General features: G+C 62.9%; 57 protein-coding genes and 1 other RNA gene (2 of these 58 running past the window's edge). 29 read left to right on the top strand and 29 right to left on the bottom strand.

The genetic code is table 11. The features are described 5' to 3' along the window. Both CV102_RS06620 and CV102_RS06615 read left to right on the top strand, forming a co-directional pair. Positions 1-968, top strand: partial view of an outer membrane protein assembly factor BamB family protein gene (locus tag CV102_RS06620; RefSeq protein WP_148857081.1) — the 3' portion only. 238 nt of this gene lie to the left of the window's left edge; 968 of the gene's 1,206 nt are visible here — the last part of the coding sequence; the start codon falls outside the window, past its left edge; the stop codon is at positions 966-968. A 52-nt stretch (positions 969-1,020) separates the two neighbouring features. Then, the gene (locus tag CV102_RS06615; protein ID WP_148857080.1) at positions 1,021-1,914 is read left to right on the top strand and encodes an esterase/lipase family protein; all 894 of its coding nucleotides are present in this window, start codon (positions 1,021-1,023) and stop codon (positions 1,912-1,914) included. A gap of 71 nt (positions 1,915-1,985) precedes the next feature. On the opposite strand, the gene rnpB is transcribed toward CV102_RS06615, so the two are convergent. Continuing rightward, an RNA gene (rnpB, locus tag CV102_RS06610) (RNase P RNA component) lies at positions 1,986-2,391 on the bottom strand. A gap of 250 nt (positions 2,392-2,641) precedes the next feature. Between rnpB and CV102_RS06605 the strand changes: the two genes are divergently transcribed. Next, positions 2,642-3,241, top strand: a complete 600-nt coding sequence (locus CV102_RS06605; RefSeq protein ID WP_148857079.1) for a TIGR00296 family protein — start codon at positions 2,642-2,644, stop codon at positions 3,239-3,241. A gap of 180 nt (positions 3,242-3,421) precedes the next feature. Here the strand turns inward: CV102_RS06605 and CV102_RS06600 are convergent, their stop codons facing one another. The 3 genes from CV102_RS06600 to CV102_RS06590 are packed head-to-tail and all read right to left on the bottom strand — an operon-like array spanning position 3,422 to position 7,922. Beyond that, positions 3,422-4,624 (bottom strand): nicotinate phosphoribosyltransferase, encoded by a 1,203-nt coding sequence (locus CV102_RS06600; protein WP_148857078.1) that lies wholly within the window; start codon positions 4,622-4,624, stop codon positions 3,422-3,424. Between the two features lie 30 nt (positions 4,625-4,654). Continuing rightward, positions 4,655-6,214, bottom strand: coding sequence for an Hvo_1808 family surface protein (locus CV102_RS06595; protein ID WP_148857077.1), 1,560 nt, complete (start codon positions 6,212-6,214; stop codon positions 4,655-4,657). Positions 6,215-6,263: 49 nt separating this feature from the next. Then, a complete protein-coding gene (locus CV102_RS06590; protein ID WP_148857076.1) occupies positions 6,264-7,922 on the bottom strand; it encodes an Hvo_1808 family surface protein in 1,659 nt (552 codons plus the stop codon). A 100-nt stretch (positions 7,923-8,022) separates the two neighbouring features. Here CV102_RS06590 and CV102_RS06585 point away from each other — a divergent pair, with 100 nt between their 5' ends. From CV102_RS06585 to CV102_RS25795, 3 genes are all read left to right on the top strand, one after another. Continuing rightward, positions 8,023-8,601 (top strand): cysteine hydrolase family protein, encoded by a 579-nt coding sequence (locus CV102_RS06585; RefSeq protein ID WP_148857075.1) that lies wholly within the window; start codon positions 8,023-8,025, stop codon positions 8,599-8,601. Positions 8,602-8,846: 245 nt separating this feature from the next. Further along, positions 8,847-9,023, top strand: a complete 177-nt coding sequence (locus CV102_RS25800) for a hypothetical protein (RefSeq protein WP_187432878.1) — start codon at positions 8,847-8,849, stop codon at positions 9,021-9,023. A 104-nt stretch (positions 9,024-9,127) separates the two neighbouring features. After that, on the top strand, positions 9,128-9,301 hold the full coding sequence (locus CV102_RS25795; RefSeq protein WP_187432877.1) for a hypothetical protein: 174 nt from the start codon (positions 9,128-9,130) through the stop codon (positions 9,299-9,301). 28 nt (positions 9,302-9,329) lie between these two features. On the opposite strand, the gene CV102_RS06580 is transcribed toward CV102_RS25795, so the two are convergent. After that, a complete protein-coding gene (locus CV102_RS06580; RefSeq protein ID WP_148857074.1) occupies positions 9,330-9,815 on the bottom strand; it encodes a PaaI family thioesterase in 486 nt (161 codons plus the stop codon). A 135-nt stretch (positions 9,816-9,950) separates the two neighbouring features. On the opposite strand from CV102_RS06580, the gene CV102_RS25790 reads away from it, so the two are divergent. The 3 genes from CV102_RS25790 (at position 9,951) to CV102_RS06565 (ending at position 12,182) form a co-directional block, all read left to right on the top strand. After that, positions 9,951-10,244 (top strand): hypothetical protein, encoded by a 294-nt coding sequence (locus tag CV102_RS25790; protein ID WP_187432876.1) that lies wholly within the window; start codon positions 9,951-9,953, stop codon positions 10,242-10,244. Continuing rightward, positions 10,237-10,689, top strand: a complete 453-nt coding sequence (locus tag CV102_RS06570; protein ID WP_148857073.1) for a DUF4385 domain-containing protein — start codon at positions 10,237-10,239, stop codon at positions 10,687-10,689. Before CV102_RS25790 ends, CV102_RS06570 begins: the two co-directional genes overlap by 8 nt. A gap of 107 nt (positions 10,690-10,796) precedes the next feature. Next, on the top strand, positions 10,797-12,182 hold the full coding sequence (locus CV102_RS06565) for a serpin family protein (protein ID WP_148857072.1): 1,386 nt from the start codon (positions 10,797-10,799) through the stop codon (positions 12,180-12,182). 234 nt (positions 12,183-12,416) lie between these two features. On the opposite strand, the gene CV102_RS06560 is transcribed toward CV102_RS06565, so the two are convergent. Continuing rightward, positions 12,417-13,118, bottom strand: a complete 702-nt coding sequence (locus tag CV102_RS06560; protein WP_148857071.1) for a hypothetical protein — start codon at positions 13,116-13,118, stop codon at positions 12,417-12,419. Positions 13,119-13,510: 392 nt separating this feature from the next. Continuing rightward, entirely contained in the window at positions 13,511-13,684 is a 174-nt protein-coding gene (locus CV102_RS25785; protein WP_187432875.1) for a hypothetical protein, read from the bottom strand. Positions 13,685-13,814: 130 nt separating this feature from the next. Between CV102_RS25785 and CV102_RS06555 the strand changes: the two genes are divergently transcribed. Beyond that, positions 13,815-14,057 carry a Sec-independent protein translocase subunit TatA/TatB gene (locus CV102_RS06555; protein ID WP_233710640.1) on the top strand — a complete coding sequence of 81 codons (243 nt, stop codon included), beginning with the start codon at positions 13,815-13,817 and terminating at the stop codon, positions 14,055-14,057. Between the two features lie 17 nt (positions 14,058-14,074). Here the strand turns inward: CV102_RS06555 and CV102_RS06550 are convergent, their stop codons facing one another. Further along, positions 14,075-14,734: a helix-turn-helix domain-containing protein gene (locus CV102_RS06550; protein ID WP_148857070.1), complete on the bottom strand. Its 660-nt coding sequence runs from the start codon at positions 14,732-14,734 to the stop codon at positions 14,075-14,077. A gap of 96 nt (positions 14,735-14,830) precedes the next feature. Further along, a complete protein-coding gene (locus CV102_RS06545) occupies positions 14,831-15,757 on the bottom strand; it encodes a hypothetical protein (protein ID WP_148857123.1) in 927 nt (308 codons plus the stop codon). Positions 15,758-15,818: 61 nt separating this feature from the next. Here CV102_RS06545 and CV102_RS06540 point away from each other — a divergent pair, with 61 nt between their 5' ends. Both CV102_RS06540 and CV102_RS06535 read left to right on the top strand, forming a co-directional pair. Further along, on the top strand, positions 15,819-16,556 hold the full coding sequence (locus CV102_RS06540; RefSeq protein ID WP_148857069.1) for a lipoate--protein ligase family protein: 738 nt from the start codon (positions 15,819-15,821) through the stop codon (positions 16,554-16,556). A 98-nt stretch (positions 16,557-16,654) separates the two neighbouring features. Continuing rightward, entirely contained in the window at positions 16,655-17,158 is a 504-nt protein-coding gene (locus CV102_RS06535) for a DUF7529 family protein (RefSeq protein WP_148857068.1), read from the top strand. 3 nt (positions 17,159-17,161) lie between these two features. Here the strand turns inward: CV102_RS06535 and CV102_RS06530 are convergent, their stop codons facing one another. Beyond that, positions 17,162-17,803, bottom strand: a complete 642-nt coding sequence (locus CV102_RS06530) for a DUF5806 family protein (RefSeq protein ID WP_148857067.1) — start codon at positions 17,801-17,803, stop codon at positions 17,162-17,164. A gap of 182 nt (positions 17,804-17,985) precedes the next feature. Between CV102_RS06530 and CV102_RS06525 the strand changes: the two genes are divergently transcribed. Both CV102_RS06525 and CV102_RS06520 read left to right on the top strand, forming a co-directional pair. Then, entirely contained in the window at positions 17,986-19,122 is a 1,137-nt protein-coding gene (locus CV102_RS06525; protein ID WP_148857066.1) for a thiolase family protein, read from the top strand. Between the two features lie 80 nt (positions 19,123-19,202). Then, positions 19,203-19,565, top strand: coding sequence for a hypothetical protein (locus CV102_RS06520; protein WP_148857065.1), 363 nt, complete (start codon positions 19,203-19,205; stop codon positions 19,563-19,565). Positions 19,566-19,596: 31 nt separating this feature from the next. Here the strand turns inward: CV102_RS06520 and CV102_RS06515 are convergent, their stop codons facing one another. The 3 genes from CV102_RS06515 to CV102_RS06505 are packed head-to-tail and all read right to left on the bottom strand — an operon-like array spanning position 19,597 to position 23,231. After that, positions 19,597-21,054 carry an ethanolamine ammonia-lyase reactivating factor EutA gene (locus CV102_RS06515; protein ID WP_148857064.1) on the bottom strand — a complete coding sequence of 486 codons (1,458 nt, stop codon included), beginning with the start codon at positions 21,052-21,054 and terminating at the stop codon, positions 19,597-19,599. 12 nt (positions 21,055-21,066) lie between these two features. Next, entirely contained in the window at positions 21,067-21,867 is an 801-nt protein-coding gene (gene eutC / locus CV102_RS06510; protein ID WP_148857063.1) for an ethanolamine ammonia-lyase subunit EutC, read from the bottom strand. Between the two features lie 2 nt (positions 21,868-21,869). Further along, complete coding sequence (locus CV102_RS06505; protein ID WP_148857062.1) at positions 21,870-23,231, bottom strand: ethanolamine ammonia-lyase subunit EutB; 1,362 nt, start codon at positions 23,229-23,231, stop codon at positions 21,870-21,872. A 237-nt stretch (positions 23,232-23,468) separates the two neighbouring features. Between CV102_RS06505 and CV102_RS06500 the strand changes: the two genes are divergently transcribed. Beyond that, on the top strand, positions 23,469-24,644 hold the full coding sequence (locus CV102_RS06500) for an MFS transporter (protein WP_148857061.1): 1,176 nt from the start codon (positions 23,469-23,471) through the stop codon (positions 24,642-24,644). Between the two features lie 17 nt (positions 24,645-24,661). On the opposite strand, the gene CV102_RS06495 is transcribed toward CV102_RS06500, so the two are convergent. After that, complete coding sequence (locus CV102_RS06495; protein ID WP_148857060.1) at positions 24,662-26,341, bottom strand: aldehyde ferredoxin oxidoreductase family protein; 1,680 nt, start codon at positions 26,339-26,341, stop codon at positions 24,662-24,664. A 216-nt stretch (positions 26,342-26,557) separates the two neighbouring features. On the opposite strand from CV102_RS06495, the gene CV102_RS06490 reads away from it, so the two are divergent. Further along, on the top strand, positions 26,558-27,877 hold the full coding sequence (locus CV102_RS06490; RefSeq protein ID WP_148857059.1) for a PQQ-binding-like beta-propeller repeat protein: 1,320 nt from the start codon (positions 26,558-26,560) through the stop codon (positions 27,875-27,877). A 30-nt stretch (positions 27,878-27,907) separates the two neighbouring features. Here CV102_RS06490 and CV102_RS06485 read toward each other — a convergent pair whose 3' ends face one another. From CV102_RS06485 to CV102_RS06470, 4 genes are all read right to left on the bottom strand, one after another. After that, on the bottom strand, positions 27,908-28,168 hold the full coding sequence (locus CV102_RS06485) for a hypothetical protein (RefSeq protein ID WP_148857058.1): 261 nt from the start codon (positions 28,166-28,168) through the stop codon (positions 27,908-27,910). A gap of 410 nt (positions 28,169-28,578) precedes the next feature. Continuing rightward, entirely contained in the window at positions 28,579-30,156 is a 1,578-nt protein-coding gene (locus tag CV102_RS06480; RefSeq protein WP_148857057.1) for a hypothetical protein, read from the bottom strand. A 199-nt stretch (positions 30,157-30,355) separates the two neighbouring features. After that, a complete protein-coding gene (locus CV102_RS06475; RefSeq protein ID WP_148857056.1) occupies positions 30,356-32,308 on the bottom strand; it encodes an AMP-dependent synthetase/ligase in 1,953 nt (650 codons plus the stop codon). A gap of 134 nt (positions 32,309-32,442) precedes the next feature. Next, positions 32,443-33,363: an MBL fold metallo-hydrolase gene (locus CV102_RS06470; RefSeq protein WP_148857055.1), complete on the bottom strand. Its 921-nt coding sequence runs from the start codon at positions 33,361-33,363 to the stop codon at positions 32,443-32,445. 136 nt (positions 33,364-33,499) lie between these two features. Here CV102_RS06470 and CV102_RS26985 point away from each other — a divergent pair, with 136 nt between their 5' ends. Next, positions 33,500-33,628, top strand: a complete 129-nt coding sequence (locus CV102_RS26985; RefSeq protein ID WP_267903115.1) for a hypothetical protein — start codon at positions 33,500-33,502, stop codon at positions 33,626-33,628. A gap of 57 nt (positions 33,629-33,685) precedes the next feature. Here the strand turns inward: CV102_RS26985 and CV102_RS06465 are convergent, their stop codons facing one another. After that, positions 33,686-34,585, bottom strand: a complete 900-nt coding sequence (locus CV102_RS06465) for a cation diffusion facilitator family transporter (protein ID WP_148857054.1) — start codon at positions 34,583-34,585, stop codon at positions 33,686-33,688. Between the two features lie 227 nt (positions 34,586-34,812). On the opposite strand from CV102_RS06465, the gene CV102_RS06460 reads away from it, so the two are divergent. Continuing rightward, positions 34,813-35,223, top strand: a complete 411-nt coding sequence (locus CV102_RS06460) for a CrcB family protein (protein ID WP_148857053.1) — start codon at positions 34,813-34,815, stop codon at positions 35,221-35,223. Positions 35,224-35,264: 41 nt separating this feature from the next. Further along, positions 35,265-35,663, top strand: coding sequence for a fluoride efflux transporter FluC (locus CV102_RS06455; RefSeq protein ID WP_148857122.1), 399 nt, complete (start codon positions 35,265-35,267; stop codon positions 35,661-35,663). On the opposite strand, the gene CV102_RS06450 is transcribed toward CV102_RS06455, so the two are convergent. From CV102_RS06450 to CV102_RS25780, 3 genes are read right to left on the bottom strand one after another with little or no spacing between them, the layout of a single operon-like run. Further along, complete coding sequence (locus CV102_RS06450; protein WP_148857052.1) at positions 35,660-36,100, bottom strand: universal stress protein; 441 nt, start codon at positions 36,098-36,100, stop codon at positions 35,660-35,662. The two genes, CV102_RS06455 and CV102_RS06450, sit on opposite strands and share 4 nt — an antisense overlap. A gap of 60 nt (positions 36,101-36,160) precedes the next feature. Then, a complete protein-coding gene (mgtE, locus tag CV102_RS06445) occupies positions 36,161-37,195 on the bottom strand; it encodes a magnesium transporter (protein WP_148857051.1) in 1,035 nt (344 codons plus the stop codon). Then, positions 37,182-37,349 (bottom strand): hypothetical protein, encoded by a 168-nt coding sequence (locus tag CV102_RS25780; RefSeq protein WP_187432873.1) that lies wholly within the window; start codon positions 37,347-37,349, stop codon positions 37,182-37,184. Before CV102_RS25780 ends, mgtE begins: the two co-directional genes overlap by 14 nt. A 231-nt stretch (positions 37,350-37,580) precedes the next feature. Between CV102_RS25780 and CV102_RS06440 the strand changes: the two genes are divergently transcribed. From CV102_RS06440 to CV102_RS25775, 3 genes are all read left to right on the top strand, one after another. Next, positions 37,581-38,150, top strand: a complete 570-nt coding sequence (locus CV102_RS06440) for a magnesium transporter (RefSeq protein ID WP_148857050.1) — start codon at positions 37,581-37,583, stop codon at positions 38,148-38,150. Beyond that, a complete protein-coding gene (locus CV102_RS06435; protein WP_148857049.1) occupies positions 38,150-38,734 on the top strand; it encodes a magnesium transporter in 585 nt (194 codons plus the stop codon). Before CV102_RS06440 ends, CV102_RS06435 begins: the two co-directional genes overlap by 1 nt. Before the next feature lie 316 nt (positions 38,735-39,050). Beyond that, positions 39,051-39,191, top strand: coding sequence for a hypothetical protein (locus tag CV102_RS25775; RefSeq protein WP_187432872.1), 141 nt, complete (start codon positions 39,051-39,053; stop codon positions 39,189-39,191). A gap of 31 nt (positions 39,192-39,222) precedes the next feature. On the opposite strand, the gene CV102_RS06430 is transcribed toward CV102_RS25775, so the two are convergent. Further along, the gene (locus CV102_RS06430) at positions 39,223-40,443 is read right to left on the bottom strand and encodes a potassium channel family protein (protein ID WP_148857048.1); all 1,221 of its coding nucleotides are present in this window, start codon (positions 40,441-40,443) and stop codon (positions 39,223-39,225) included. Positions 40,444-40,554: 111 nt separating this feature from the next. On the opposite strand from CV102_RS06430, the gene serS reads away from it, so the two are divergent. Then, complete coding sequence (gene serS, locus CV102_RS06425; RefSeq protein ID WP_148857121.1) at positions 40,555-41,931, top strand: serine--tRNA ligase; 1,377 nt, start codon at positions 40,555-40,557, stop codon at positions 41,929-41,931. A 16-nt stretch (positions 41,932-41,947) separates the two neighbouring features. Further along, positions 41,948-42,487, top strand: a complete 540-nt coding sequence (locus CV102_RS06420; protein WP_148857047.1) for a diadenylate cyclase — start codon at positions 41,948-41,950, stop codon at positions 42,485-42,487. Between the two features lie 232 nt (positions 42,488-42,719). On the opposite strand, the gene CV102_RS06415 is transcribed toward CV102_RS06420, so the two are convergent. Beyond that, on the bottom strand, positions 42,720-44,906 hold the full coding sequence (locus tag CV102_RS06415) for an elongation factor EF-2 (RefSeq protein ID WP_148857046.1): 2,187 nt from the start codon (positions 44,904-44,906) through the stop codon (positions 42,720-42,722). Positions 44,907-45,402: 496 nt separating this feature from the next. Here CV102_RS06415 and CV102_RS06410 point away from each other — a divergent pair, with 496 nt between their 5' ends. From CV102_RS06410 to CV102_RS06395, 4 genes are all read left to right on the top strand, one after another. After that, positions 45,403-45,864, top strand: a complete 462-nt coding sequence (locus CV102_RS06410; protein WP_148857045.1) for a DUF5518 domain-containing protein — start codon at positions 45,403-45,405, stop codon at positions 45,862-45,864. Between the two features lie 279 nt (positions 45,865-46,143). Next, positions 46,144-46,899 (top strand): DUF5781 family protein, encoded by a 756-nt coding sequence (locus CV102_RS06405; RefSeq protein ID WP_148857044.1) that lies wholly within the window; start codon positions 46,144-46,146, stop codon positions 46,897-46,899. Between the two features lie 97 nt (positions 46,900-46,996). Continuing rightward, positions 46,997-47,695 (top strand): DUF7504 family protein, encoded by a 699-nt coding sequence (locus CV102_RS06400; RefSeq protein WP_148857043.1) that lies wholly within the window; start codon positions 46,997-46,999, stop codon positions 47,693-47,695. Positions 47,696-47,997: 302 nt separating this feature from the next. After that, positions 47,998-49,854, top strand: coding sequence for a hypothetical protein (locus CV102_RS06395; protein WP_306438833.1), 1,857 nt, complete (start codon positions 47,998-48,000; stop codon positions 49,852-49,854). 4 nt (positions 49,855-49,858) lie between these two features. Here CV102_RS06395 and CV102_RS27375 read toward each other — a convergent pair whose 3' ends face one another. Beyond that, positions 49,859-49,984, bottom strand: coding sequence for a DUF7503 family protein (locus CV102_RS27375; protein ID WP_449289626.1), 126 nt, complete (start codon positions 49,982-49,984; stop codon positions 49,859-49,861). Positions 49,985-50,353: 369 nt separating this feature from the next. Here CV102_RS27375 and CV102_RS06390 point away from each other — a divergent pair, with 369 nt between their 5' ends. Then, positions 50,354-52,369 (top strand): hypothetical protein, encoded by a 2,016-nt coding sequence (locus CV102_RS06390; RefSeq protein ID WP_148857041.1) that lies wholly within the window; start codon positions 50,354-50,356, stop codon positions 52,367-52,369. 66 nt (positions 52,370-52,435) lie between these two features. On the opposite strand, the gene CV102_RS06385 is transcribed toward CV102_RS06390, so the two are convergent. The 4 genes from CV102_RS06385 to rpoA2 form a co-directional block, all read right to left on the bottom strand. Then, positions 52,436-53,044, bottom strand: a complete 609-nt coding sequence (locus tag CV102_RS06385; protein ID WP_148857040.1) for a 30S ribosomal protein S7 — start codon at positions 53,042-53,044, stop codon at positions 52,436-52,438. 2 nt (positions 53,045-53,046) lie between these two features. Beyond that, positions 53,047-53,475 (bottom strand): 30S ribosomal protein S12, encoded by a 429-nt coding sequence (locus tag CV102_RS06380; RefSeq protein ID WP_005554545.1) that lies wholly within the window; start codon positions 53,473-53,475, stop codon positions 53,047-53,049. 225 nt (positions 53,476-53,700) lie between these two features. Continuing rightward, the gene (locus tag CV102_RS06375; RefSeq protein ID WP_148857039.1) at positions 53,701-54,141 is read right to left on the bottom strand and encodes a NusA-like transcription termination signal-binding factor; all 441 of its coding nucleotides are present in this window, start codon (positions 54,139-54,141) and stop codon (positions 53,701-53,703) included. A gap of 3 nt (positions 54,142-54,144) precedes the next feature. Next, on the bottom strand, positions 54,145-54,842 hold the 3' portion of the coding sequence (gene rpoA2 / locus CV102_RS06370) for a DNA-directed RNA polymerase subunit A'' (RefSeq protein WP_148857038.1). Its footprint extends 502 nt past the window's final position; only the last 698 of its 1,200 coding nucleotides appear in the window; its start codon lies beyond the right edge, outside the window — the gene reads right to left on this strand; it ends in the stop codon at positions 54,145-54,147.

Genomic DNA, 54,842 nt, shown 5'->3' with positions numbered 1-54,842 from the left:
TGGTCGACGACATCATCCTCGTGAACACGGGACGCGATATCGTCGCGTTCGACAGAGGGACGAGGGAACGACGCTGGTCGATCGACCCCGAGAACGACGTCTACTCCTACAGCGGTTCGCCGACGGTGTTCGACGGCACGGCCTACGTCCCCGAACGCCGGGTGCTGGCGGCTCGAGACCTCGAGACGGGCGAGGTCGACTGGACGTTCGAACTCGAGCGGATCATCAGCGAGAGCGCCCTCACTGTAACGGACACAGAGGACGGGCGGGTGTACGTGGCTGGCGGTAACGCCGTCCACGCGCTCGACGCGGAGAGCGGCGAGGAACTGTGGGTTCAGGAATTGCTCGGGATCGCACAGTATGCGATCGCGAAGTACGCCGATTGGCTGTTCGTCGCGACGGGGGGCGGCGAACTGTACCGGATCAACCGGTGGGAAGGCCGCGTCGAGTGGCGACGGACGATCGAGGCGGGCATCTCAAGTGCACCGATCGTCCTCACGTCCGACGACCGCCGGGTCGGACACGGCGTCGCGGTCGCGGGCGGTGACGGCTCGGTCGTCTACTTCGACATCAGCGGGAAACGCGAGTGGCGGGCGGAGCTCCGCGCGTTCGGAAACGACGGGCTCGCGATCGGTCACCGGACCGTCCTCGCTCGCTCGGGTTCGACGCTGCACGCGCTCGACGCGAACGACGGGGATAATCTCTGGCGCGCCGATATCGGACACAGTTCCCGGAACCCACCGATCGTCGTCGGCGACACGGTGTACGTCGGCGGCGATCGGCTCCGGGCGTTCGACGTCGGTGGCGGCTACGGCGTTCGCTCGTTCCGAGTCGGCGGACAGCGGTTCGACCGCGAGGAGGCGGGCGACGTTAACTACGTGACCGCGGCCGACGGGAAGCTGTTCACGACGACGAACGTCGGCCGGTTCGAGGGCGACGGTACCGCGGAGTTGCTCGTGCTCTCGTAGGACCGGAAGCTGCCTGCACGGGGACTACCCCTCTCGACGCCCCAGTCGTGGCGTGAGCGAACAGTCAGGTCACGGAGACGGAGAGGACGACGCGGAATCGACTGCGCTCAGCCGACGGCGCGTCCTGGGTTCGGCGGCGGGAGCAGCGGTCGGCGGGGCGGGACTCGGCGGTATAACCGGCTCGGCCTCGGCGGCCGGGTTCACCGGCTGCGACGACTGGCTGGCCGCGCCCGCGGAGTATCCGGAGATCGACCTCACGGGCGGGAATCCGATGGCGTCGAATTTCGATGACGTCGAGGACGAATCCGAACTCGTCGTCTACGTCCACGGCTGGCTCGGCCTCGAGACCAGTACCGACCAGGCCTACACCCTCGAACAGGCGCTCGAGGAGACCGAGTACGACGTGCCAGTGGTCGCGGCGTCCTGGGAGGCGGACACGCGCAACTACTGGCGCGCCGAGAGCAGGACCGAAACGGCGGGCCAGCGGCTCGCGTCGTGGCTCGCGTCCGATCGGGTGGCTCTCGAGGAGCGGACGGTTCGGTTGGTCGGCCACTCCCTCGGCGGTCGGCTCTGTCTCGAGACGCTCACGGCGCTCGGCGGCGAGGCGACCGTCGACACCGTCGCGCTGGTCGGCACCGCCGCGGACGACGATTCGGTCTGTACGGACGGGCAGTACGCCTACGGCATCGACAACGGTGCCGAGGCGGTCTACAACTACCACTCCGAGAACGACGACAACGTCTGTTACGGCTACGACCTCCAATCGCTCGCGAGCGGTATCGGCTGTGGCGGTGCCGACTGCGACGGCGGCTGGGTCACCGACGACAGCGGTTCGGTGCCGGAGAACTACACCGACGTGGACGTAACCGACGAGGTCGACGACCACTGCGACTACGCGAAACCCGAGGTGGGCTGTGTACCCCAGATCGTCGCCGGGTTCGAGTGAGACTCGAGAACCCGTCGCTCTAGATTATCTTCGTTAAAACTAGCGTCGCCACTCGAGTACGAAAACTGGGTGAGAGGAGTAAGCCCCCTTCTGTTCGTCCCGGCATTCGGCTGAGCGTCCGCGCCGTCCGCGGCGAAGCCGCGGGGCGTTCGGGCTACCACGGCGCGGACTTGCACCGGTGAGGGTTCGCCGTTCCATCGATCCTCGGCCGTCCGTGTGCGGTCGACCGTGACTCGCGATTCTCGTGCCGAAGGCACGTCGAACCGCGCACACGGTCCGTGGATTCGAACCACGGTTTCACAACCGCAATCCTCAGCGGGTCAACTCCCCTTCCTCTCGGTCGGGTTCGCGCGCATCATCGGTCGGGCCGAGACGTGTCGTTTCTGTTCCAGAGCCAGCGGTCTCCCGCTCCGGACTTGCGTCCGGTCACCTGCCCGAACAGGTGGGGGGACTTTCCTCGCGAGCGTGGCGCATCTCGGAGAGATGGGCCACGTTAGGAGCGTGACGCATCCCGAAGGGATGGGTCACGTGAGGTGCGTTGGGCAACCCGGAAGGGTGGCCAACGTCGTGGTGGTCCCGCCGTCGCCGGCGCGACCATCGCGGCAGCCAGGCTCTCTCTCCCAGTTTACTGTACGAGCGGAAGCCGAATAAGTCCCGCGGTCGCCGGGACTCGTCACCTCGGAACGAATGGAAGCGCTTTAGGAAGAGAATCACTATGTGCATCTGTATGTCCCAGCGACACGGCGTCGACCTTTCCTACGAAGACGGAGTGCGCGCTGTCGAACTCGCGCGCGAATCCGTCGAATCCTACGTGCAACACGGACAACGAGAACAGCCGGGCAGCATGCGGGAAGCGTTCTACGAGCGGACCGGGGCGTTCGTTCGCCTCGAGTCCACCCGCGGTCGCGGCAGCCTGCGCGGCTGTGCCGGCGGCTATCGCTCGGACAAACAGTTCGGGCACGTGATCGTCGACGCAGCGATCGAAGCCGCGAGCGAGGACTCGTGTGGCTCCGAGATCAGCCCGTCGGAGTTGCAGAATCTTACCGTTTCAGTCTGTGGGGTCAAGAACGTCGTGCTCACCGACGATCCGCTGGCGGATCTCGAACTGGGAACTCACGGCGTCGCCATCGACGGCGGCGAGGGCGGGTGGCTCTACCCGACCGTCCCCGTCCAGAACGGCTGGAGCGCACGCGAATATCTCGATCGAACCTGCCGGAAGGCGAAGCTCGCCCCGGGAGCATGGCAGAACGATGACGTCGTCGTCACGCTGTTCGAGGGCCAGGTCTTCCGCGAGCGAGAAGCCGACGGCAGCATCGAAGAGCTCTGACCACGGGAGCAGAACGGTCGTGGTGACGGCACCACTGCCGGTTACCGGAGCGATTGCCGCAACACTTCTCAAAAAATCGGTTCGCGAGTTCGGTCGACGAATGGGTCGGCTCCGGACGAAATACGGGCACACTGATCAGTCAAGCGATCGAACCGTTCTTGCCGGGTATCCAGTGCCAGATTAGTCCTCGCCGAACCCGACCGCCTCGGCGTCCGCCAGACACCGCTCGCTCGCGGCCTCGAGGTCGAACTCGCGAACGATCTCGCCGTCTCGCACCAGCGGCTCGAGCAGCGCCTCGCCGTCGTCGGGACCGTCTCGGTCCGCGAGCGCGACGTGGTGGCCGCCGTCTGCCGTTCGGTACACCTCTTTTGCGCCCGAGAGCTTGCCGCGCTTGGAGATCGGTTCGCCCTCGTCGCCGGACTGCGTCCGGCTGCTCGAGGAATCGTCCGATCCCTCGCTGATCTCGACGATGTCGAGGCTGAAGTCGATCGAGTCGGCCTCGGTGATGTGGCTGCCGACGCCGAACCCCTCCGCGACGTCGCGCAGGTTCCGGATGGTGTCGGGGCCGAGCCCGCCGCTACAGAAGATGTCGACGTCCTCGTGGCCGCGAGCGTCGAGTTCCCAGCGTACCTCGCGGATGATGTGACGGAAGTCGCCGCGACGGGAGCTCGTGGTGTCGATGCGGACGCCGTCGAGATCGTCGCCGAGCGTCTCGGCGGCCAGCAGGCTCTCGCTCTTCTCGTCCCAGAAGGTGTCGACGAGCGCGATCCGCGGAACGTCCTCGGGGACCGCTTCGTCGAACGCTCGCCAGGCTTCGGGCTGGTTCCCTTCGCCGAAACAGAACATGAGCGCGTGGGGCATCGTCCCGCCGGGCTCTCGGCCCAGAATTTCGCCCGCGGCGACGTGCGAGAAGCCGTCGAGGCCGGCGAGCAGCGCCGCGCGCTCGACCGTCGCCGTGATCGCGGGATGAACGTGGCGTGCCCCGAACGAGAGGACCGTCGAGTCGGGGGCCGCGAGTCGCGCCTCGAGTGCGGCCGTCGCGAAGCCACTCGGCTGAGAGAGGAAGCCGAGCAAGGAGGTCTCGAGTTCGGCGAACTCGAGGTACGAGCCTTCGATCCGCATGACGGGGCCGCCGTCGAACAGTTGGCCATCGGGAAGCGCGTCGACGTCGACGTCTCGTCCCTCGAACAGCGTCGCGATGTCCTCGACGCCGGTGAAGACGTCGAAGGAGCCGGTCGGGAACTGATCGGCGGTCACCTCGGCGACCACGTGGGGGTCCTTGCCCGCGTGCTCGAGCGTCGTGTGCGTGCGCTCGAAGTAGGCGTCCGTCGCGGTCCCCTCGAGGATCGCCTCGGACGAGACGGTTCCGAACGGGTTCGTCATACCGTCGGTTTTTGTCGGGGGCCAAATAAGCTACCCGTCTGCGGCCGCGCTCGCGGCCGACGGCGCGGAACTGGTCGGCGGTCCGTCCGGCGTCGCCGGCACCGGCGGTGTCGTCGGTTCTGCGAGGCCGGCAGCCTCGAGCGAGCGCAAGTCAGCGGCGGCATGGAGCGTCTCGAGGCGCTCCTCGCTGGCGTGGTCCGCCTCGATATCGGTGGCGCCATGCACCGCCTCGAGGTCGTCGACCCCGGGCGTGCCGACGATCTCGACCGTCTCGTTCGTCACGGTGACGCGGTAAGCGCCGGCGAAGGGATCGTCGTCGGCGATCCGGTAGACGGCGGTGCCGTTGTCGATCGTCTCGGCATCGGTATCGACCTGATCGGACTCGTCGTCGACCGGTTCGGCGTCGTTCGCCTCGAGCAGTTCCCGGTAGGCCTCGGCGAACGTCTCGGCGTCCGACTCGTTCTCCCAGGCGAGCGCCCAGACGTGGGCCGTTTGGTTGTTCTCGTCGTGGTACACCTGAACCGTGTCACCGGCCCAACCGTCGGTCGCGGGATGTGAGTAGTTGTACGGCGCCAGTTCGGTCCCGCCGTCCGTGAGCGACCGGTCGATCACGCCGTTCGCCCAGAGGGTTCCGAACAGCGTCGCCTCTCCCACCGTCTCCGTTCGCGGCTCGGCGTCCCCGTCCGTGTACGGTTCCCAATCGTCGCTCGAGCGGTCCTCGATCTCGACGTCGACCGGCTCGGTATCGGGATACAGTTCGGGATGGATTACCTGCGAAGTGCTCGCCGGGCGCTCGTCGTGGGCGCGGTCGACCGCGTCCCAGCCGCCGGTCTCGTGGAGGTGAGCGACGAACGACGGCCCCTCGGCGTACGGCGCGTAGATCGAGAGGAAGAGCCCGAGGTTGAACGGGCGCTCCTCGAGCTCGGCCGGCACCGGCTCGGGGTCGGGCACGCACTGCCACTCCTCACCGCAGCGCTGCTCGTACAGGTGCGGGACGTAGTTCGCCTCGCCCTCGAGCACGCCGAGTTCGGCCCGTCGCTCGTCGATCGTGGTCCCCTCCCGATCGAGACCGAAATGCTGGTCCTGGAGCGCGTGGACCAGTTCGTGGACCAGCGTCCCTCGATCGATCCGGATCTCGCCGCTGTCGTCGGCGACGAGCACGATCCGATCGTCGGAGTAGTATCCCTGGACGGCATCACCGTAGAGATCGTCGAGCGCACGGTTGACGTCCGTCTCGCCGTCGACGACGAACGCGCCGCGCCAGAGTTCGTTGCGGAACGCGGACGCGTTCGAGGGGTCGCTACGCTGTTCGCGGTACTCCTCCCGACTGATCACCTCGACCTCGACGTCGTGCTCGAACTTCAGCCCGCGGAGAACCTCGATTCGAGCCATCGACCGGTACGTGACGGCCTCGAGTTGCGCCTCGGTGAGGTGTCCCTGATCGTCGAATTCGAAGCTATCGTCGGCGGCGTAGTCGCCGATATGGCCGAGGTCGCGGTCGGTATCGAACCGATCGGGTGAAGCGGGTAGCGTACACCCCGACAGCACGACGAGGACGACGACGGCGAACAGCGCGACTCGGCGGCGCATCAGTGGCATATTCGAGGGAGAAGGCAAAGGTTCGTCGACTAGCTACGAATCAGGGCTGCTTCCGACCGACGTTCCGAACGCGAACCGCGAACAGCGCAATCGCGACGACCGCGACCGCGACGGGTACGCCGAAGCCGGGGATCGTGTCGCTCCCGTCGTCGGACTCTGCTCCGACATCGTCGTCGGACGGCTCCGGATCGGCGTCCTCGATCTCGAGCGTGTCCTCGCCTTCGGGCGCCGCGCCGGCGTCGACGTTCGGGAGTTCGTCGACCGACGGCGCGCGGACGATCGTCACCGTCTCGCCGTCGCGATCGACGTGGTAGGCGCCGGGGAACTCGTCGTCGATCACGTAGGTATCCTGGTGGCCGTCGACGGCCTCGGCGTCGTGGAGGTCGAGCAACTGCAGATAGCCGTCGACGAACTGCTGGCTGTCCTCGCTCGAGGTCCACTCGGTCTGCCAGACGTAGCCGGCGTGTTCGGCTGCGGCGGCCGGATCGTCCGTCTCGGTCGCCTCGTCGGTGACGTAGGTGACCAGTTCGTCGCCGGCCCAGCCGTCGGTGTACGGCTGATCGTAGTCGTACCCCTGCAGGTCCTCGGCGAAGAACTCCTCTCTGTCTATCACCGACGGCTGATTCCGGTCGTGTGCGTCCCCGGCGAACATCGCGACCAGCCCCGCCTCGCCGTACGTCTCGCTCGCGACCTCACCGTCAGCCTCGAACTGGCGCCACTCGTCGTTCGAGCGGTCCTCGACCTCGATGTCGACGGGGGTGCGGTCCTCGCCGGGTCGGATCACCTCGGAGCTACTGGCGGGCGGATCGTCGTAGGCCGCGTCGACGCCGTCCCAGTCGTCCCCTCCGCGCAGGTGGTCGACGTAGTCGGGACCGTCGTTGTACGGCTGGAAGACGGTCGTGTAGAGGACCCAGTTGAGTTCCGGCGGCTCCATCGCTGCGTCGTCGGGGAGGGTACAGTCCCACTCGGCAGCGCAGCGCTCCTCGTACTCGGTCTCGACCCGGACGGCGTCGCCCTCGATGAGGCCGTTCTTGGCGTTGTCCTGGTCGATCGTCTCCCGATCGTAACTCGACAGGTCAAAATGCTGGTCCTGGAGGGCGTGGAGCAGTTCGTGACCAAGAATGACCTCGTCCAGTTCGGGCGTCTCCGGATTGTCGGAGACGATGACGACCTGGTTGGTGCTCGGTTGGTAGTAGCCGTCGACGGCGCCGCCGTAGAGGGCCTCCTGCTCGTCGGTAGCGTCGGTACTCCGATCGACCGCGAACAGCGCCTCCTTGTTGACGTTCGACTGAAGTCGTTCCTCGCCGTTGACATCGGTGAAGACCGCGTCGTTTTGCTCCTGGAACTCCTCGCGCGAGATGACCTCGACCGGGACCTCGTCGTCGAACGTCAGTCCGCGAATCTCCTCGACGCGGGCCATCGAGCGGTAGACGACCGCCTCGAGTTCGTCGTCCTCGACGACGGCGTCGTCGCGTTCGTCGACGGCGAGTTCGTCGTCGTGCCAGTACCCTTCGACGTAGCCAACAGTGTCCTCGGTAGTGGGATCGTTCGGGCGGTCGACAGCGGCCGACTCGCCGTTCTCGACACCGGTCGAGCCGTCCGAGAGCACTCCCGGAACGGCACCGCCGGCCGCCGCGACGGTCAGCATCGTCACCATCGCGACGAGGACGACGAGCAGGCGTGTTCGCGTTGCGTTCATCTGTCCGTGATAGCTACCAGTAAGAAAGCACGGACAAAAAGGACCCCGGTCGAGTGGTGGCCGCAGGAACGTTTTTGCGATCGAGTTCCTACAAACACACATGCACCTCGAGCCATCGAACACGGCCCTCGTGGTCGTCGACATGCAGAACGGCTTCTGCCATCCCGACGGCACGCTGTACGCGCCAGGAAGCGAGGAGGCGATCGAGCCGGTCACCAGCCTCGTCGACCGGGCTCGCGAGGCCGGGACGCAGGTGATCTTCACGCGGGACGTCCACCCGCCCGAGCAGTTCGACGAGGCCTACTACTACAACGAGTTCGAGCAGTGGGGCGAACACGTCCTCGAGGACTCCTGGGAGGCCGAGATCGTCGAGGAGCTCGACGTCCACGAGGAAGACCACGTCGTCGAGAAACACACCTACGACGCGTTCTACAACACCGAACTCGAGGGGTGGCTGAACGCCCGTGGGATCCGCGATCTGGTCATCTGTGGCACCCTCGCGAACGTCTGCGTGCTCCACACCGGTGGCAGCGCCGGCCTGCGGGACTTCCGGCCGATTCTGGTCGAAGACCACATCGGCGCGATCGAAGACGAGCACCGGGAGTACGCCCTCGAACACGCCGAGTGGCTGTTCGGCGAAGTCGTCGACAGCGGCGAACTCGCGTTCGACGCCGAGTAACGCCGCGTCGGGACGGATTCACGCCGGCCTCGCCGACGGGAGGATGCTCGAGTAGCTGTCAGTTGCGTCGTCGGCTGGGAACCGAACGCGTTTTTCGGCGACGGTCCCCAACGGTCTACTGTGATGGTCCGAACGAGACGGCAGGAACGGAAACTCGACCGAGCGCCGACGGCCGGACGGAGCCCGATCGATCGAGGGACACGAACGACGACCGGTCGCAATCGGCCCGAGGAGCGTGAGCGGCCGTGAACGACCGCCGAATGCGCTCGATGTACCTGCTCGGTATGGGGCTGAACGCGCTCGCACTGGTGTACGCCGTGTCCGACGGGTCACCCCTGTTCGCCGTCACGTTCGGCCTCGTCATCGCCTATCTCGGCGTCCGGTACTGGATGGTCTCCTCCGGCGACGACACGGAGCGGTAGCGACAGTCGAGACCGATCGGTTCGTCGCAACCGGAGGGACGGTATAAAGAGCGTGTCACTGTGAAGGCGGAGCCGTATGGGGAACTGAACCAAGGTCTCCACTAATGCTCGACCCGGTCCCTGCCCCCGTGGAAACGGCGATCTATCTCTACTTCCTCGTCGTCGCGACGATCGGGCTCTCCCTCCACTGGCGGCTCTGGCAAGCGTCTCGAGCCAGCGAGGGCGCCGCGGCGGACGAAGAGCAATCACGTGCCGACTCCGAGCAAACGATCGACTGAGCCGTCTCGGCCGGCGGGGAACCCTTTTTTACTCGGGGCGGAAGATCCGGTACGATCCCTGGCCGGTGGCGACCGCCTTCGTCTCCCCGTCCGGCGTCGTGCTCTCGACGGTGACTTCGCTGACGCCGACGGTCGAGCCCACGCGGACGACCTCCGCCGTCGCCTCGAGGTCGCCCGTCGCCGGTCGGAGGTAGTTGACGTTCAAGTTGATCGTCGCGACACCCGTCGAGAACGGATCCTCGAGGTCCGTCTGGATCGCAAAGCCGCCGACGGTGTCGATGAGCGTGGCGGCGATCCCGCCGTGGATGTCGGGGCGCTGGTCCTCGCCGGCGTGGGGCCGGATATTCGTCAGTTTCTCGTCGTACGGGATCGAGAGCGTCATCGTCCCGTTGTCGACGTCGTCGACGCTCGTGCCGATCCACGAGAGAAACTCGTGGTACTCGTCGATGTAGTTCTGGAGGAACTCCGCGATGTCGTCGACGTCCTCGACCGAGGCCGGTGAATCGTCGCTCATGCCATCCCGTCCGCCAGCGACGCTCTTTATCGCTGTGCTTTACGGGTTACACGTTGTCGAGGGTTCATCCGTCTCGAGGGCGTTCGCCTCGTATGAACCAGCGTTCGATCGACCGCAGCAAGTCCGGTGATCGCCGTGTCTGACGACTCGGCCGGCCCCGAGTACGACACCGACGTCCGCGAACACCCGGACGAGTACGAGATCGGCCGCGGCGAAGAGGGCGTCTTGCAACCACCTTTTTTCCGTTCGGGTTCGCTCCCTGCGGTCGCTCACCCCTCTCTGCTCACGGGTGCTTCGCACCCGTTCGCACAGTTCGCGGAACCTTCGGTTCCGCGCCAACGCAAAAAATCTGGACCAAAAAAGGGCGCGGCCTCGCGACGCTCGGCCGCGACGACGTCGGAGGGGCTCGGTGGTGATTACCGTGTCTGACACCTCTGAGGGTCCAGAATACAACATCGACTTCCGCGAGCATCCAAACGAGTACGAGATCGGCCGCGGCGAGGAAGGCGTCTTCAAGATCGAACCGTACAAGAGCGAACTGCTGCCGCTGTGGTCCTACGCCGACGAAGAGAGCGCCGAGGAGTCGGCCGAAGCGATCTACGAGCAGTACGAACGGTACCGCGAGAACGACGAGTTCCCGGGGATGGACATGGCCCGGAAGTACCTGCAGATGGGGTACACTCGAGCGATGCGCTACGCGAAGTATCCGGGCGGGACGAAGTACGGCGAGGATGGGGAGGAACTCGAGCCCGAGCAGTGGGCCGACGCGGAGAAGCGCGAGGCGGCGCTGGTGTTCGAGGAGTACTGGGAGCGGGTCCGCGAGGACGAGGCCTACCAGAGCGAAAAGGAGCGACACCGCGAACGTCACGGATAGGACGGCCGTTCGAGTGCGACGGAGGATCGAGTACGACGATCGATCAAGCTCAAAGCGGCGTTTCAGTCTACAGAAAGCGTTTACAGGCTCTCGAGGGAGAGAGTCACATGCCGACCGATCGACGAACTCTGCTCGCGCTCTCCAGCGCCCTCCTCGCGGGGATGGCCGGCTGTACCACGGACAATGAACCGACGTCGAACGGCGATCCGAACGGAAACGGGTCGTCGTTCGAGTACGACGGCGACTTTCCGGAACTCGAGTTCGTGACCGACCCCGACCTCGAGCCTGAGTTGCTCGCCGAGCAGATCCACGAGAACGTCGCCTTCTCGCTCGACCTCCTCGAACAGCTTCGGACGGAAGAACCCGACGAGAACCTGTTCTTCTCACCGTACAGCGTCTCCGTCGCGCTGGCGATGACCCGCGCCGGCGCCCGCGGCGAGACGGCGGCGGAGATGGCCGACGCCCTCCGATACGAACTCGAGAACGACGACCTCCACGGGGCGTTCGGCGCGCTCGAGGACGAGTTCGAGCGACGGAACGAAGACGGTTCGGAAGTGGACGATCCGTACGGTACGGACGACGACGAGACCGACGACGAAGACGACCTCGGCTTCGAACTCTCGAGTGCGAACGCGGTCTGGGTCGACGACGAGTTCGAACTCGAAGAGGACTACCTCGAGTTGCTCGAGGTTTATTACGAGGCCGGTGAACGCCTCGTCGACTTCGCGGGGAGTCCCGAAGAGGCACGCCAGGAGATCAACGCGTGGGTCGAAGAGCAGACGAACGACCGCATCGAGGATCTGTTGCCCGAGAGCACGATCAGCGAGTCAACCAGGCTCGTCCTGACGAACGCGGTGTACTTCCTCGCCGCCTGGAAACACGATTTCGATCCGGCCGACACCGCGCCGGGGCCGTTCACGAGTCTCGGTGGCAGTGAGACCGAAGTCGAACTGATGCACCAGCGCGAGGAATTGCGCTACGCGGAGGTCGACGGCCACCAGCTCGTCGAACTTCCCTACGCCAACGACGACACGAGCATGGTCGTCGTGCTCCCGGCCGAGGGCGAATTCGAGTCCTTCGAGGAATCGCTCACGGTCGATCGGCTGGCGACCATGCTCGGAGAGACCTCGCGTCCGGAAGTCGATCTCGCGCTCCCGAAGTTCGGCATCGAGTCGGCGTTCAGTCTCGTCGACGTTATGCAGGAACTCGGGATGGAGCGAGCCTTCGGAGGCGGCGCGGACTTCAGCGGAATGGCCGACGGCGACTCGAGCGATCTGTACGTCGGCGACATCGTTCACGAGAGCTTCCTCGAGGTCGACGAGGAGGGGACCGAGGCCGCCGCCGCGACGGCGGTCGTGATGGACGAGAGCGCGGCGGCGGAGCAGGTCGAGATAACCGTCGACCGGCCGTTCCTGTTCTACGTCCGGGATCGGCCGACCGAGACGCCGCTGTTTTTCGGTCGCGTGATCGACGGCGAAACGCTACAGGACTAGGACTCGGAGTCGAAATCACCATCCATTTCGACTCTCGATGGCGCCGTACTCGTATCGGGAGCCGCGGATCGATGGCGATCGGGCGAATCGATCTATCGGCCGGAGGATCTCGAGGTCGGCGGCGAACGGCCCTCGATCGAGGAGAGCGGGGGGCTCGGGTTTCGCGCGAAAAGTCCAGTTCGCACAATAACGCCGGTCCGATTAAAAATGGAAAGACTCGGTAGCGGTCAGCTGTCACTCCGCTTCTTCTTCGTTCTCGGGCTCCAGTCCGTCACCCCGGCCAGGATGGCCGTCTTCGACGCCCTGACCCTGTCCGGGATGACCGCAATCAATGCTCCCGGCTCCCGCCGGGTCGCCGTTGACCGATGCGCTCCAGGAGTACTGGGTGTTCGGGGTGAGCGTTACGGATGCCGACCCGCTGCCGGCGACGTTCAGACTCGAGAGGTCGTTCCCCTGCGTACTGGTCTTGTTGAAGGAGACGATCGCGGAATCGTCACACCCGTTCGTGAACGTGTAGGTACACCGCGGACTTCCAGATCCTGCACTCGCAGTAACGGCACACGCCTGCGCAGGGCAGCTCAGAGAACCGGAACTGCTGGTCGACCCTCGAGTAATCACGACGGCGAACGTCCCGGAGGAATTACTCGCGCTGAACGACGCGCTGTCCTGTGCGCTGTTGAGTGTCGCTTTGTTCGACCCGTCGATTCGCACCTGGGTCCCCTGCTGGACGGTCTGATCCGCGGACGCCGAGAACTGTCCCACGTACTGACTGCCGTCTCTCGAGCAGCTGTTCAGAGTCACGGTGACTCCCTGTCCGCTCACCGAACTCGCGGCGGCGACGACACCAGGAACGACGACGCCGACGAGCGCGCTCGCGCCAACGGCCCGTAGTACGGTCCGTCGCGAGAATCTATCGCTAACATCACTTGTCTTCATTGTATTCTCCGTGTGACCCGTTCGAGGTCGGGAGCGAGGCGGGAAACCGCCGCACTGCGGCGCAGGCCCGGCACCGTTGCTCCGTACGTTCCGCCGACTCGGTCCGTGACCGTTCGGGCACGTTGAAAGTCGCTACGCCGCGTCGGAAGCCGTTCCGCCAGCGACGTCGACTTTCAGCCTATAGTACTCCTCACGTTCAGATAACCGATACACATGATAGGTCAGGTTCGATTTGATCTATTAATATTTGATACTATGACGGGAAACGGACGTACACAGATCGGATGATCTGATCGAAATCGAAGTCCATTGGCCCGACGCCGACTCGGTGTTCGCAACTGCTTCAAGTGCTCCTTCTGAGATCTGTCTCCGAACGGAAACAGAAAATGGACCTATCGCCACTCCCCCAGATCGTCGACGGCATCCGTCGCGATCCACCGCGTCGACGGTCGCCGAACGCTACAGAGGACGTACACCTCACCCGCCATCATGTAGAGTTCGTCACCGGGGAGGCGCCCGGAATCGGCCGGCTCGCAGGACGTGTCGTCGGTGTTCGAGGTATTCATAGTCTTCTCAAGAGAGTGAACGACGCCGACCGGCGTGAGTTGGATCCCTGACACACCATGGACGCACCAGTCGGTATCGGCGCCCTCAGGTTTCTAGCTTAACTCCTCTCGAGGCGTACCACATCTTGCGATGAGTTCACCAGTACCGCTGTTCATGATGCCCGGTGGGCCCGAACTGCTCATCATCTTCTTTATCGCCGTCCTGCTGTTCGGCTCGGCGAAACTACCAGGGCTCGCACGCGCCGCCGGCGAGTCGATGGGCGAGTTTCAGAAAGGGCGTGTTCGAGTCGAACGGGAACTCGACGAGATGCGAACAACCGCTCGAGAGAGCGTCGAGGCCGACGCCGAGGAGCGAGAACGAACCGCCGACTGAAACCTGCTGACGCTTTTTTACCGATCCGGCGACTGCGAGGCGAGCACCGTGTGTCGCGAGAGGTTCGTCACCGCCCGGCGAAGTCGTTCGGTCATCGCCTGGCTCGAGATTCCCAGTTCGTCGGCCAATTCGGCCGTCGAACACCGTCTCGGAATATCGTAGTAGCCACGCTCGACGGCGAGCGTCAGCGCCTCCCACTGCGCGTCGGTCAGACCGAACCGCGGATCCTCGTTCGGATCGGTGCCGTGGTAGATCCGCACGACGTGAATCTGGACGCCGTCTCGCTCGCAGCGTCGCCTGAACGTCGAAAGGTCCTCGTGTTTGCGAAAGCGAACGTTGAACTCCCAGTGGTGGTCGCGACAGATCGCCCGGAGGATCTGCCCGTCACAGGACTGAATGTCCTGAAACACGGTGTCGGACTCGGGGTGCCACTCGATCGCAACGAGGGTCGCGTCGTCGAGGCGGTCAACGATTTCGGCGCTGTCGACCGAGTCGTGCGCACGAAGGGTGTCGAGGACCGGCTCCGGCGGTGCGGCGTGGATCCAGAAGAAGGGGATCGACCGCTCCCCGCTCGGGACGAGCGTCTCGAGTTCGATCGACGCGCCGTCCTGCACTCGGAGCACCCTGCCGAGTTCGGAGTTGATGACAGGCGTTCGGAATCGAATGATCACGACCATCCGCGTGTCACCGACTACGCGCTCCGCGACATTAATATATTATAAACGACAGGTCGACAATCATCGGACCGTGAACGTTTTTCTTCTCGCTCGTCGCTACGGGAGCGGATCGGGCTGAACGGAGACGGCAACCGACTCGCCGATCGAGAACGGCCGGTCCGGACAGATCAGCTTCGCCCCGAAGTCGGCGTCTCGAGCGCAGAACAGCGACAGTCCCGTTATCGGCTCGCCGTTCGCGGTGACGACCACGTCGTCCCAGGTGATCGTCCGCCCCTCGACGGTCCCGAGTCGATCGCCGTTCAGGAAGACGGGTCCTTCAGGCGAGTTCTCGAGTCCGAGCAGCCCGCCGCCGTCGTAGTGCGGGAGACCGCCGTCGAGGACGCCACCGCCGTCGGAGCGTCGCTCCGACGAGGATCGCCTCGTCTCACTCGGCTCACCACCGTCCGCTCCGACGCCGACGAACCTCGATCCGGGCTCGGGGTGCGTCGGCGTGTCCAGCACGGCGTAGGTGTCGCCCGTCGCGACGACCCTGCCGGTGCCGTCCCACGCGAGCGGTTCGATCTCGACGCCCACCTCGAGCGGCAACGACCCCGACGCCCGGTGCGGGTTCTGGTCGGGTTCGCGGAAGCCGACGTGGAGGTGGTTGTCGACCCAGGGGGCGAAAAAGCCCGCGCGGACGAGCGTCCCGAGCGAGTCGCCGGCCGCGACCCGGTCGCCGGCCGCGACGTTCGGTTCGACGTGCAACACGCGAGCGGTCAGTCCTTCGAGTCCGGCCGGGCCCTCGCAGTCGATCAGAATCAGGTGGTCGTGCTCGGGCGCGTAGGGTTTCGGTGGTGCCCGAACGGTCTTCGTCTCGCGGACGATACCCGAGACGGGACTCGGGGCGGCAGTCGTCCGCCCGTCGGTCAGGGTGCCGGGGTAAAGATCGATCGCACAGCCCCCATCGTGGGCGCGGTAGGGCGAGTTGTACAGCGAGAACCGTTCGTACCGGGCGAGCAGCGAGTCAGGGAGGATGACGGCCATCGGGTTCGGTCGGGACTCCGCAGCGGGAGCGTTTAGGTGCATCGACGCGAACGCCCCGCGTATGCGTATCTTCCGAGGCCGCGCGGCGACGATCGAGGCCGACCGCGAGGCCAGCGCCCGCCTGCTCGAGGTCGCCGCAACCGGCGAACCCGCCGTACGGGTCTGGATTCCCCACCGCCAGGTCGCGTTCGGGCGACGGGACAGCCGACTCGAGGGGTACGACCGCGCTCGCGAGGCCGCCAGCGAGCGCGGGTTTCCGCCGGTCGAGCGGAGCGTCGGTGGACGGGCCGTCGCCTACGACGGCGAGACGGCGATGGCGTTCGCCCGCGCCGAACCGATCGAGGACTTCCGCCGCGGCACCGACGAGCGCTACGAGCAGCTGACGGCGACCGTGGAGGGGGCGCTCGAGGAACTGGGGGTCGACCTCGAGCGCGGCGAACCCGACGACTCGTTCTGTCCCGGCGCGCACTCGCTGTCGACGACGGGCGCGGCCGACTCGAGCGCGAGCGGCCCGCGAAAGATCGTCGGCATCGCCCAGCGGGTCCGGCAGGACGCGGCGCTCGTCTCGGGAATCCTCGTGGTCGACAACCACGAGGAACTCGCGGAGGTGCTCGAAGCGGTCTACGACCGCCTCGGAGTCCCGTTCGACCCGGCGAGCGTCGGCAGCGTGGTCGGTGCGGGCGGACCGTCGGATCCCGAGCGGGTCCGGCGGGAACTCGAGGAGACACTCGTCGGCGGCGGCCCCGACTCGGCGACGGTCCAAGATGTCTCCGCGGACGTCAGTGGAGACGCTCGATAGCGACACCGGCCCATCCCGGCCGACTCGAGTCGTGGCAACGTTTTTCGTCTCGACGGTGTGAACTCGCACATGGTCAGACGAGCTCCGGAGGAGTCGCAATGAGCGACGACGATAGAAACCCGGTTACGACGCCCGAATGGGAAGAACTACTCGCCGATGCGACCGGGATCGCCGAGCGGTACCGCGAGGACGGCTGGGACGCCGTCGTACTCGAGCCGAGCGGGATAACGCCGGTCGAGGACGAGGAGCGGTTCGGCCTCGACGTCGAGGTGACCGAGGACGAGTACGACCTCGTCGCGCGACTCGTCGAACGCGACGACGTCACCTTCGGCGGGGCCGAAGTGTACTACCGGCCGTCCGAGGGCGACGACCGCCGATTCGCTCTCGCGGTCGAGCGCGACGAGGCGACCGAGACGGCCGTCTTCGTTCCGCTTACGTACACCCTCTCCGAGTCCCACGGCGTCTTCGAGCGCGCGCTTCGCGCGGCGGACCTCCAGATCCACGTTCGTCCGGAGGCGGCCGAGCAGTGGCTCGTCTTCTCTCACGAGGATCCGTCGTTGTTCCTCGAGGAATCGGACGTTCGGGAATGGGGCGACGGGTAGCCGCTACTCCTCGTCCTGTTCCCGAAGCTCCGCGCTCGCGTCTCGTACCTCGCGCATCACGCTCGAGATTCGGTCTTCGGCCTCGAGTTCGTCCTCGACGGAGAGGTCGACGCCCTCGACCTCGAGCAGGAACTTGGCGACCTCGGTCGACTCGTACATCACGTCGTCGAGCTCTTCGGCGGTGAAGAAGTCACACATCGCGCCGTAGAGGAAGGTCGCGCCCGCCATTCGGACCTTCTCCTCGAACGACGAGCGGGCCTGGTTGACCGCCTGGGGCGTGTAGGTGTCGGTCATGAACGGGATGAGTTCGGGGAGGTTTTCGCCGATCTTGGTCATCTCGACGCCGGTCTCGGTCCGGAAGTCAGAACAGAGCCGCGCGATAGCCCACTCCCTGGCCGTAATGTAGGTCCGGTCGCGCAGGAACTCGTTGACCCGCTCGTACTGGGCGCCGTCCATCTTTTTGAAGCGGGCGTACTTCCGAACGTCCTCGGGGACGTCGGACTCCTCGGGTTCGGGATCCGGAACGCCCGGCATCGCGTCGTCGCCCTGCTGTTCGCCATCGTCACGGGTGGCCGTCGTTTCGGCTCCGCTGGCGTCACGGCTCTCGTCCGTCGTTCCTCCTGCGCTCGGTCCGTCCTCGTCCATAGCCGCCTATACCCACACGCTCGAAATAAGGATTGTCTCCCGCAGGCGAACGCGGGAGCTCTCGCGGACGATCGTGTCTCGAGCGTCGGACGACGGAATCTGTGCCGAACGGCGTCGTAAACGTCTCTTGCGTCCGTAGGAGTTGTCGCGGATTTAAGTTCATGAAGGACATGCGGTAGAGTATGACACAGACTCCGGTCGTTGCCAAGGCAGTGCGAACCCCACAGGGGAAAGAAGACGGCGTCTTCGCTGACCTCCGCAGCGAGGACCTCTCGGTGGCGCTGATCGACGAGATCCTCGCCGAAACCGGCCTCACTGGCGAGGACGTCGACGACCTGATGTGGGGTTGCGCCCAGCAGCGCGGCGAGCAGGGCAACAACATGGCCCGCGTCATCGCCCTCCTGTCGGAACTGGGCGAGGACGTTCCCGGGACGACGATCAACCGCTGGTGTGCCTCCTCGATGCAGGCCGTCATCTCCGCCTCGGACGCCATCGCGGCCGGCAACCGCGACGCGGTCATCGCCGGCGGCGTCGAGAACATGTCCCGCGTGCCGATGGGCGAGAACACGACGAACGTCCACCCGAAGATGGCCGAGTACTACAACATCGGCGAACTGCAGATGGGGATGACCGCCGAGAAGGTCGCCGAAGAGTACGGCGTCAGTCGCGAGGAGCAGGACGAGTACGCCGCACGAAGCCAGCAGCGGGCCACCGAGGCGACCGAGGAAGGCCGCTTCGACGACGAGATCGTCCCGATCGAAACCGAGGACGGCACCGTCAGCGAGGACGAGGGTATCCGACCGGGGACGACCGCGGAGAAACTGGCCGAACTGCCGACCGTCTTCAAATCCGACGGCACCGTCACGCCAGGTAACGCCTCCCAGATCTCCGACGGCGCCTCCGCCCTGCTCGTGACGAGCGAGGCCTTCGCCGAGGAACACGACCTCGAGATCCTGGCCGAGGTCGGCCAGAACAACGTCGCCGGCGTCGACCCCACCGTCATGGGAATCGGTCCGGTGCCCGCGACCGAGGGGCTGCTCGAGCGCAACGGCCGCGATATCGAGGAGTACGACCTCGTCGAACTCAACGAGGCCTTCGCCAGTCAGAGCCTCTACTCGCGCGATCAGCTCGGGATCGACCCCGAGATCTTCAACGTCAACGGCGGCGCCATCGCGATCGGGCACCCGCTGGGTGCCTCCGGCGCGCGCCTCCCCGTCACCCTGATCCACGAACTCCAGAAGCGCGGCGGCGGCCGCGGTCTGGCGACGCTCTGTGTCGGCTTCGGCCAGGGTGCGGCGATCGAGTTCGAGGTCAACTGAATCGAGGAGTCCGGACTCGGCCGAGACTCGAGACCGATTTTTGGCCGGCGATTTAGTAGCCTTCGAGCCGTAGGCATCGTATGAGCAACATCCTGCTGGCGGCGATCATCGGTATTCCGCTCGCCTGGCACCTCGGGATCACCGCGTTCGTCTACTACGACTCGGGGCGGGTCGGTCTCGAGCCACCGAAAAAGTGGGCCGCAATCACCTTCTTCGTCCCGCTGTTCGGCTTCTTCATCTACATCTTCGAGCGTAGCGAACTGGACTACGATCCCGAGAGCGACCCGTACAAGGGGAACAACTACAACATCCACCCCTCGAGGGCCGACGACGCGCCGCTTCCCTCGCGGGGCGACGATCGGGAATTGCCGGACGAGGAGACGCGACGATCGGACGAGCAAGTACAGCGGTCGAACGAACGGGCGCAACGCCGAGACGAGTGACGGAACCGCAAACGGCGACAGACGACCCACCTCAGTCGCCGAAGGCGAGCGTTTTCACCACCACTGGGACGCTCTCGTGGCTCGCCATCGGTTCCCCGACGTCGAGGTAGTCGCCGTCCGCGGGCCGCAGTTCGTCGAGCACGAGGAGCGGCCGATCGGTTCGGCTCCGGAGCGTCTGTCCGAGCACCTTCGCACAGTTCTGGCGAGTGACGACGACGACCGGCAACGACCGCGGGAGCGCCTCGAGCGCGTCCTCGAGCGCCCCCGCAACCGCTTGCACTCGCTCGTACGCCAGGGGCCCGACATCGTCGATCGCGAGCGCAGCGGCGTCGAGCGCCGCGAAATCGTGGAGTTCCCCGAGCCGGGAGACCGCCTCTTCGAGCCGCGCGACGAGCGCATCTCCCTCGCGGTCGGCGACGTCGCCGACCGCGGCGACCGGGACGTTCCGCAGCGGGAGGGCTCCGGACTCGAGCGAGATCGTCCGGCCGCTGAGGGCGGTCGTCTCGGTTCCGGCGCCGACGACGGTCGCTCGAAGGTCCTCGGCGGACTCGAGTAACGGCCACGAGCGAACCGTCTCGTGGCTCGAGAGGGTCGCCGCGAGCAGTCCGCCGAGGTCGCCGTACGGGAACGGATCGTCCGGCGGAGACTCGACGAACCGGCCGACGCCACCGCTGAAGACGACGCCGTCCAGGTCGACGGGCTCGTTCGGGAGGTCGCCGATCCACAGCTCGCGCGTGAGGGGGTCGAACGGCGGCCCCTCGAGCAGGTCGACGATCCGGTCCGCCATCGCCCCGGCGAGCGCGTCCAGCGTCTCGTCGTCGGGTCGCTCGCCGACGGCGAGGGACAACTCGAGCGCGTCCGCGAGCACCCAGGCTGGCGGGGAGATCGAACTGACGCGGCGGTCGCCGTCGAACCTGACGAGGCGACCCCCGACGTCCAGACAGCGCGTTTCCCTGACCCGTCCCTCGCTTCGCCCCTGCTGCGCGGTCGACCGATCCTCGAAGATCGCGACGTTGGTCGTCCCGCCGCCGACGTCGACGTTAGCGACAGTTCCGTTCGTCTCAGCGGCGCGGGCCGCCGCACCGGAGCCGCAGCCGGCGAGGACGGCCTCGAGATCAGCGCCGGCCGTCGCCGCGACGAACTGACCTGCATCCGCCGCGATCCGGTGGACGAGCGGTTCGGCGTTCTCCCGGCGAGCCGTCTCGCCGGTGACGATCACGGCGCCGGTGTCGATATCTGCGGGTTCGAGCCCGGCCGTCTCGAGTTCGCGGTCGACGAACCCGGCGACGCGTTCGACGTCGACCGTCTCGGCGTCGAGCAGCGGCGTCTCGCGAACCGTCCCGCGGTGGACGACCTCGCGGTCGGTGATCTCGGGGCTCCCGGCGCCTCCCGGCGGCGTTTCGACTCGCAACCGGCTGACGATCACGTGGGTCGTGGTCGTTCCGACGTCGATACCGACGCTCGTCAACGCTTTCGGACGGTCGCTCACGGCGTCGCCCCGCTAGGCCTCCGGCTGGAACTCGCGGTCGTCCTCGCGGAGGTCGATGCCGCTGGCCTCCTCGGCGAGCATCTCGGCGAGCAGGTCGACGAGTTCGGCGCCGGCCTCGACCGGCGGCAGCCCGCCGTCGTGGATGTTCGAGACGACCGACTTCTTGGCCGTCGGCATCCCGCGCTCCGGGCCGTAGACCATGTACGCGCTCAGGCTCTCGGCGGTTCTGAGACCCGGACGTTCGCCGATGAGGATCACACAGCAGTCGGCCTCGAGTTCCTCGCCGACGGCGTCCATCACGTCCACGCGGCCGAACTCGACGAAGACCGGCGTTCCGACCGAGATATCGCGAGCCTCGAGCCCGTCCCGCAGAACCGGTAGCAGTTCGGGGACGTTCGTCTCGATGGCCGTCGAGGAGAGGCCGTCACCGACGACGATCTGGACCTCGGGTTCGGCCTCGCACTCGCGTGCGAGTCGCTCGAGGCTCTGCTCGTCGAGTTCCCGCCCGAGGTCGGGGCGAGCGAGATACTGATCCTTGTCCGCGACCCGTGTCCGCAGCCTGACCAGGCCGAGGTCGTCGATCAGGTCGTCGCTCACCTGCGAGAGCACCGCGTCGCGGGCGACGCCGTGGTCCGCCCGGAACTCGAGCAGCGAGTCGGTGGTCGGCCGGGGGCCGGAACGGCCGACGCCGAGGCGCGTCGGCGTGCGGTCGACGATTCGCCGAAGCGTTTCCTCGTCCGCGTGATCGCGGTTGGAGTCGTAGTCGGAAGTCGATTCGAGCGCGTCGGAGTCGGAATCGGAGTTGGATGCCATGATTACGTGAAGATGGTCGGATCGCCCGCTTTCTCGGTGAGCTGGCCGTCCCGCCAGATTCCCATCTCCGCGAGCCACTCGCGGAACGCGGGGGTCGGCCCGAGGTCGAAGATCTCCCAGAGGGCGGCGGCGTCGTGGTAGCTGTTGGACTGATAGTTCAGCATCACGTCGTCGCCCATCGGGACCGTGATGAAGTAGTTCGTCCCCGCCGCGGCGAGCAGCACCGAGAGATTCTCGATGTCGTTCTGGTCGGCCTGGATGTGGTTCGTGTAGCAGGCGTCGATCCCCATCGAGATGCCGTGGAGCTGGCCCATGAACACGTCCTCGAGTCCCGCGCGGATGACCTGCTGGCCGTCGTAGAGGTACTCCGGGCCGATGAAGCCGACGACGGTGTTGACGAGGAAGGGGTCGTAGCGCTTCGCGAGGCCGTAACAGCGCGCCTCGAGGGTGAGCTGATCGACGCCGTGGTGGGCGTCGCCCGAGAGCTCCGCACCCTGCCCCGTCTCGAAGTACATCACGTTCGGTCCCGAGGACACGCAGCGACGCTGGGCGAGGTCGTGGGCCTCGTCGAGCAGATCGACGTCGACGCCGAACTCGTCGTTGCCCGCCTCAGTGCCGGCAAGGCTCTGGAAGATCAAGTCTGCGGGGGCGCCCTCGCGGATGGCGTCCATCTGGGTGGTGACGTGGGCGAGACAGCAGTTCTGGGTCGGCACGTCCCACTCCTCGATGAACTCGTGGGTCGCCTCGAGGATCTGCGTCGTGGTCTCGACGCTGTCCTGGACCGGGTTGATGCCGATCACCGCGTCGCCGACGCCGTAGGCCAGCCCCTCCCGCGTAGCGTCGACGATGTTCGAGACGTCGTCCGCGGGATCGTTCGGCTGCAGTCGAAACGAGAGGGTCCCCTCCTCGCCGACCGTCGTGTTACAGCGAGCCGTTACTTCCATCTTCGAGGTGACGAGGACGAGGTCCATGTTCGACATGAGCTTCGTCACCGCGGCGATCATCTCGCTCGTGAGCCCGGGTCGGATCGCCGCGATCTCTCGCTCTCTCGTGTCGCTGGCGACGAGGAACTCCCGCAGATCGGCGACCGTCCACGCTCTGATCTCGTCGTAGATCGGCTCCCGGACCGACTCCTGAATGACCCGCGTGACTTCGTCTTCCTCGGCAGGGACGACCGGATTCTCGCGCAGCGTCTCGAGTCGCATCCCGGCCAGCGCCCGCTTGGCGGCGACCCGTTCGGCGTCCGAGTCGGCCGCGATCCCGGCGAGTTCGTCGCCGGTTTTCGGCTCGTTTGCCTTGGCGAGTACCTCGACGACGGAGTCGAAGCGCTCGCCGTCCGTGGCGTTTGTTGTCTGGATTGACATAGAGCGTCTGACTCCCTCTACGTCGGGCAGTGGCTTCAGAGTTTGTCGAATGGTACCAAAGCACAGTTGTTCTACTGAAAGCCACGGCGTGCTCGAGAGGTTCTCAGGGCCGACCGGTCGTCGAACCCACTCGAGGCCGACCGGTCGTCGGACTCGCTCGATCGGTACCCACGTCGTCGTCCCGTCCCGCACTGCCGCGATAGCCACGGTTTTCTCTCCCGAGACGACACCCGAGATATGGAGCGAACTCGAGTGTGGACCGTCGCGATCTTCCTGTTCATTCTCGGCGATGCGATGGCGATGCAGGCGAGAGGGCCAATCCTCTCGAGTCTCGAGGCGACGTTCGGCGCGTCCGAGGCCGCGCTCGGACTGGTGGCTCCGGCCGGAACCGTCGGTTTCGCCATCGCCGCCGTCGCGACGGGGCTGCTCGCCGGCCGCATCCGGATGCGGTGGGCGCTCGCGCTCGGCGTCGTCGGCGTCGTCTGTGCGCTCGTCGCGATGGCAGCCGCGCCCCTCTACGTCGTCTTTCTGGTCGCGTTGCTGGCCCAGGGCACGGCTGCGGGGGTGTTTCGCGGCATCGACCGCGCGGTCCTGAGCCACCTCCACGCGGCCCGCCGCGGCCGGGTCTACACCGCTTATGCGCTCGCGTGGGCCGTCGGCGCCGTGCTCGGCCCCCAGCTCGTCAGCGGCGTGCTCGTGATCGCGGACTGGCGACTCGTCTTCCTCGTGCTCGCCGGCTTTTTCGTCCCGGTCGCGGCCGTCGCGATTCGAACCGATCTCCCGTCGATGGAGGCCGAGCGATCGATCTCGGCCGACGCCCTCCGCGAACTGCTCCGCCGGCCGGCCGTCGTCGGCGCGTCCGTCGGGATCCTGTTTACGGGCGCCGTCGAGGGAATCGTCTTCACCTGGCTCGCCTACTACGCCGGCGGGTTCTACGGGACCGGAACTGCCAACCTACTGCTGTCGACCTATCTGCTGGCGTACGTGCCTGCCCGGGCCGGCTACACGCTCGTCGTCGATCGAATCCCCTACCTCACACTCCTGTTCGGTACGACCGTGCTCGCGATACCCGCGCTGGCGGTCGCGTTCTCCGGCGTCACCGGGCCGCTGCTGTTCGCCGCCGTCTTCGTCGCCGGTGCGGGGCTCTCGAGCGGCTTCCCGGCCCTGTCGGCGTACGCCGTCGAGGCGGCCCCCGAGTACAGCGGTCCGATCAACGCCGTCACCACGGGGGCGACGTACGCCGGCATCGCGACCGCGCCCGCGCTCGTGGGCGTCCTCGCGGAGCTGTACGGTCTCGGGCGGGCGCTGTGGCTCACGGTCGTGATCGGTATCGCACTCTCGGCCACGATTGCGGCGACGTGGCTGTGGACTGGGACAGCGAACGCCCCGACGGTCGGGACGGCAGCGGACTGAAAAATCGATCCGATCGGCTAGTCGTCCGCTGGGGCGGCGCCTTCGACGTGGTCCTCGGGGACGGTGCCGTCGTCCTCCCAGCCGCGCTCCGCGTAGTACTCGTCGAGCGCGGCGTCGAAGTCCGGCAGTTCGTACGGCAGCGTGTCGTCGCTCCGGTCGAAGCCGCGCTGGTTGTTGAAGTGACGCTCGAGCGCGACGATCCGACCGCCGATCTCGAGCAGATCCTCGTAGTCGGCGTCGAGCAGGGTCGACAGCCGCTCCTCGTCGACGAAGTCCCGCGAGAACTTACAGAGAACGGCGCTGTCCTTGATCGCGTTGAGGTTCTCGAGTTCGACGACCTTCGGCGGCTTGTCCTCGAGACCCGACTTGTCGAAGGCCTTCTCGGAGTCGACCAGCGGGTACTCGTAGGGGTAGAACTCGGCGTACATGTGGTCGGCACCGCGGTTCGAGGTCGCGAACGCGAGTCCCTGGCCGTTCAGGGTACGCCCGTCGTGGGCCGCGAACTCCATCCCCTTGACGGACCAGTTCTCGACGCCGAGATCGTCGTGGACTCGGTCGACGCCCTCCGCGAGTGTGTCGCCGACGTCCTCGCGGTAGGCGATCTTCTCGACCAGATCGTGGATCAGGTCGACGTTGCCGAACTCGTCCTCGCTCGCGAGGTAGGCCGCGACGGTGTCGCCACAGGAGATCGTGTCCAACCCGAGTTCGTCACAGAGCTTGTTCGATTTCATCACGTCGACGATGTCGTCGACGTCCGAGTTCGGACCGAACGCCATCAGTGTCTCGTACTCCGGCCCCTCGGTCTCGAGGCCCGACTCCTCGTCGCGGGTCGGCAGCTTGCAGGCGAACGCGCAGGCCGAACAGGTCCCTTTCTTGTACTTCTTCTCCTCGACGCGGTCGCCGCTGACGCCTTCGATTCCCTCGAAGGAGAGTTCGGAGAAGTACCGCGTCGGCAGCGCCTCGACCATGTTAGCGTACTCGGTGACAGAGGTCGTCCCCTGTGCTTTCATCGGGTGGTCAGCCTGGGCGGCCTCACTGTGAACGTCCATCTGGAGCGGCGGAATCTCGATTTCTCGAGTCGAGTCGCCGTCGAAGGTGATCGCCTTGACGTTCTTCGACCCCAGTACGGCTCCCAGTCCGCCCCGTCCGAACGCGCGCTCCTCCGACGTCATGATCGAGGCGAACCGGACCTCGTTCTCGCCCGCCGGACCGACGACCACCGTGTGCTCCGACTCGAGGCCGTGTTCGTCCTCGATGTACTCGCAGGTCTCGGGAACCGTCGCTTCCTCGAGGTCGGGAACCGCCTCGAACTCGACACCCTCGTCGGTGACGTGGACGACGACGAGTTCGTCGCTCGCGCCGGTGACCTCGAGGGCGCTGTAGCCCGTCGCGGTGAAGTTCCGTGAGAGGAAGCCGCCGGCGTTCGAGGAGAGTAGCCCGTCGGTCAGCGGCGACAGCCCCGTCGCCGACATCCGCCCGGTAAAGCTCATCTGCGAGTGCTGGAGCGGCCCCGTCGCGAAGTAGAGCCGATTGTCGGCCCCGAGCGGATCCGCGTCGAACGGGATGCGGTCGTGGGCCAGTTTCGTCCCGAGCGCTCGCCCACCGATGAACGACTCGAGCGTGTCGTCGATCGATTCAGTCGACATCGATCGGTCACCGAGGTCGATCGAGCACAGCGGACCGCGGACGTGTTTCATAGTCGATAGTGTGGGACGCGGTTTCGCAAAACGGTTTGGGTTTGTCCCCAGAGTGGCGTCGCGCCGCGGTCACGAACTCGCGGACGGATCGACGACGTAAGGTGCCGAATAGAACAGTTCTATTTCGAGGAATTCCGCGTAGAAAACTGTTTTTTTACTGACGGAGATCGTATTATTACACTGATAACAATACGGAGGACTGTTCTCGCTCGAGACATGTCGAAATTCGATAGACGGACCGTTATCGCGGCCGGATCGGCTCTGGTAACCGGCAGCAGTTTCGCCGCAATCGGCTCGGGGAACGAAACGGGAGAATCGAGCGAATCGGAGGAGACGGCGACGGACGAGTCGGAGGACGCGGAGCCGGACGACGTACGCGATGCGGATGTCGTCGCCGATCCCGCGAACGGGTGGTCGTCCTTCCGCGGAGGACCGGGAAACACCGGAGCCGTTCCGGCTGAAGGCGACCTCGAGGGGCTCGGAGGGGCGGCCTGGAGCTACGAGGGCGTCGCGGTCGATAGCGGCGCGGTCGCCGTCGCCGACGACACGGTCTACGCGCGGACTCCGGACGGGGAAGTTCACGCCCTCGACGCGGCCGACGGTTCGTTCGAGTGGACCAGCGGGGCGATCGGCGCCGACGAGTCCACGGTCAACATGAGCGACGGCATTACGCCGGTCGTCGCGGACGACGGCGTCTACGTCGGCGGCGAACGGTTGACGGCGCTGGATCCCGCGAGCGGCGACGTTCGCTGGACGCAGGGGTTCGACGGGACGGAGATGGTGTTCCAGCCCGAACTCGGGTTCGGGACCGTCTACGCGATCACCGGCGAGTACGGAGAGCGGAAGTTCCACGCCGTGAACCCGACCGACGGCTCGGTCCGCTGGACCCGCGAGTCGGTCGACGCCGCCGGCACCGACTCGTTCGCGCCGAACTCGCTGGCCGTCACGGCCGAGGCGGTCTACGCGGCCGTCGGCGACGGTTCTTCGGAGCGCGAGATCGTCGCTCTCGAACCGGCGACGGGCGAGACGCTGTGGACGTTCGATCCGGAGGACGACGCGCGAAGCAGGCTCGTCGCGGCCGGAGAGCGGGTCTTCGTCACGACGCCCGAAGAAACGATCGTCCTCGACGCAGCGACCGGCGAACGCGAACGGAACGTCCCGGGGAACAGGCTGCTCGCCGTCGCCGACGGGACCGCGCTCACGGCGTCGGGAGATGGACTCCACGCGATCGACCTCGAGACGGGCGACGAACGGTGGTCGTACGACACCGGATCGGTCCACGGGCCGGCGATCCTCGGCGAGACGGCCGTCTCCCTCCGCGGCTGTGATCGACTGAGCGACGACGGCGAGGAGGTCGTCGGCCGGGAGTACCACGTCGTCGGCTTCGATCTCGAGGACGGGAGCGACTACTGGGAGTTCTCCCTCGCAGACCTCGAACACGCGCCCGATTCCGACTTCCTCAGACCGGGTTTGCCGATCGTCGACGGGGAGACGGTCTACCTCCTCTGGGACGGGACCCTCACCGCGCTCCGATAATCGGGAGTCGGGTCCGAGAGTCCGGCTCCGTCACGGATCCGAGAGCGCGCTCTCGGGAGCGTGGATCTCGTCGTCGAGGACGATTTGGAGCCGATCCGCCGCGAGCAGTCGGTCGATCTGGTCGTGCGTGAACGTCCCGTTATAGTCCGTCCCGACGACGGTCACGTACCGTTCCGTCCGTTCAACGACGGTCGCGAGTCCGTCGCCGGACCGATAGTGGTACCGGACGGTCGTCCCCGGAAAGAGAGCGTCGCCGGTGGCTTGCAGGGAGGGCGTGCCGTGAACTGTCATACCGGGCCACGGCCCGGTCGCGGCATAGCTTTTGTGGCGAGTCCCGGTCGCCGGGTGGCGGTTCGAACCGTTCGTCCGGTGCTCGATTTCGAGGCCGTCCGTACCGTTCCCCGGGACCTCACGAAGCGTCTCGAACCCCCTCCGGCGGACCGCGCACGAGTAGCGTATCGCGGACCGTCTTCGCTGCACGTTCCAGTTCCGCAATCGACTGTCAGCGGAACGCTGCTCGCCGTCCGGCTCCGTCGTCGACGCGGTTTCGGTCTATACGTCGTTCAGATTCGGCTACGGTCCGACGACACGACGATTCCCGTCGTCACGAACGCCCGTGACATCACGGGCGTACTCGTCCTCTTCGGCGCGGTCTGGACCGCCCTCTATGGTCGTTCGATCGAAACGCGACTCGAGCCCGTTCACTCGGAGTCGCTCGCGCCGAACAGGTCGCCCGGCTCTATGGGGAGTATCCCGGACGAGTCGTCGTCATTTTCGTCCTCGTCTTCGTCGTCGTCCGCATCCTCATCGGCCGACTCGTCCTCGTCGTCGTCTCCGTCCTCGTCGTCTCCGTCCTGCTCGTCTTCGTCTCCGTCTCCGTCCACGTCGTCCTCGCCATTTTCGTCGTCGTCCGCATCCTCATCGGCCGACTCGTCTTCGTCGCCATCATCTTGCTCGTCTTCGTCGTCCACCTCATCGTCTTCGTCCGCTTCGTCGTCGTTCGCGTCGCCATTGCCACCGTTTTCGGGCTCCTCCGGGTCGTCCTCGTCGTCGGAATCGTCTTCGTCGTCATCGTCGTCCGAGCCTCTCGAGTCGGTGTCGTCCTGGTCTACGTCGTCGGAGTCGTCTTCATCGGAATCGTCTTCGCCATCTTCGTCGTCGTCCGCATCCTGCTCGTCCTCGTCGTCATCCTGCTCATCGCCGTCCTGTTCATCGTCTCCGTTCTCTTCGTCACCGTTTTCGTCCGCATCCTGCTCGTCTTCGTCCGCATCCTCATCGGCCGACTCGTCTTCGTCTTCGTCCTCGTCGTCATCATCCTGCTCGTCTCCGTCGTCGTCTTCATCCTGGTCGTCTTCGCCATCTTCGTCCTCATCATCGGCGCCCTCGTCATCGTCGTCGGCATCCTCGTCGTCTTCGTCAGTGTCCTCGTCGTCTTCGTCGTCGCCAGCTTCTTCGTCTTCTTCCTCATCGCCGTCATCGTCGGTTGGTTCATCCTCGTCGTCGGCGTCCTCGTCTTCGTCACCGTCGTCAGATTCGTCCTCGTCTTCGTCACCGTCGCCAGGCTCGTCCGACCCGTCCTGCTCGTCGGATTCGTCGGCCTCTTCCGATTCGTACGGTTCGTCGTCTTCCTCGTCCGGCTCGTCAGTTTCCTCCGGATCGTCCTCGTCCGGGTCGCCCGCGACCTCGACCGTATCGATCTCGAGTTCGTACTCGGCAGTCTCCTCGCAGTCGTCGAGTTCGAGCGAGTAGACGGCGTCGTTCTCGCCCGGTTTGGGTCCCTCGACGGTAGTCTCCCCGTCGGAGGCGAGTACGGATCCCTCTTCGTCGTAGATCCCGCTGCTCGAGGACAGTTCGGATCCGTCTTCGCCGTAGATCCGAGCCTCCACGTCGAGCGTCAGCTCCGCATCGCCCGTGTTCTCGAGCATTACGTGGACGTAACACTGCTCGCTCGGCGGCTCGTTCCGCCAGGTGAAGGCGTGTTGTACGACCTTGAGGTGCGCTTTGGCCTCGTCCGATAGCAGGATCGTGCCCGGTATGGACTCGTCCTCGTGCAACCCGTCGTCGTCGCCGTCGTCGCCGTCATCTCCGTCATCTCCGTCCTCGGCGTCCCCGGCGTCCGAATCGTCGTCACTCTCGTCGTTCGGGTCCTCGAGACCCTCGAGATCCAGCCCGGGATCCTCGTCCTCGTCTTCGTCGTCCTCGAGTACGCTACACCCTGCGAGGATCGCCGACAGCGAGACCCCCGCAGCCGTGCCGAACTCGCGACGATTCAGATCCATGTCTGTATTCCTCGCAGCCGTCGTCCGCCGGTTCTGTGCCGGGACATCGAATCTAGATACACCGTTCTAGGCTCCAGCATGTTTAGCGCACCGGATCGGCGTAGAAGCTCTCAGAACGGTGTCAGCCCCAATTTTCACGAAATTTTATAAATAGAATATCCGACGGGTAGAGGAGCGGAATCGAGTCGGCAGAACCGCCCTACGCCTCCTCGTAGATCCGGTCGACTCGGTCCTCGAACCGGTCGAGGATGACGCGACGTTTCTTCTTCATCGTCGGCGTCAACATATCGTTCTCCTCCGTGAACTCCCGGGGGACGAGTTCGAACTGCTTGATGGTCTCGTGCTTCTCGAAGTCCTCGTTGACGTCGTCGACCTCTCGCTGGACGTACTCCCGGACGCGCTCGTCGTCGCACATCGCCTCGGGGTCCTCCGGAACGTCGATACCCTCTTCGTCGGCCCAGTCGCGGACGTGCTCCGCGTTGGGGACGAGCAGGGCGCCGATGAACTTTTCGCCGTCGCCGACGACCATGCACTGTTCGACGATCTCACTGGCAGCGAAGCCGTCCTCGATGGGACCGGGGGCGACGTTCTTCCCCGTCGAGAGCACGATGATCTGTTTTACGCGGTCGCGAAACTCGATGTAGTCGTCGGGGCGCAGGTGGACGATGTCGCCGGTGCGGAACCACCGTGTTCCATCCTCCTCGGTGAACGCACGCTGGGTCGCCCCGGGTTTCTCCCAGTAGCCCTGGGTGACGTTCGGCCCGTTGACGAGCAGTTCGCCGACCTCGCCGGGGTCGTCGAAGGCGTCCTGGTCGGCGACCGACTCGTCGACCGTCACGTCGACGCCGGGGAGCGTCGGGCCGATGGTCCCGATCCTGGGCTCCTCGGGCGGGTTGACCGAGACGACCGGCGCGGTTTCGGTGAGGCCGTACCCCTCGTAGATCGGCAGCCCCATCGCGTGGTACAGCGTACAGAGCTCCTTCGAGAGGCTGCCGCCGCCGCTGATCAGGATCTCGATCTCGCCGCCGAGGGCCTCGCGCACGTTCGAGAAGACCAGTTTGTCCGCGAGCGACTGCTTCGCGCCGAGAACCGCTCCCGGATCGTCGGTCTCCTGGTACTCGACGCCGACGTCGGTCGCCCACTCGAAGATCCGCTTTTTGACCGGCGATTCGCTGGCCTGCTCGCGGATCGTGTCGTAGATCTTCTCGTAGACGCGGGGGACGCTCGTCGCCGTGTTCGGCTGCACCGAGCCGAAATCCTCCTTGAGCGTCTCCGTATCCTCTGCGTAGGCGACGCAGCCGCCGCTGGCGAACACCAGGAAGTGTCCGGACGTTCGCTCGAAGACGTGTGCCAGCGGCAGGTACGAGACCGTCTGGGTCTCCTCGTTGATGACCGGCAGCTCGTCGCTCTTGTCCGGGCGCGGGCCGTAGCGCTTCCGGATCTGGTTGACGTTCGACCGGAAGTTCCAGTGGGTGAGCTGGACGCCCTTCGGCTGGCCTGTCGTCCCGCTCGTGTAGATCAGACTCGCCAGGTCGTCCAGGTCGGGCGCGTCGAGCCACTCCTCGTAGGTCTCGAGATCGAAGACCTCCTCGCCGCGGTCGTGAACGTCCGCGAGCGACAGGATGTCGTCGCGGTCCTCGTACCCCTCGACGCGATCCATCGAGACGATGAACTCGAGGTCGAGGTCGTCTTCGACTTCCAGGACGCGCTCGAGAGCTTCCCCGTTCTCGACGACGACGCCGTTCGCGCTGGGATCGTCGAGCAGGTACCGGACCTGGTCCGGCGAGGAACTCTTGTAGACGGTCGTGATGACCGCCCCGGCGGAGAGCAGCGCGAAGTCGGTCTGGGCCCACTCCATCCGCGTGCTGGAGAAGATGCCGACGCGGTCGCCCTGGTCGACGCCGAGGTCGCGAAAGCCAGCCGCGAGGTTGCGGACGACGTTGCGCATCTCGGTGTAGGAGATCGCCCGGAACTCGCCCGCGGAGGCGGGCTCGAGGATCGAATCGGTTAGCGAGCGGTTGTAGATACCGCCCTTGTACCGCTGTGCGGGCCGGTTCGGATGGCGCTCGACGGCGTCGTCGAACATCCGTCCGAGCGTCGTTTCTCCGATGACCGCGTCCTCGTACTCGCGTTCGGCGTCCCGCCAGTTCATACACGTGAGACAGTACCTCCCGAGCGATAAAACGTGATGAAACTGGCTACATCTATCATCCTGTTTATTCCGGTAACCGACGAATACCCGTCCGCGCTGCGGGATGGTCCGGTTACGTGACGATCAGTCGAAACTCAGTCCCGGTGATCCAGGTAGCCGACGACGCCCCGGGTGTTCATCGCCGCCTCGGCGCTCGCCTTGTGCTCGCCCCAGACGTCGGCCATCTCGGAGGCCGACGCGAAGTGCTCGACGAGGGCCTCGTCGTCCTCGAGTTCCGCCCGTTTCTCCTCGACCTGTTCGACCCACTCCGAGAGGACCGCCGCGTACTCCTCGAGTGCCGCCTCGGCGTCGTCGCCGACGTATCGCGGCCCGAAGTGGGTGTAACAGAGCACGTCCGGATCGATCTCCTTGAGCGTCTCGACGTCCTCGAGACAGCGCTCGAGGTGGAAGTTCGACGGCGGAGAGGTCTCGAGGATCTGCTCGGTCGTGGGGACCCAGATTCCGGCGGCGTCGCCGGTGAAGACCGCGTCGTTTTCGGGATCCTCGAAGACGACCTGGTGAGGCGCGTGGCCGGGTGCCTCGTGAACGCGCAGTTCGTGGTCCCCGAGGTCGACGACGTCGCCGTCCTCGATCTCGACGATCCGGTCTTCGGGAACCGGCTCCGGGTCGACGTAGTACTCCCACTGGTCACCGACGGCCGCTTTGGTCCCTGCGACGAGTTGCGAGGGGTCGGCCAGGTGTCGCGCACCGATCGCGGGAACGTAGACCTCGGCGTTCGGGCACGCCTCGGCGAGAAAGCCCGCGCCGCCGGCGTGGTCGAGGTGGATGTGCGTGACCGCGATCACCGCGAGTTCGTCCCGGTCGATGCCGACCTCGTCGAGCGCCTCGAGGATTCGCTCGTGGTTCGTCCCGATTCCGGTGTCGACGACTGCGGGTTGGTCGTCGTCGAGGATATAAACGGCGCCGTACCCGCTCGTTCCGTACATTCCGGTGTCGAGGTAGTAGAGGTCCGTACAGTCACCGACCGTCACCTCACGAACGTCACCAATTTCCATACCGGTAGCCTGTCGTGTGACGAGATAAAAGCTGGCGTCGCGGCTAGCTTCGAAACCCGAACCGAGAGCCGAGAACGACCGTCTTCCCGCCCGAGGACCGACTTTTATCACGAACGAGGTCGAATATCGGACACGTATGGCGTACGAGACCCTCGAGTGCAACGAGTGTGGCGAATCGTTCACGGCGAGCCCGGACGCCGAAGCCGCGAAGCGAGGGTACTGTAGTCCGAGCTGTCAGCTCGAAGCAGACGACGCCGGCGCGTAGAACCCGGGATCGGCCGGCCTGCTCGGCGACCCGTCCCTCTCGCGCCGAGACCAGCCGCTACCGTTCGCGCTGGTCCTTCCACTCGCCGATTCCCGACGGATCGAGGTGAACGTGCGCGTCGCCGACGTCCTCGAGCCCGCGGAGGCTGTCGACGAGTTCCGACTCGATGTCGTGGGCCTGGCGGAACGGCATGTCGCCGTCGACCTCGACGTGGACCTCGACCTCGAGGACGGTGCCGTCGTAGAAGACGGTCAGGTCGTGGACGCCTTCGACCTCGGGGTGGTCCCGAAGAACGTCTTTGATCCGCGCTCGCTTCGCCGACCCCGGTGAGGCCCCGATGAGGTAGTCGACGTTCTCGCGACCGATCTCGACGCCCTGGTAGATGACCAGCAAGCTGACGAACCCGCCAGCGATGGGATCGAGCATCGGCTGGCCGAGCAGGACGCCGATAACCCCGACGACCGCCGCGAAGGACGTGTAAATATCGTTCAGACAGTCGGTCGCGAGCGCCTCGAGCGCGGTCGAGCCGAGATCGGCGTTGATCAGTTCGGTGTACCGATAGACGAGGTACATATCGACGATCGCAAAGGCGAGCGCGCCGAGCAGGAGCGGGCTGAAGACGACGTCGACCCCGTAAGCGATCCCCCGAGCCGACTCGTACAGCAGGTTCAATCCGAGCAGGGCGATGACGCTCCCGACGAACAGCGCCGTCAGGGGTTCGATGCGGTCGTGGCCGTGTGGATGGGTGTCGTCGGGTTCGTCGAACGAACTGCGCCCCCAGACGAGGACGACGATGCTCGCGACGAGGTCCGCGATCGAGTGGGCCGCGTCCGCCAGCAGCGCGACGCTGCCGAACGCCAGACCGGCGGCTCCCTCGACGACGATCTTCACGGCGTTGCCGAGGACGTTCGCCCACGACGCCCGCGTGAACCCGCCCCGCCCCGCCTCGTCGACCATGCTCTGATTTAGAGACAGTCTAAACTTGGGTCTTTTCCTTCCGGGTGCCGGAGCGGTATCCGGTTTCGCAATCCTCATTGGATGCCTTCGAGAAGCACCCCCCATCCAGGCGATGGGGCCCGCCTGACGCAACCGCCGGCGACCCGTTCTCGGTTCCGAACCGACGCTGTCCGCGTGCGGACGACCGGAAGCGGCCGGCTGACGGTCCCTGCCCAGACCTGTCAGCCATGACCGACGACCACCCACTCGTCCGACTCGAGACGCTCGCACTGATCGGCATCGGCGGCTTCGCCGGCTCGAACCTCCGGTTTTTCGCCCTCGGACTCCTCTCGGACGTCGCGGCGGTACTGCTCGTGAACGTCCTCGGGAGCTTCGTGCTCGGTTTCATCGTCTACGAGGCCGAGTACACCGGTGTCGTCGATCGCAGTTCCAGGATCGTCTTCACGACCGGCTTCCTCTCCTCGCTGACGACCTACAGCACGTTCGCAATCCAGACGGCGCTCGCGGCCGAACCGCTTCTGCTCGTCGCCATCGTCGCCGCCAACTACGGGCTCGGCTTCGCCGGCGTCCTCGCGAGCCGCGAACTCGCCCGGAAAATCAGCGACTGGACCCCGACGACCGGGGGTGAGACGGCGTGACGGGTCTCGGGCCGCTACCGGAGCCCGTCCTCGTCGCCCTCGTGCTCGCGTTCGAGCCGGTCGCCGAAAACGTGACGTTCGATCCCGAACCCGCCCACATCGTCGGCACCGGGGGTGCGATCGGCGCCGTGCTCCGCCACGAGGTGTATCGGCGGCTCTCGAGCGACCAGTACCCGTGGCCGACGCTGATTGTGAACGTCGTCGGCAGTTTCGTCTTCGGCGTGGCGATCTTCGCGGGAGCGAGCGAGTCGACGATCCAGTTGCTGGGAATCGGCATCTGCGGCGCGTTCACGACGTTCTCGTCGTTCTCGGTCGAGACGGTTCAGCTCTACGAGCGCGGCGATCGGCTGTCCGCCGTCGCGAACGCCTTCGGCAATCTCGCGCTCTCGCTCGCGGCGATCGGGCTCGCGTGGGGGATCGTGACCGTTGGTCCCCTTTAGTCGTCCGAGAGCCCGCGGACGACGGTTACCGGGACCCCAGCCCGCCGAACGACGTCTTCGGCGACGCTCCCGAGGAGATATCTGATCGGACCCTCGCGCCCGTGACTGCCGAGGACGATCCCGTCGACGCCGTGGTCGTCGGCGTACTGCACGATCACCCGTGCCGGTGGACCCGCCTCGAGCACGGTCTCGACCGGCACGTCGTCCGGCAAGGTCTCTCGAACCGAGTCGAGGATGTCCTCGCCTTTCTCGCGTTCGGATTTGTACTCGTCGTCAGCGGTGTAGCCCGGATAAGCGCGCTGTCGACTGTAATCGGTCATGGGGTCGACGACGTACAGCAGCGTCAGTCGAGCGTCGGAAAACTGTTCGCGGGCGTACTCGAGCGCCGCTCGAGACGACCGAGAGCCGTCGACGGGAACGAGAACGTGTTGGCTCATACTCCCGTTATTGACGGCCACTTACAAAAATAGAATTGTAGAAACGGAAAGGGACCGCACTCAGAGCAGTTCGGCCAGCAGGACCGCCGCCAGCCCGAAGTAGATCAGGAGGGCGGTGACGTCCTTGACCGTCGTGATCAGCGGGTCCGAGGCGGCCGCGGGGTCGAATCCGAGCTTGTTCATGACCCACGGGATGACGTAGCCGACGACCGACGCGACCACGCAGACCGAGACGAGGCCGACGAAGACGACCGTCGCCAGTTCGAACGCGTACGGCTCGTTGATCTGCCAGACGTAGGCTGCACCGGCTCCGATGCCGCCGATGATGAGCCCGATCAGCAGGCCGATCAGCCCCTCGCGGGCGAAGTGGCGCATCGCGTTGCGGTCGTCGATGTGGCCGAGCGCGAGTCCGCGCACGAAGATCGTCGAGGCCTGTGTGCCGACGTTGCCACCCATGTCCATGATCACCGGAACGAAGAAGGCGAGCGCGACGACGGCCTCGAGCGTGTCCTCGTAGGCCTCGATGACGCCACCAGCCATCAGGCCGCCCGCCAGCGCGACGATGAGCCACGGCAGTCGCAGCCGGAGGATCCGCGGAATGGACGACTCGAGGATCGCCGAACTCCGGGAGCTCTCGACGTCTGCGAACGAGAAGCCGGCGCTCTTCAGGATGTCCTCGGTGGCCTCCTCCTCGACGACCTCGATCATGTCCTCTGTCCTGAGGACGCCGACGAGGACGCCGTCGTCGTCGATAACCGGCAGTGCGGGGAAATCCCGCTCGGCGATTTCGTCTGCGGCGTACTCCGGATCTGCATCCGCGTCGATCGTGACGAGGTCGGTCACCATGTGGTCCTCGACGACGTCGTCCTCGGGTGCGTTGAGCAGTTCCCGAAGGGACATGACGCCGACGAGTCGCCCCGAGTTGTCGGTGACGTACAGATAATAGACGGTCGTTTCGTCGGACCGCGGCTCGAAGTCGCGGAACTTGTCGATCGCGTGCCCGACGAACGTCTCCTGGGTGACGGCGACGAACTCGTCGTCCGTTACCTCGCCGACGCGGTCCGCGTGGAACTCGAGGTCCCTAGCAGCCCCCATACACTTCACCCCGGACGTGCGAGCGAATGACGCCTGCAAACTCCCCCTCGAGCAGGTCGAGTACCAGTTCCTCGAGCGTGCGACCGCGCTCGCGGACCGCGTCGGTGATCGTCGTGTCGATGTCGAACTGACTGCTGTGGTTGGTATCCAGCATACGGAAGCGTGATATTAGAGATCTCTAAAAGTGGTTCCGAACTAGGTCTACTATTGAAATATATTCTCACGGGAGAGAGTCACAGCCGCGGATGGACGAACGAGCGGCGCAGTATCGCAGTTTTTCGTGCCGAGCACGATCGGCCGTTTCGACGCGCGGATAAGTTGTCAATTTTTACGACTTGCTATTACTTCCCGGTAGGTTTAACAGTGAACTGCGGAAGATATTGGTATGAGCGTACGGGACGAGTTCTGGTCGATCTATCGCGAGGCACTCCCCATTCTCCTCATCGCGCTCGGCGGCGGACTCTTCGCCGGCCTGGTGCTCGAGGAGATGATCGAGAGTGTCGAACGCTTCCCCGGCCTGCTCGTGATGATTCCGGTCTTTCTGGCCACTCGAGGCAACGTGTACGGCGCGCTCGGCGGGCGCATCTCGAGTGGACTCCACCAGGGGCTGATCGAACCGAAGTTCGAGCGAGATGAACGCCTCGTCAACGCAGTCCTGGCGTCGTTCATCAACGGGATCGGCATCTCGATCGTGATCGGCGTCATCACGTGGCTAGGGCTGCTCGTCTTGGGCTGGGAGGTCGCCGCCCTCTACGAGTTAGTCGGCATCATGCTAATCGCCGGCGTCCTCACGTCGGTCGTCCTCATCTTCGGGCTGCTGGCGCTGATCTTCGCCGGCTTCAAGTACGGCTACGATCCCGACAACTTGGTCGGGCCGATCGTCACCACCCTCGGTGACATCTTCGGGATGCTGTTCATGCTGTTCTCCGTCGGGCTTGTGGAGGTGCTCATCTGATGGTCGTCCCGACGCAGGGCTCGCTCGGCACGTGGGACTGGAAGACGATCGTCGGCAACATGTTCCCGCTGTTGATCGTCCTCTCGATCATCGTCCTCTGGGCCGGGATCACCCTCGAAAGCGCCGAGGAGATGCTCGAGGAGGTCGCCATTCTTGCCGTGATGGTGCCCACGATGGTCGACATGGGCGGGAACCTCGGCGCGATCCTGAGTTCACGCCTCTCGACGCGCTTCCACCTCGGAACGACCGAACTCGACCCGCGCGATCGGGTCCTCTGGGCGAACGTCGCGGCCATCCTCGCGCTCGCGGCGACTATCTTCACCGCGCTGGGAATCGGCGCCTGGCTGATCGGCGTCCTCCTGTTCAACACCGCGATCACCCTCGGCGAACTCCTGTTCATCTCACTCGTCAGCGGTATGTCGGTCGCAGTCATCGCGGTCGTCTTCAGCTTCGCCGCCACCTACGGCTCCTACCGGCTGGGGATCGACCCCGACGACACGACGATTCCGATCGTCACGAACGTCGTCGACGTTTTCGGAATGGTCATCTTCATCGGCGTCTCGGCGCTGGTGCTGGGCTTCTGATTCGTCTCGAGTTGTCGATCGTTCGAGGTCGAGGTCGCCACCGCCGTCCAGCCGTGGGAAAACGGAACGACGGGACGACCGCGACTGGACCGGGGCTTCGGCGACGCTCGAGTCACGGCCATCCGACGATCGGCTTCCCGGTTGAACGAATCCGGCGTGCGAGAACGACGTCCGCTCACCGTCCGTCGAGCGTCTGACTGAATTTCAAGTGTCACGGTGTGGCTGTCGTGTACATGGCAGTCGAACCAACCCGCTACAAAAGAATCCGGTGGCTCTCCTCCCGGTACGGCGCGCCACGAGCGAGGCGAGCATACCGATGATCTGGGTCGTCCAGCCGTTTCGATTTCGAGAACAGCGCTATACGATCGTTCGATTTGCGCTCGCTGCTATCGTCGCCGTCCTCGGCGCACTCCTCTACCTCGAACTCGTCACGCTGTTGCTCGAGTACGCCGGGTGACTCGGGACGGTCCTGAAGATGGACGTCTAACTCACTGTTCCGTCGACGCCTGAGAAAGTTCGTCGAACGCTTCGGCAGCGGTTCGGGTCCCCTTCGAGATGAGCACGTCGCCACCGTGGATCTCGGCGTCGGCGTCGCCGACCAGCAGCCATCCCTCCTCGGGCCGACGGATGGCGATCACCGACATCGTCGACTCGGTGTCGGGAACGCCGGTGTTGATCTCGGTGCCGTCGAGGGCGCTTCCCGGTTGGACCTCGACGCGGGTGATGATCTCGTCGCTCTCCTCGACGGCCATCTGGACGACCGGGTGGACGTCGAGACGGCGGAGCACACCCTCGCTCAAGTCGACGGCGGCGTCGCTGATGACCTCCGTGCTGGTCCCCAGCCGGATCAGTCCGCGCAGCATCACCGGATCGGGCGCGTCGGCGGCCGCCCGGAGCGTCCAGGCCTCGAAGCGAGACTGCATCGCGTCGACCTCGACCTCCAGATTCCGGACCTCCTCGGCGAGCCCCTCGCTGTCGAACAGCACGCTGCTGTAGGCCAGGTCGATCGCCAGCTCCGAGAGGTTCTTCATGTGGATGATCGTGTCCACAGCCCGCTCCAGGTCGTCGATATCCGGTGCATCGACCTCGGGCGTCTCGTAGGCCGATCCGGTCAACAGTTCGCAGACGTCCTCGATCGCGGAGTCCGGACCGCGGAGGAGTGCGACGTCGTTGGACGCGACGGTCGTCGTCGGGCCGGGGTTGAGCAGCCAGTCGTCGCCACGCCGGAGCGCGATTACGCGGACGCCCGTCTCGGACTCGAGGTCGATGTCCTGAAGCGTCCGGTCCGCGTAGGGGGAGTCCGGATCGACGACGCCGCGGACGAGCACCTCGGCGGCCTCGGGGAGCGCCGCACGCATCGCCTCGGGGAGCCCCATCTCCTCTAAGACGATTTTCGCGATGTCGCCGGCAGCGTCGCTGATTGTCCCCGTTGCGGCGACGATCCCCAGAACCGGCGCGAGCTGTTCCGCGTCGGACGGGTTCCGGGAGGCCATCAGCAGCCCCATCCGGGCGCGCATCTCGAGAACGTCCATCTGACGTTCGAGTCGAAGGACCTCCTTCGCGAGGTCCTCGTTGCGGTGCAACACTGCAGAGTAGGAGAGATCGATCAGCAGTTCGGCGGTGTCTTTCATCTCCACCAGCACGTCCTTGACGCTGACGGGCTCGTACTCGATCGACACCGGCGATGCCTCGTCCTCGAGTGGGTCCATGTCGTAACCCAGCCACCCACGTTAAAAAAACGTTTCCCGCACCGTTCGCCCCGATCCGGGAAACAGCGGCTTCCGATACGGTTTTGGACGGCCGCAATGAACGCACGAACAATGATCGATCGGACGTATCTGCGCGAGAATCCCGAGGAGGTGCGCGACGGCCTCGAGAACCGAGGTGCCGACGTGGATCTCGACGACGTGATCGACATCGACGAACGGTGGCGGGAGTTGAAAGCGCGCGGCGACGACCTGCGCCACGAGCGCAACCGGATCACCGAACGGATCGGAAAGCTGGTCGCCGAGGGAAAACAGGAGGAGAAAGACGAGGCGATCGAGCGCTCGAAGGAACTCAAAGCCGAAATCGAGGAGGTCGAGGCCGAGGCCGCCGAACTCGGCGACGAGCTTCGAGAACGGATGCTCGAGATCCCGCAGATCCCCCACGAGAGCGTTCCGCTGGGAATCGACGAACGCCACAACGTCGAGGATCGACGCTGGGGGTTCGACGAGCTGCGCGTCGACGCCGACGAGATCGCCCCCCACTACGATCTCGGCGAGGAGCTGGACATCATCGACGAGGCTCGCGGCGCGAAGACGACCGGCTCCGGCTTCTACTTCCTCAAAGGAGACGGCGCCCGACTCGAGCACGCGCTGATCCAGTTCATGATGGATATCCACCGCGAGCAGGACTACGTCGACCTCTTCCCGCCGGTGCCCGTCAAGAGTGAGGCAATGCGCGGTACCGGGCAGCTTCCGAAGTTCGCCGACGACGCATACCGGCTCGGCGGGAGCAACGAGGAGTACGACGACGACGATCTCTGGCTCTGTCCCACCGCCGAGGTGCCGGTCACCAACATGTACGCCGACGAGATCCTCCTGCAGGACGACCTGCCGCTCAAACACCAGGCGTACACGCCGAACTTCCGTCGCGAAGCCGGCGAGCACGGCACCGAGACCCGCGGCATCGTCCGCGTCCACCAGTTCAACAAGGTCGAACTCGTCAACTTCGTGGAACCGGAAGAGAGCTACGACCGCCTCGAGAACCTGCTCGACGAGGCGGAGGAAGTCCTGCGCCGGCTCGGCCTTCCCTACCGCATCCTCGAGCTCTGTACCGGCGACCTGACTTTCGCTTCGGCGAAAACCTACGACATCGAGGTCTGGGCCCCAGCCGACGACATGGAGGACGGCCCCGACGAAGGCGGCCGGTGGCTCGAGGTCTCCTCGGCTTCGAACTTCGAGGATTACCAGGCCCGTCGCGCCGGCCTGCGCTACCGGCCCGAGCGCCACGAGTCGGCCGAGTACCTCCACACGCTGAACGCCTCCGGACTCGCCTTGCCCCGCGTGATGGTGGCGATCCTCGAGTACTACCAGAACGAGGACGGCACCGTGACGATTCCCGAGGCACTCCAGCCGTACATGGACGGCCAGGAAGTCATCGAGGGACACGAGAAGGTCGGCGAGAGCGCGCTGGGTGCCGGCGAACGAGAGTGAACAGTCCCTCCGACCGATGGACCGTCACCTGGAGATTCCCTACGAACGCCACGACCGAGTCAGACGACTGATCGACGCGATTCGGTACTGTCTCGAGAGTATCTCGCTGTCGTTCGACGGCTGGAACGAGCCCAGAATCCGCGGGCCGGGGACCTATTTCGCTATCGTCGCGGGCCGATCGATCACCGATTTCGCCGACCCGATGGGTGACAACCGCTGGCCGGTCGACGGTAGTCGTGAGGTCCTCGCGGATCTCGACGCCTTCTACGAGGCTGCCCAGCCAGTCGCGCTCGAGAACGATGGCGCGGTCGTCGTCAGCGTCGATGGCGTCGTTCAGGAGCAGATGGTTCGGTTTCGCGACCATCCCCACGAGGGCGACGGCTACGCGGACTGGATGGGAACCCGCCACATGAGCGCGCTCGATACCTCACTCCGGGACCCCGTCGTCGCGACGCTGACGCTGAGTCAGGAAACCGGCCGCGTCACAGTCTTCAGGGACGGCGAGTACGATTCGATCGAACACGACGACCTCGCGTCACGCTGGCGTGAGGGGTAAGATATGGCCACGACACCGTACTGAGACACGGCCACGACACCGTACTGAGACACAGCCACGACACCGTATTTTGTGCCTCGCTGGTGCGACGCAACCGGTTGTGCCTCTTACTCACCAGGAGTGATCGGAGGACCGGAACGAACGGGGTTCATTTCGAGAGCACAGCGCCGCCGCTGCGGATCCGGGATCGAGAGAGAAAGAACTGCGGTAGAAATCGCGCGGCCGTCGCGGTCTATATGTAGTCGATGCTCGGCGGCAGCTCGAGCTTCATGCCCTTGCGCTCTCGGATCTCCATGATCTTCTCACGCTGGAGCGAGTCGGACATGACCTCGAAGCCGGCGTTCTCCGTGTTCCAGGAGGCACGACCCTCGGTCGCGGAGCGAATGTCGCTCGCGAAGCCGATCATCTCGTCGACGGGCGCGATACCCTCGACGACCATGAGGTCGCCTTCCTGGTACATGTCGTCGACGCGGCCACGACGACCCTGGATCTCGCCGGAGGCGGAGCCCATGTGGTCGTTCGGCACGTCGATACGGACGTCCTGCATCGGCTCGAGCATCTTGATCTGGCCGTCGATCAGCGCCTTGTGGACGGCCTCTCGGGTCGCGGGAATAACCTGTGCCGGACCGCGGTGGATGGTGTCCTCGTGGAGTCGAGCGTCGTGCAGGCGGATGAGCGAGCCCTGAACCGGCTCGTTCGCGAGCGGGCCGTTGTCGAGGGCGTCCTCGAGTCCCTCGATGAACAGCTCCATCGTCTCGTTCAGGTGCTGGATACCCTTCGTCTGGTCCAGCAGGATGTTCGAGCCGTGGATGTGCTCGACGTCCTGGGAGTCGTCCTTGTCCATGCCGGCGTCCTGCAGCGCCTCGCGGCGCTCCTGTTCGGGCATGTCCATCGAGGCCTCGCCCAGCTTGATCGTTTCGACGATGTCGTCGGCCATCGGCTCGATGGAGATGTAAAAGCGGTTGTGACGGTTTGGCGAGATACCCTCGACCTCGTCACTCGACCGCTGGGGCTGCTCGCGATAGACGACGATCGGTTCGCCGGTGTTCACGGGGATGCCCTGGTTCTTCTCCATACGCTGGGTGATGACCTCGAGGTGGAGCTCACCCTGTCCGGAGATCAGGTGTTCGCCGGTGTCCTCGTTGATCTCGATCTGGATCGTCGGATCCTCCTTGGAGAACTGCCGGAGCGCCTCGATGAGCTTCGGCAGGTCGTCCATGCTCTTGGCCTCGACGGACTTGGTGATGACCGGCTCGGAGATGTGTTCGATCGACTCGAAGGGCGTCATCTCCGTGCTCGAGACGGTCGAACCGGCGATGGCGTCGCGAAGGCCGGTTACGGCGGCGATGTTCCCCGCCGGAACGTTTTCGACTTCCTCGCGCTCGCCACCCATGTAGATCCCGACGGACTGGACGCGGTTCTTGCCCGCGGTACCGGAGACGTACAGCTCCTGGCCCTTCTCGAGCGTCCCCGAGAAGACACGGCCGGAAGCGATCTCGCCTGCGTGGGGGTCCATGCCGATGTCGGTGACCATCAGGACGACCTCTCCGTCCTCGTCGACCAGACGCATCGACTCCGCGAGTTCGGACTCGTCGTCACCGCGCCAGATGCGCGGGATACGACGGGGCTGTGCGTCGACAGGGTTCGGGAAGTGCTCACAGACCATGTCGAGGACGACGTCCGACAGGGGCGTGCGCTCGTGGAGCTCCTGACGCTCGTCGTTTCGCTCGAGTTCCATGATCTCGCCGAAGTCCATGCCGGTCCGCTGCATCGAGGGCATGGAGACACCCCACTTGTAGAGTGCGGATCCGAAACCGACGGTTCCGTCCTCGACGGAGACCGTCCAGTCGTCGATATCGTCCATCTCCTCGGTCATGCCGCGAATGAGTTCGTTGACGTCGTTGATGACCGAGACGAGACGCTGTTGCATCTCTTCGGGCCCTTCCTGCAGTTCGGAGATCAGGCGGTCGACCTTGTTGATGAACAGGGTCGGCTTGACGCCCTCCCGAAGTGCCTGTCGCAGCACCGTCTCCGTCTGAGGCATGGCGCCTTCGACGGCGTCGACGACGACCAGCGCACCGTCGACGGCGCGCATGGCTCGAGTCACGTCGCCACCGAAGTCGACGTGGCCCGGCGTGTCGATGAGGTTGATGAGGTGGTTGGTATCCTCGTACTCGTGGGTCATCGAAACGTTTGCCGCGTCGATGGTGATCCCACGTTCCTGCTCGTCTTCCTCCGTGTCCATCGCGAGCTGTTCGCCAGCGGTCTCGTCGGAGATCATGCCGGCACCAGCGAGGAGGTTGTCAGAAAGGGTCGTTTTACCGTGGTCGACGTGAGCGGCGATGGCGATGTTCCGGATGTTCTCCGGATTGTCCATCAACCGTTCACACTCTTGAACGATCTTCTTGCGTCGGCCCATATATCCACCAATACCGGTAGCGGGGTCAAAAGGGTAGTGTTTCGTCGTCGCCCCGAAATCGCCGCTCGTGCCCGTCGAACACGCCGAATGTCCAAATTGCGGGAGAGAATAGCACGCAGGAATTTCGGGTCCGATGCCAGCAACTGCGACGAGGTAATCTGTGGTAACCGAAGCTTCCAGTCCACAACAGCGGCTGACGCAGACACGCAACTATTTCACACCAGCTATAGCGGACTGGTATTATGTTCAATATACCAAGAAATTATATTCTAGCCGTTGTTATGTGGGAGCGAGTAGTTCACACTGGTCTGTGGTAGTAGATCGCTGTGCCATGGATGTCGGCTGCATCCGTTACTCACGATCCACCGCGGACCGACACTGCTAGCCCAGATATCACGCCAGGTGAAACCATCAGAAACCGCCGACCACAATGCGGCGAACGGACAGTGCTACAGTGAGAACAGCAGATAACCAGTTCGGATTCAGCACGGAGCACATGAAAGACCACTCGACGAATCAGGATTCCCGAAAGCAGTCGACACGATCCCAGGCCAATGGTACGGGAGCGGTCACCGAGTCGACCAGCAGGTTGTCCGCCATCGGCGTCGGTGCTGCCGTCGTCCTGTTCAGCGGATATATCTTTCCGATCTTCGGACAGATCGTCGGTGGAATCGCTTCGGGATACCTCCGTGGATGCGACAGACGTGAGAGCGCTATTACCGGTGGCCTGGCTGCGGCACTGGCTACGATGCCCGGGCTCTTGCTCGTGTTCGGGATCGTGTTCTTCTTGTTTTCACCCCTGAGCTTCGACCCCGGATCGATGCTCGTGTTATTCGGCATCATCGCGTTCTTCTACGTTGCACTGATCGCTATCGCGGCCGGGATCGGCGCCCTCGGTGGAGTCATCGGTGCGACCGTCACGAACAGATCGGCACCCACGAACGAAAAACACCACTGACCGTTCGACCTCGAGCGATTCGTCGCCCTCATTTAAGACAGCGTCTTCCACTCGTCGATCTTCCCATCGTACAACTCGAGTTTGATATCTCCAGACACGATACTATCTCCGCTGGTAACCGAGACTTTTTCCTATCAGATGTCAATTGATGCTCGTTCAGTAGGTCGGTGAAAGAGTTGACCAAAGCTACAGAAAAGGGACGATGCGGTATGTCTCCACATCAGTTCGGTGAAACTGAGCGCAAGAATCTTATTCGCGGATCGCCTGTCATAAATATCTATGAAGCTCCGCGTACAGGGCACGGGCCCGACCTCTCCATTTCTAAGCGCCCGTGACCTCTTCGAAACAGAACACGACCTCTCGCTGCCGGTCTACGTCCAGCTGCGCGACGACCCTGACGTCCGCACCTGGGCCGGCCATTACGACGACAGGCACGTCCTGAACATCTCACGACAGGCCGCCTCGAGCGCGATGGCCCGCGAACTCGCCCTCCACGAACTCGCCCACATGGCTCGCTACGAGCAGGAACACCCCTCACACATCCAGTCCACCGAGGAGGTGCTCTACCTCGCGCTGGCCGGGAAGAGCGTCGAACGCCGAAAGCTCTCGCACTGCTACCAGATCGCGAACCACATGAAGGACATCTACGCCGACGACATCACACTCGCGGTCGGCCCCGGTGAAAAATTACTCTCGTTTTTCGAGTCGAGTCTCGCGGCGGCGGTCGCCGACCGACCCGAGAGTCCACCTCGACCCGGGTTCGAACGGCTTTCGGCGAGTGCAGATCCCGAAATCACGGCGGTCAACGCGGCCTTCGCACTCGCACTCGCGGAGCGACACGAACTCGTCGACGACGATCACCGACTGTACGACCTCGCACACGCGGCCGCGATGGACGCCCCGCACATCGAGTTCGAGGAGTTCAAACGCCGTTTCCGGGAACTCGCTCGCGACCCCGACTCGAGCAGTTACCGACAGGTGCTCGTAGAGGCGACGCGCGCGTACGTCGGCGGAAGCGGGCCCGCCGCAGATTGACTCACGGGCGAACTGCCGTACGCCTTACCGCTCCCCGCGGATTCAGCTACCCGAACGTTTAATGTTTTACACCACATAGCGCTGGAACATAGTAGTGATGTTCTCGGAGACCGACCGCCGTGGCGGGCCGGACGACGCGTTTATCGAGGAACTCTCCCGGTTGAAACGCCAGGGTGCAAGCGTGCTCGTCGTCGGGTCCACTCGAGCCAGCCAGCAGACGGAAACCTGTCGCCGACTTCTCGGACACGCCATCGAGCGCCCACGTCGACGGATCCTGGTGTCGACGGCCGGGGGAACGCGTGACGTCTTCGACGTCGTGAGCGAGCGAACGGCAGACAGACTCAGCGTCATCACTCACGACGTCCAGACCCGCAGCGCCGCCGCAGCCGATTCGTCCCCAATCTCGGCGATTCCCGAGACATCGACCAGCACCGACTCGATCGTCGACCTCGGCGTCGCGATCTCGAGCGCGATCGAAAATCTCGAAACGGCTGCCGACGGACTCGAGCCCTCCGAGCTTCGGATCGGCGTCGACTCGTTGCTCCCGCTGCTCGAGGAGTACGGGAGGGAACGAGTCTTCCGCTTTATTCACCTCACTAACGGTCGAACGAGGGATGCGGGGGGGATGATTCATTACCACCTGCCGGTCGAACGAGACGCGGATATCGCTCCGGTTCTCTCGCCGCTGTTCGACGTCATCGTCGAGCTACGGGAACGAAACGGAGTCTCTCAGGAGCGATGGTCGCTCAAGGGTGGCACGCTCTGTTCCGGATGGATTTCGACGACGGAGGTATGAAACAACCGCGTTCGTATGTCTGATGAGAATCTGAAACAGGTATCGAACACCTCCAGAGGCGGACTACTGACGAGCTATCTTCGCAGATGAAACCGACATTCGAGCCGACGAAGGACGGGTTGGAGATTATCGACCGGATTGAGCGGCATCGTTATCGGCTCACAACGCACGAGCCAGTTTCGCCGGAGCCCGTCGACTGTAATCAGATTCAGTATCCTGTCGATGCAGCAGTCAGGATTACGACCGATACGATAACACTTCCGTCAAACAATCACATCTACATCCGCGGAAGCGACGGATCGATGGTCGCCGAAGTGAAGCCAGACCAACAGGCGTTTCTTCCGGACGGCAAATACACGCTCGATCTATCTGGACCGTTGAAAGTATATGCCCATGTCAAGGACTCTGTACAGGTATATTCCGATACGGAACGCACCCACGTCAGCTTTGGTAAGACGTCATCAGTGATAGTTGGTGCGCGATCCCGTCATACTCGCCCCGCAAGAACAATTACCACAACGTCTGATCCAGTTGACGTGATGCAGACGGTCTCAATGTTTGGCTCGGCGCTGAAAACGACGACAGCTGAGCGATCCTATCCAACTTTGCGCGGACATCCACCAGCTGTCAAATTAGGATCTGAACTTGCTATTCCCAGCGAGTTGAAGCAGCCGAAAACAGGTATCGAGATCGAAGTGCCGCTGACTCTTGAGCATGTGTTTGTAGTCGCCCCGCTCGCGTACTATCTTGGTGCCAAAATCGTACCGGGTTCAGTGCCACAACTCACCACTGAGACAGGGTACAACCGCACACTTATCGGAGAGAGAGGTTTCGAATCGACCGTTAGGCGTATTCTCAAGCACGTGTTCTTTCTCGACTGTATAGTCCGGACGGAAGGAATTACACCACTTCCCCTTCGCGAACAGAATGCAGTCGAATCAGTCCTCGATTTCGAAATCGAACCTGTATATAAGCAATCGCTTCCCAAGCAACTCGAGACTTATTTTAGTGTACCATTCTCGGCCATCAAGCCGTACTTTTCAGAGTGGCGGCTTGAGACAAAACTCAAACCAAAAAAAGAGTTCGTCGAATTTCTCCCATTTATATCTAATAGCCTCTCTACAATAAATATCCAGTCAGAGAGTGAAGATATTCAGTCACCCAACGGAGACCAAGCACAAGCCATTTCAGAATTTACACGGAGCAATCTTATTCGGAGTACAGATCCTGTTCGGAGTAACGATACCTCGTCTAACCCAATTGTTGAATCGACACCACCAACTATACAGCAAGTATGGAATAGCCAAAACACTTCAGAGATTGTCAGTACAACCCCACTCTCGGCATTTGAAAACAGCATTGGCCGAAATCCCCGGTCAGATCCTATTGAGATCCAAGTCGTATGTAATGACCTAGATATGCATAAAGAACTCAAATCAGTGAACAATATTTATGGAAGTCGTGAAGAACTTCCGTTTGATGTCACCGTACACCATGACGTTACAATAAATGAACTAGAGCAGTTATTGACAACTGAGAGCGACTTTTTGCACTATATTGGTCATATTGATGGGAATGGTTTTCAGTGTTCAGATGGGAAATTGAATGCATCTGAAATTGAAAAGGTAAGTGTCAAAGCCTTCTTGTTGAATGCTTGCCAGTCCCATAATCAAGGATTGCACCTTGTTGAAGCAGGAAGCATTGGTGGTATTGTAACTCTTGGTGATGTCGTTAACAGTGGGGCGGTGAGAGTTGGGAGTACAATCGCTCAGTTACTGAACCAAGGTTTCCCTCTCTATGGTGCCTTATCTATTGCTAAGAATGAAAGTATAATAGGGAAACAGTATTTAATAGTGGGTGATGGAATGACAACGATCGCTCAATCAGAAACGGAGGTGCCAAATTCATGTGTTGTGAAAAATATCGGGGATAAAATATCAGCAGAAATATACATATATGATTCTGTACAAGCTAAAGTGGGAAGTTTATTTACTCCACATTTGGGTCCCATTGATTCTTATCATTTAGTTCCCGGAAAAACCCAAGAAGTTCAAGTCGGAAGAGATCAGTTTAGAGATTTTCTTGCTCAAGGAAAATTTCCTGTTTTATTTGGCGAATCAGTTTGTTGGAGCGATGAAATCCATATTGATACTCAATGAGTATTTATGGACCAGTATATGAACTGCCATTAGCTGCTACAGTTCCTACATTAGAGATCACTAACAAGATCGTGAATAGGACGCCGATCATTCGTGGGTGCTTCTTTAGGTATTGGGTTAGGTCGGTCATGCTACACAGAAACCATTGTGCTGGAGGATAATGAATTTATTCTAATATAACATAGATAGAATGCATAGAAACATAGTATAGTTTGAATTAGAAAAAGTAGCCAAAATAGAATAACAACGATATACAGGATATTGCTAGTTCATCGAATCACGAAATGGAGGTGAAAATACTAGGGAATAATCTCACTTCTGCTATACAGCGATCAACAGAACTATATCAATTGAGTGTTACAGGGATATAATCATATACAGAAATCATTGAATGGGAACAGCAATTAGCTATAGAGGAAATGGTAAATTCGTAACATGTATGTCCTGAGGCAAACTCTGATATAGTATCATTAGCAGCTACTAAATTCGCATACTATACATGGAAATTAAATTCAAGAAGGATGATGGAGGTATAGATATTATTGACCCGATTGAGCGCCGTCGTGAGCAAATTATCATAGATGAGTCAGTTGTAATAGAGCACACTGAATGGGATTTACCCCGGTTTCCAGTTGATACAGCCATCACAACCACTACAAACAAATTCACACTCCCAAACACAGGTTCCTTGTACGTGCGCGGTGAAAATAGGGAGATTATCTCCGAGGTTGATTCAGATGAAGATGTCTATCTCCCATATGGAGAATATTTCTTAGAGATGTCTAAGTCCATTAAAATTTATATTAATATCAATAGTAGTTTATATATACGATCTAATGATTTTGGTAGACAAATTAACTTGGGGAGTCGGGGAGAAATAATTATTGGGGCACGGTCTTATCATACACAACCAGCAGGAGCTATCGTAACAACCTCATCACCAAGAGATGTGATGCAAGCCATCTCTGCTTTCGGTTCGGCACTAAAAACATCGAAACCTGAACGATCATATCCGACACTTCGCGGTCACCCACCTTCAATTGAGTTGGGAGAGTGTCTAGATATACCTACAGAATTAAACCAATCTGATACACCAATCCAGCTTGAGATACCACCAAAGCTTGATTATGTGTATAAGATTACGTCACTGGCATACTATCTAGGAGCAGAGATCGTTCCTGGTTCAAAACCCTGTCTTGTTACCAATGAGGGATATTCGTTTGATTTGGACGAGTCTGGTGATTTTGAGTCGACAATCGAACGCATTCTAAGACAGGTGTTTTTTCTTGATTGTATAGTTAGAACAGAGGGTCATGCACCAGGATCAGTACACGGATGGCAAAGGATCGAGTCTGCTCTCGAGTCAGATCTTTCCGAATTATATAATAAACCACCCGTCAAGAGGATTGAAAGCTATCTTGATATTCCATTTTCTACAATAGAATCGCAATATCCCATATGGAATCCCAGAATTACAGTCGAACCATGTAAAGAAAACATAGAGTTTTTGCCGTTCATTGCCGAAAGTCTCTCGATTGTTTCCACCGAAGACAAAAGTGGGCTTTCTTCAGCAAAACAAAAACGGTCCAAAAAAACAGACGAGACGTCTGTGTCAATAAGCCAGACAAATGATCCGGTCATTCAACAAAATTGGAATTGCAGCGGCGGCTCTAAAATAAAAAGTACAACGCCACTAACAGCGTTTTATAATGATATTGACCGGAGGCCAAAGGAAGACCCACTGGAAATTGAAGTTATTTGTAATGATCCGGACATGTCAGCCGAACTTGTAACGGCACACAGTGCATATGGCAATCGAGACGAGCTACCGTTCGATGTTACAATCCACCACAATTTAACAAAAGGTCGATTAGAAAGTATATTAGCGGACGAAAGTGACTTTTCCCATTATATTGGACACATTGATGAAAATGGATTTCGGTGTACGGATGGTCATCTAGATGCGTCTACACTTTCGAATGTTGGTTCAAAAGCATTCTTTCTTAATGCATGCTGCTCGCATAGTCAAGGATTAGAACTTATTAAAGCCGGTAGTATTGGAGGTATTGTTACTCAGGATAAAATTCAAAATAATCATGCAGTCAGTATCGGGAGTACAGTTGCCCGTTTGTTGAACCTTGGCTACCCCCTTTACGCTACAGTTGATATTGCTCGGAACGAAAGTCCTGTTGGAGAGCAATACCATATCGTTGGAAATGGACGTGTTTCAGTTGCCCAGCCAAAGACAATAGTCCCAAATTCTTGCTCAATAATTCAAAATGAGGGAGAGATAGGTATCATTATTAATTTGTATCAATCTAATGTGGGTGGGAAGGGATGTATTTTCATTCCTAGTCTAGATTCAATTGGTGATTACCATCTTGTCCAACAAGACGTTGGACCATATTCCGTTACGAAAGCAGAACTCGTAAGATTCTTAGATATTAATCCAATACCTGTAATGATTAACGAATCTATGTATTGGAGTGACGATATAAAGATATCTGATATATGAATACGAGCGATAGACGGGCATTTAGGAGTTGTTCGTCCGACGGAGAACTGAAAACTGGAAACCGCGTTAGCGTGCTGCAGCCGCCACGCGCTCTTTCTCTTCTTTCTGACTGACCGCGTAGGTCTGGACGTCGTAGTTGGCCGCGCCGATAAGCTGGTTCGCGATGGCCTCTGCGACCGGTGTCGGCGTCTTGAACGACGCGCTCTGGACACCATCTGCGAGGAACTTCAGAGCCTGGTCGACCCGTCGCTGTGGGGCGACGTCGACGGCTTTCGGGACCGAGATTCCACCGTACTTCAGGCGGACGGTCTCCTCCCGAGGCGCCGAATTCTCGACAGCCGTCACGAGCACCTGCACTGGGTTCTCCTCGGTGCGTTCGTGGATGAGTTCGAACGCTTCACGGACGTGGTTGAGCGACTGCTGTTTCTTGCCCGTGTTCTCCTCGGTCTGCATAAGGCGGTTGATGAAGCGCTCGACGATCGAGATCTGGGACTTCTTGAACTGCTTGCTGGCGTGACGACCAGCGGTGTGAGCGACCGGCGTCACCGTGATGTACCGTTCGGTAGACGGGTCGCCGTACTCGATTTCGCCCATTTCCCACGTTCCGAACAGCTTGGCGGAGACATCTGCGTCACCGGCAGGAGCGTCAGGGTCTGGTTGGTCTTCAGCAGCCATCGTTATCGCACCGGTTTCTCTGCGTTTCCGCGGACGAGTTCGATCAGCGAGACACCGTTGACCTTCTCGACCTTGTAGTTGACACCCGAGAGGTCACCCATCGCACGACCCTTCGCCCCACCGATACCGGCGATGGTAACTTCGTCGTGCTCGTCGATGAACGAGATTGCACCGTCACCGGGACAGAACGCGGTAACCTGCTTCCCGTTCTTGATCAGCTGCACTCGAACGCACTTTCGAATCGCCGAGTTGGGCTGCTTTGCTTCGATGCCGACCTTTTCGAGTACGATACCTCGAGCCTGTGGGGCCCCCTCGAGGGGGTCGGACTTCTCCCGAAGTCCACGGGCGCGGCGCGCGTAGTCAGAGTCGGACCACCGCTGGTTCTGGCGGTCCTTCTTGAGCTTGCGCGCGGCGTACTTGCCGTTTGCCATGTGCCTCGCTATCCGTTGGAGCCACTTAAGCGTCCCTGTTTAGAGGCGCGAGTTACGGCCCGAGAGCGCTCGAGGAGGTGCAATGAAGATTTCTCAGGCCGTTTCGTCGCTCGAGGAATCCTCTCGGCGAGTGTGCCGACACTGGGGAGCAAAGAACGGATTCGTCGGCTGAGCTCGGCAAATTCGTGTCGGTCGCGACGGCGAGAAGAGGGGGCGAAACGGGGCTCAGGTCAGCTGAATGTCGTCGATGTCGAAGTGCCGATCGGCGAGCGTCCGCGCAGCGTCGATCGTCCGGCCGTTCGACCCGATGGCGACGCCGCGGTCCTCGTCGGCGACTTCGACGTAGGCGACGGTGTCGTCGTTCTCGCTGATCGTGACGTTGTACACCGCTGCCGGAGCGAGTGTGTTCGCGACGAACGCCTCCGGGTCGTCTGCGTCTTCGACGAGCCGAACCGTCGCTTCGACCTGCTCCTCGAACCGCTGGATGGTCTGTCCGCCAGGACCGATCGCGTCGCCCATCTGATCGCTCGCGACGACGAGGATCAGACGGTCGTCGCTGTCGGCATCGTCGGCCGTATCGACGATGCAGTCCTGTCCGGTCGCACCCGTTACGTCCTCGAACAGCGCGAGATACTGACGGGCGTCGTCGTCGAGGGTAACTGCCATCGATCAGTCCGCCTGACTGCTGCCGCCCGAACTCGTCGATCCCATCCGCAGATCGACGTCGCCGGTACCGAGCTTGATCGGTTTGCCGACGATGACGTTCTCCGTAACGCCGTCGAGATCGTCGACCTCGCCGTGGATAGCCGCATTGAGCAGGTGGTTGACCGTCACCTCGAACGCTGCACGGGCGAGGACGGATTCCTTCGAGCCCGAAATACCGTGGCGGCCGATCGACTCGATCTCTCCTCGGTTGGTCATCATGTCCGAGACCAGCATCAAGTGCCGAACGTTCACGTCGTCGAGACCCTGTTCGGCCAGCGTGTTGTTCGTCTCCTCGATGATCGCTTCGCGAGCGGCCTCGATTCCGAGGTTGCGGTGGATCTCGTGGATGTTGTTACACGTCGTTCGCGAGGCGTCGACACCCTCGATCTCGAGGGCGTCGCCAAAGGACGAACCCTCGGTGTAGAGGACGAACTCCTCGCTGCCGTCGTCCATCTCCTCGCGACGGATGACGACGCGAGAGATCTCCTCGATCCCTTTGAACGTGATGTCGCGCAGTTCCTCGACCAACTGCAGCAGGTCCCGGTAGGACGGCTCCTCCGGACCGAACTCGATCTGGGTTCCCTGCTGGACGGCCTTGACGCCGAGGTTGTCCTGGATGATTTCTGCGACCTCCTCGGGTGTGATCATTCGCTCCTCGAGCG

Source organism: Natronococcus pandeyae, from assembly GCF_008122205.1.
In the GTDB taxonomy this organism is placed as follows: Archaea; Halobacteriota; Halobacteria; order Halobacteriales; family Natrialbaceae; genus Natronococcus; species Natronococcus pandeyae.
This window is presented reverse-complemented; position numbering and strand designations above follow the sequence as displayed.

Excerpts from the sequence above, each read along its gene's own strand:
- CV102_RS06605 (WP_148857079.1), top strand. The coding sequence starts at position 2,642 with ATGTCCCAGCGACACGGCGTCGACCTTTCCTACGAAGACGGAGTGCGC.
- CV102_RS06600 (WP_148857078.1), bottom strand. The coding sequence starts at position 4,624 with ATGACGAACCCGTTCGGAACCGTCTCGTCCGAGGCGATCCTCGAGGGG.
- CV102_RS06595 (WP_148857077.1), bottom strand. The coding sequence starts at position 6,214 with ATGCGCCGCCGAGTCGCGCTGTTCGCCGTCGTCGTCCTCGTCGTGCTG.
- CV102_RS06590 (WP_148857076.1), bottom strand. The coding sequence starts at position 7,922 with ATGAACGCAACGCGAACACGCCTGCTCGTCGTCCTCGTCGCGATGGTG.
- CV102_RS06585 (WP_148857075.1), top strand. The coding sequence starts at position 8,023 with ATGCACCTCGAGCCATCGAACACGGCCCTCGTGGTCGTCGACATGCAG.
- CV102_RS25795 (WP_187432877.1), top strand. The coding sequence starts at position 9,128 with ATGCTCGACCCGGTCCCTGCCCCCGTGGAAACGGCGATCTATCTCTAC.
- CV102_RS06580 (WP_148857074.1), bottom strand. The coding sequence starts at position 9,815 with ATGAGCGACGATTCACCGGCCTCGGTCGAGGACGTCGACGACATCGCG.
- CV102_RS06565 (WP_148857072.1), top strand. The coding sequence starts at position 10,797 with ATGCCGACCGATCGACGAACTCTGCTCGCGCTCTCCAGCGCCCTCCTC.
- CV102_RS06560 (WP_148857071.1), bottom strand. The coding sequence starts at position 13,118 with ATGAAGACAAGTGATGTTAGCGATAGATTCTCGCGACGGACCGTACTA.
- CV102_RS25785 (WP_187432875.1), bottom strand. The coding sequence starts at position 13,684 with ATGAATACCTCGAACACCGACGACACGTCCTGCGAGCCGGCCGATTCC.
- CV102_RS06555 (WP_233710640.1), top strand. The coding sequence starts at position 13,815 with ATGAGTTCACCAGTACCGCTGTTCATGATGCCCGGTGGGCCCGAACTG.
- CV102_RS06550 (WP_148857070.1), bottom strand. The coding sequence starts at position 14,734 with ATGGTCGTGATCATTCGATTCCGAACGCCTGTCATCAACTCCGAACTC.
- CV102_RS06545 (WP_148857123.1), bottom strand. The coding sequence starts at position 15,757 with ATGGCCGTCATCCTCCCTGACTCGCTGCTCGCCCGGTACGAACGGTTC.
- CV102_RS06540 (WP_148857069.1), top strand. The coding sequence starts at position 15,819 with ATGCGTATCTTCCGAGGCCGCGCGGCGACGATCGAGGCCGACCGCGAG.
- CV102_RS06535 (WP_148857068.1), top strand. The coding sequence starts at position 16,655 with ATGAGCGACGACGATAGAAACCCGGTTACGACGCCCGAATGGGAAGAA.
- CV102_RS06530 (WP_148857067.1), bottom strand. The coding sequence starts at position 17,803 with ATGGACGAGGACGGACCGAGCGCAGGAGGAACGACGGACGAGAGCCGT.
- CV102_RS06525 (WP_148857066.1), top strand. The coding sequence starts at position 17,986 with ATGACACAGACTCCGGTCGTTGCCAAGGCAGTGCGAACCCCACAGGGG.
- CV102_RS06520 (WP_148857065.1), top strand. The coding sequence starts at position 19,203 with ATGAGCAACATCCTGCTGGCGGCGATCATCGGTATTCCGCTCGCCTGG.
- eutC (WP_148857063.1), bottom strand. The coding sequence starts at position 21,867 with ATGGCATCCAACTCCGATTCCGACTCCGACGCGCTCGAATCGACTTCC.
- CV102_RS06505 (WP_148857062.1), bottom strand. The coding sequence starts at position 23,231 with ATGTCAATCCAGACAACAAACGCCACGGACGGCGAGCGCTTCGACTCC.
- CV102_RS06500 (WP_148857061.1), top strand. The coding sequence starts at position 23,469 with ATGGAGCGAACTCGAGTGTGGACCGTCGCGATCTTCCTGTTCATTCTC.
- CV102_RS06495 (WP_148857060.1), bottom strand. The coding sequence starts at position 26,341 with ATGAAACACGTCCGCGGTCCGCTGTGCTCGATCGACCTCGGTGACCGA.
- CV102_RS06490 (WP_148857059.1), top strand. The coding sequence starts at position 26,558 with ATGTCGAAATTCGATAGACGGACCGTTATCGCGGCCGGATCGGCTCTG.
- CV102_RS06485 (WP_148857058.1), bottom strand. The coding sequence starts at position 28,168 with ATGACAGTTCACGGCACGCCCTCCCTGCAAGCCACCGGCGACGCTCTC.
- CV102_RS06480 (WP_148857057.1), bottom strand. The coding sequence starts at position 30,156 with ATGGATCTGAATCGTCGCGAGTTCGGCACGGCTGCGGGGGTCTCGCTG.
- CV102_RS06475 (WP_148857056.1), bottom strand. The coding sequence starts at position 32,308 with ATGAACTGGCGGGACGCCGAACGCGAGTACGAGGACGCGGTCATCGGA.
- CV102_RS06470 (WP_148857055.1), bottom strand. The coding sequence starts at position 33,363 with ATGGAAATTGGTGACGTTCGTGAGGTGACGGTCGGTGACTGTACGGAC.
- CV102_RS26985 (WP_267903115.1), top strand. The coding sequence starts at position 33,500 with ATGGCGTACGAGACCCTCGAGTGCAACGAGTGTGGCGAATCGTTCACG.
- CV102_RS06465 (WP_148857054.1), bottom strand. The coding sequence starts at position 34,585 with ATGGTCGACGAGGCGGGGCGGGGCGGGTTCACGCGGGCGTCGTGGGCG.
- CV102_RS06460 (WP_148857053.1), top strand. The coding sequence starts at position 34,813 with ATGACCGACGACCACCCACTCGTCCGACTCGAGACGCTCGCACTGATC.
- CV102_RS06450 (WP_148857052.1), bottom strand. The coding sequence starts at position 36,100 with ATGAGCCAACACGTTCTCGTTCCCGTCGACGGCTCTCGGTCGTCTCGA.
- mgtE (WP_148857051.1), bottom strand. The coding sequence starts at position 37,195 with ATGGGGGCTGCTAGGGACCTCGAGTTCCACGCGGACCGCGTCGGCGAG.
- CV102_RS25780 (WP_187432873.1), bottom strand. The coding sequence starts at position 37,349 with ATGCTGGATACCAACCACAGCAGTCAGTTCGACATCGACACGACGATC.
- CV102_RS06440 (WP_148857050.1), top strand. The coding sequence starts at position 37,581 with ATGAGCGTACGGGACGAGTTCTGGTCGATCTATCGCGAGGCACTCCCC.
- CV102_RS06435 (WP_148857049.1), top strand. The coding sequence starts at position 38,150 with ATGGTCGTCCCGACGCAGGGCTCGCTCGGCACGTGGGACTGGAAGACG.
- CV102_RS25775 (WP_187432872.1), top strand. The coding sequence starts at position 39,051 with ATGATCTGGGTCGTCCAGCCGTTTCGATTTCGAGAACAGCGCTATACG.
- CV102_RS06430 (WP_148857048.1), bottom strand. The coding sequence starts at position 40,443 with ATGGACCCACTCGAGGACGAGGCATCGCCGGTGTCGATCGAGTACGAG.
- serS (WP_148857121.1), top strand. The coding sequence starts at position 40,555 with ATGATCGATCGGACGTATCTGCGCGAGAATCCCGAGGAGGTGCGCGAC.
- CV102_RS06420 (WP_148857047.1), top strand. The coding sequence starts at position 41,948 with ATGGACCGTCACCTGGAGATTCCCTACGAACGCCACGACCGAGTCAGA.
- CV102_RS06415 (WP_148857046.1), bottom strand. The coding sequence starts at position 44,906 with ATGGGCCGACGCAAGAAGATCGTTCAAGAGTGTGAACGGTTGATGGAC.
- CV102_RS06410 (WP_148857045.1), top strand. The coding sequence starts at position 45,403 with ATGAAAGACCACTCGACGAATCAGGATTCCCGAAAGCAGTCGACACGA.
- CV102_RS06405 (WP_148857044.1), top strand. The coding sequence starts at position 46,144 with ATGAAGCTCCGCGTACAGGGCACGGGCCCGACCTCTCCATTTCTAAGC.
- CV102_RS06400 (WP_148857043.1), top strand. The coding sequence starts at position 46,997 with ATGTTCTCGGAGACCGACCGCCGTGGCGGGCCGGACGACGCGTTTATC.
- CV102_RS06395 (WP_306438833.1), top strand. The coding sequence starts at position 47,998 with ATGGTCGCCGAAGTGAAGCCAGACCAACAGGCGTTTCTTCCGGACGGC.
- CV102_RS27375 (WP_449289626.1), bottom strand. The coding sequence starts at position 49,984 with ATGACCGACCTAACCCAATACCTAAAGAAGCACCCACGAATGATCGGC.
- CV102_RS06390 (WP_148857041.1), top strand. The coding sequence starts at position 50,354 with ATGGAAATTAAATTCAAGAAGGATGATGGAGGTATAGATATTATTGAC.
- CV102_RS06385 (WP_148857040.1), bottom strand. The coding sequence starts at position 53,044 with ATGGCTGCTGAAGACCAACCAGACCCTGACGCTCCTGCCGGTGACGCA.
- CV102_RS06380 (WP_005554545.1), bottom strand. The coding sequence starts at position 53,475 with ATGGCAAACGGCAAGTACGCCGCGCGCAAGCTCAAGAAGGACCGCCAG.
- CV102_RS06375 (WP_148857039.1), bottom strand. The coding sequence starts at position 54,141 with ATGGCAGTTACCCTCGACGACGACGCCCGTCAGTATCTCGCGCTGTTC.